The following is a 56,709-nucleotide window of genomic DNA, read 5'->3' on the forward strand; positions in this document are numbered from 1 at the left end:
GGTGGCCGAGACGACCCTGTGGGAGGTCGTGCTGTGCGGTCTGTACACCGTGCTGATCTCCACCGTCGATCCGTTGGAGCTGCTGGTGGGAGCGCTGGCCGCACTGCTCGGTGCGCTTGCCGCCCGCCCCGCCCGCCGGTCCTCCGGTGCGCGCACGGGCGGCGCGGCGGGGCTGTGGCCGGCGTTGTGGCGCTGGCCGTTCTCGGTGCTCGCCGACACCTGGCGGCTCGCCGTCCTCACGCTGCGCCCGTCCCTCGCCCGTCCTGGTTTCCGTGACCTGCCGTTGCCCGAACGCACCGGCGCCGCTTGGGCGTTGGCACTGTATTCGGCGACCCCGGGCGGCTACGCGGTGGCCGCCGACCCGGCCCGGGTGCACGTCCTGGCGGACGAACCCCGAATGCTGGAGCGGGCGTTGACGGGCCGTCGAGGGTGAGCGCCTGGCTGGTGGCCGCAGCCCTCGACTCCGCGGTCCTCGCACCTTGTCTGTGGCGCTGCGCGATCGGCGCGCCCGAGGAGCGGCTCGCCGCGGTGGCGCTGGCCGGCCCCGTGGTGACGGCGCTGTTCCTGCTCCTCTCGCAGGGCTTGAACCGTCCCTCCTACGGCGACCTGGCGCTGGTGTCGGCCGTCCTCGCCCCGGCCGGGACGCTGGTGTTCACCCGACTGCTGGCGGGCGATCCGCACCACGAGGCCGCCGACGAGGAGGCCGGGTGACGGGGCGTCACACTGCGGCGCTGACGCTGCTGTCCGCCGGGTGCGCGGCGCTGCTGCTCGCGGGGGCGGCGTTCGCCCGGCTGCGGGGGCGCTACCTGCGGCTGCACGCACTGTCGGTGGCGAGCACCCTCGGGGTGCCGTTGACGGCCGCGGCGGTAGCGGTGGAGACCGGGCCGGGCCGGGCCGCGCTGAAGCTGCTGCTGATCGGCGCCCTGGTGCTGACGACCGGCCCGGTCACCACGATGGCGATCGGTCGCCTGACGGTCCACCAGGACCCGTCGCGGGAGGAGGACCCCCGGTGACCGGCCTGATCGCCGTCGCGCTGGCACTGACCGCCGCCTTCGCCACCCTCGCCGCGCTGACCCGTGACCCGGCCCGGCAGGCCGTGGTGCTGGCCGGTCTCGGCCTCGCCCTGGCGTTCCTGTTCACCACCCTCCAGGCGCCGGACGTGGCCCTGTCGCAGCTCGGCGTGGGCACGGCGATCACGCCGCTGCTGATCCTGCTGACGGTCCGCAAGGTGCGCCGCCGACAGGACGACGAGCCCGGCGACCGGGAGCGGCGGTGAGACCCGCCGTCCGGCTCGCCCTGTTCGCCCCGGCCGCGGCCGGCCTCGCGGCCGCGTTCACCGCCGCCGCGCTGCGCCTGCCGGTCTTCGGCGGCGACCAGCACCCGTACGGGACAAGGGCGGTGGCGGCGGCTCTGGCGCACCGGACGGCGAACGCGGTGTCCTCCGTCAACTTCGACCAGCGGGCGTTCGACACGCTCGGCGAGGAGTCGATCCTGTTCGCGTCGGTGCTCGACGCGACGCTGCTGCTGCGCCTGGCCCGGGACGAGCACCACCGCCGCCCGGAGCCCGCCCGGGTGCTGCCCAGCACCCGACTGCTCGGGGCGGGCCTGCTGCCGTTCACGCTGCTCACCGGCGTGTACCTGGTCGCGCACGGGGCGCTCAGCCCGGGCGGCGGCTTCCAGGGCGGCGTGGTGCTGGCGACCGGTCTGCACCTGGCGTACGTCGCCGCGGACTACCGGGCGCTGCGCCGGCTGCGGCCGCTGGCGGTGCTGGACGTGGCGGACGCGGTCGCGGCCGGGTCGTTCGCGGCGCTCGGGCTGGTGGGCCTGGCGGCGGGCGGGGCGTACCTGCAGAACGTGCTGCCGTGGGGGACGTTCAACACGCTGGCGTCGAGCGGGCTGGTCGCGGTGGTGAACGCGGTGGTCGGGGTGGAGGTGGCGTGCGGGGTGGTCGTGCTGCTGGCGCACTTCCTGGAGCAGGCCGTGGAGACGGCGGAACGGAGTGAGGGCTGAATGGGCGTCCTGGCGTACCTGGCGGCGGGCTGGATCCTGCTGGCCGGCTGCTACGGGCTGGTGACCAGCCGGAACCTGATCCATGCGGTGGGCTGCCTGGCGGTGTGCCAGTCGTCCACGTACGTGCTGCTGTTGGCGGTCGGCTACCGGGCGGGGGCGACCGCGCCGGTCTTCGCCGACGTGCCGACGGACACGCCCGTGGTCGATCCGGTGGTGCAGGCGTTGGCGCTGACCGACGTGGTGGTGGGCGCCACCGTGACGGCCCTGCTGCTGGCCCTGGTGATCCAACTGCGCAAGCGGCACGGCACGGTGGACCCGCAGCGGCTGACCGGCCTGCGGGGCTGACGGAGTGCCGGGGGCCGCCACGCCGCTGCCGCTGTCCGCCCCGCTGCCGGACGCGGCGGCGCTGCTGCCGCTGTCCGTCGCGGTCCCGCTGCTGGGCGCGGCGCTGCTGGCGGCGGCCGGACGGTGGCTGCCGCGCACCGCGCGGGACGCGCTGGCCGGGTGCTGCGCGCTGGCACAGGTGCTGTGCCTGGTCGCCCTGTGGGTGGGCACCGGTGACGGGGTGTCGGTGTCCTGGCTGGGCGGCTGGGCTCCGGTGGGCGGCTCCTCGGTGGGGATCGTGCTGGCGGCGGACCGGATCGGCGTGCTGCTGGCGCTGCTCGCGGCCGTGCTGGTGCTGGCGGTGGTCGGCTACTCGTGGCGGTACTTCGAGGAGCCGACCGGCCGGAAGGGCGGGGTGTATCCGGCGCTGCTACTGCTGTTCTCCGCCGGGATGTGCGGGTTCGCGCTCACCGCCGACCTGTTCGACGCGTTCGTGTTCTTCGAACTCATGGGCGCCGTCGCGTACGCGCTGACCGGCTACCGGATCGAGGACCCGCGGCCGCTGCACGGCGCACTGGCCTTCGGCATCGTCAACTCGCTGGCCGCGTACTGCTCGCTTCTCGGCATCGGCCTGCTGTACGCGCGCACCGGCGAACTCGGCCTGGCCCAGCTCGGGCAGGCCCTCGACGCCCGCCCGCCGGACGCGCTGGTGCGCTGCGCGTTCGTCCTGGTCCTGGCCGGGCCGCTGGTGAAGGCCGCCGCCCTGCCGTTCCACTTCTGGCTGCCGGACGCGCACGCGGTCGCGCCCAGCCCCGTGTGCATGCTGCTGTCGGGCGTGATGGTGGAGCTCGGCGTGTACGGGACCGCGCGTATTTTCTGGACGGTGTTCGCCGGCCCCGGCGGGGTACCGGCGGACGCGGTGCGGCCGGTGCTGCTCGCATTGGGCGTGCTCACGGCGCTGGTCGGGGCGGTGATGTGCTGGCAGCAGCGGCACCTGAAGCGGCTGCTGGCGTTCTCCACGGTCGGTCATGTCGGCCTGTTCCTGGCCTCCTTCGCGCTGCTCACCCCCGCCGGGGTGACGGGCGCGGCGGTGTACCTGGCCGGCCACGCGGGCTGCAAGGCCGCGCTGTTCGGGCTGTGCGGCGTCCTGCTGGACCGCTTCGGCTCGGTCGACGAGCACGGGCTGTTCGGCCGTGGGCGACAACTCCCCTTCGCCGCCGCACTGTTCGCGCTCGGCGGGCTGGCCCTGGCCGGGCTGCCGCCGTTCGGCACCGGCCTCGGCAAGGCGCTGGCGGAGGACGCCGCCGGCGCCTGGTCGTGGTGGCTGCCCGGCCTGTACGTGCTGGTGTCGGCGGTCACCGGCGGCGCGGCACTGCGGGCCTGTGCCCGGGTGTTCGGCGGCTGGGGGCGGCACCCGTCCGAGCGGCCCGGCGAGCCGGAGACCACCGGCGAGGGCGAGGAGCCGGAGGTCCGCGACCCGACCCGCCCGCTCCCGCCGCCCGTCCTGGCCGTCCCCGCGCTGCTGCTGGCCGGCTGCCTGGCGATCGGCCTGTGCCCGCCACTGGACCGGCAACTCGCCTCCGCCGCCGCGCGGTTCACCGACCGCCCCGGCTACCTCGACGCCGTCCTGCACGGCGCCACCGCCCTGCCCGCCCCGGCCTCCCCGCCCGCCGACTGGACCACCGCCGGCGTCCTGCTCGGCCTGCTCTCCACCGCCCTCGCCAGCGCCCTCGCCGCCGGCGCCCTGCGCGGCCCGCTCCCCGCCCCCACCTGGACCCGCCGCACCGTCCGGGCCCTGCGCCGCCTCCACTCCGGCCTGCTGGGCGACTACGTCACCTGGCTGCTGGTCGGCCTGGCGGGCCTGCTCGCGGCGATCACCGCCCTGGCCTGAACCGAAGGGGCGTCAACTCGCCGCACGCTCCTCCCCCGTCGCGGCGAACGGCGCCGAGGGGGCGTCAACCGGCCGCGCGCTCCGCCTCCGTCGCGGCGAAGAACGCCAGCAGCCGCTCGTTGACCAGCTCCGGGCACTCCAGCGTCAGCCCGTGGCCCGCACCCGCCACGATCTCCGCCCGCACGTTCGGCAGCAGCGCGTTGACGCGGGCCAGCACCCTGCGCGGGCGCAGCAGAGCGCTGCGGGCGCCGATCAGGACGAGGGCGGGGACGGTGACGGCGCGGAGTTCCTCGTCGGTGAACGGGGGTGCGGCGGGGCGGCCGGTGGGCTTCCAGCTGCGCATGGCGAGCATCATCGGGGCGAGCATCTCGGGCGGGGCGACCAGCGCGGGGTTGGCGAGCAGGCGGGCGAGGGCGGGGCGCAGGCGGCGCGGGGCCAGCATGCCGAACAGGCCCGCGACCATGTGGAAGTAGAACCGGACCGGCACCTTCTCGATCCCGCCCGGGTCCAACGGGGCGGGTGGCGGCGGTGGCCCGGACGCGGTCCCCACCGACGAGGAGAGCCGCACCTTCCACCTCGTCCACACCGCGTACGCCGTCCTCTCGGTCACCGACCCGGCCCTCGCCGGGCAGCCCTTCCTGGCCGCCCCCGACGAGATGGAAGCCTTCCTGGTCGCCCACCTCACCGCCGCCGGCACCCCCGACCCCCACCACGAGGCCGTCGCCCTCCTCGCCCTCTCCGCCGGCCTCGGCCTCAGCGTCCTGCTCGCCCAGCGCACCCCCGAGGCCGCCACCGCCGTCCTGCACCACCACCTGGCCCGCCTGTTCCGCGCCCCCTGATCCCGCTCCCTCCGGATGGCCCCCGCCGGGCCGACGGCCCCCGGTCGGCTGGACGGCCGACGGCGTCGCCACCACCGGCAACGGCCGCACCACGCTGACCGCCGTCGTGATGTGCGCGAGCTGACCTCCGGCACGAACCGCGCGAGCCGACGTCCGGCACGGCCCCGGAGCGGACGGTGCCCGAACGGCGCGCGCGGGGAGGTCGCGATCGAGGCCGCGCCACGGCGGGCGCGCCGGACGTTTCCGTTCCGGATGAGTGGCCAGACGCGCGGAGAGGTTTGTTCGCGTCTGAAGGAGGGACGTCCCCGTGTCCAGGAACGTGGCCGATCAGGTGTTGGGGCGACTGCGGGAGTGGGGGGTGGAGCAGGTCTTCGCGTACCCGGGGGACGGGATCAACGGGCTGTTGGCGGCGTGGGGGCGGGCCGGGAACGAGCCGGTGTTCGTGCAGGCCCGGCACGAGGAGATGGCGGCGTTCGAGGCGGTGGGGTTCGCCAAGTTCTCCGGCGAGGTGGGGGTGTGCGCGGCGACCTCCGGGCCGGGTGCGATCCATCTGCTGAACGGGTTGTACGACGCCAAGCTGGACCATGTGCCGGTGGTCGCGATCGTCGGGCAGACCGACCGCTCCGCGATGGGCGGCTCGTACCAGCAGGAGGTGGACCTGCTCAGCCTGTACAAGGACGTCGCGTCCGCGTACTGCCAGATGGTGACGGTCCCCCAGCAGCTGCCCAATGTGCTCGACCGGGCGATCCGCACCGCCGCGCTGTACCGCACCGTCACCGCCGTGATCATCCCGGCGGACGTGCAGGAACTGGCCGAGCAGGCCCCCGAGCACGCGTTCAAGATGGTGCCGTCCAGTCTCGGGCTCCCGCACTCCCGGCCGGTGCCCGAGGACGCCGACCTGGACCGGGCCGCCGAGGTGCTGAACGCCGGCACGAAGGTCGCCATGCTGGTCGGCCAGGGCGCCCGGCACGCCCGTCCGCAGCTGGAGCAGGCCGCGGACCTGCTCGGCGCGGGAGTGGCGAAGGCACTGCTCGGCAAGGACGTACTGCCCGACACCCTGCCGTACGTGACCGGCTCGATCGGGCTGCTCGGCACCCGGCCCTCGTACGAGCTGATGCGGGACTGCGACACCCTGCTGACCGTCGGTTCGAGCTTCCCGTACACCCAGTTCCTGCCGGAGTTCGGGAAGGCCCGGGCGGTGCAGATCGACGCGGACCCGTTCATGGTCGGGCTGCGCTACCCGTACGAGGTCAACCTGGTCGGCGACTCCGCGGACACCCTGTCGCGGCTGCTGCCGCTGCTGCGCCGCAAGAAGGACCGCGGCTGGCAGCGGGGCATCGCGAAGAGCACCGAACGCTGGTGGCAGGTGATGGAGGCGCGGGCGAAGGTCCCGGCCGACCCGATCAACCCCGAGTACCTGGTGCACGCCCTGGACGCGCTGCTGCCCGACAACGCCATCGTGGCCGCCGACTCCGGCTCGGCCGCCAACTGGTACGCCCGGCACCTGCGGATGCGCGGCAGCATGCGCGGCTCGCTGTCCGGCACCCTCGCCACCATGGGCCCGGGCGTGCCGTACGCGATCGGCGCCAAGTTCGCCCACCCGGACCGGCCGGTGGTGGCGATCGTCGGCGACGGCGCGATGCAGATGAACGGCATGGCCGAACTCGTCACCGTCGCACGGTACTTCGAGCAGTGGACGGACCGCAGGCTGGTGGTGTGCGTACTCAACAACGGCGATCTCAACCAGGTCACCTGGGAGATGCGGGCCATGCAGGGCGCCCCGCAGTTCCTGCCCTCGCAGTCGCTGCCCGACGTGCGCTACGCGGACTTCGCCGAGTCCGTCGGCCTGCGCGGCCTGCGGGTCGAGGAGCCGAAGAAGGTCCACGCCGCCTGGGAGTGGGCGCTGACCGCCGACCGGCCGTGCGTGCTGGACGTGCGCACCGACCCCGCGGTGCCGCCGATCCCGCCGCACGCCGAGTGGTCGCAGATCAAGGACGCCGCCGAGTCGGTGCTGCGCGGCGACAGCGACCGCGCCGCGGTGGTGAAGCGTGGCCTGCGCGCCAAGCTCGCCGAACTGCTGCCGCACCGTTCCGGAAGCCGGTGAGGACGGTGACGAAGGCAGCCGGTGCGCCAGCGGCCACGTCCTTTCCGGCCACGTCCTTTCCGGCCACCGCCCTGGAGGCCCTGCGCACCGGCCGGTTCCAGCGTTCGCTGGCGCTGGCCACCGCCGGCGGATCGCTGGTGACCGCCGCCGAGATCTACCTGGAGCACGACCGGGCGGGCTTCGGCAACCGGATGATGTGGTGGCCGGTGCTGCTCGGCCCGGTCGGCGCCGCCGCCGGGGTGGCCGGCGCCGTGGACGAGCGGGCCGCGCGCACCGTGCTGCCCGTGGTGTCGGCCGCCGTCGCCGCCAACGGCGTGCAGGGCTTCTGGCTGCACCTGCGCGGGCTGCTGGAGAAGCCCGGCGGGTGGCGGATGGCCCGGTTCAACCTGGAGACCGGCCCGCCGCTGTTCGCACCGCTGCTGATGGGCATGGTCGGCGGCCTGGGCCTGGTCGCCGCCGTGCTGCGCCGCGAGGACACCGCCCTTTCGACGGAAGGGAGTTGAGCGATGGAACGGTTCCCCGGCCATCGCTCGCTGGACCGGCGCCGGCACTGGGACCCGGTGACCGCCGCCGTCGTCACCGCCCGGGTCGCCGGCCCCCGACCACCGCTGCGGCTGTTCTCCCCCGCCGAGGAGGCCTGCGCCCGCGCCCTGCTGAACCGGCTGCTCGACGATCCGCCGGTCGACCTGCTGCCGATGATCGACGCCCGGCTCGCCGAGCGCGAGACCGACGGCTGGCACTACGCCGACCTGCCGCCCGACGACCGGGCCTGGCCCGAGACGATGCGCGCCCTGGACGAGGACGCCCGCGCCCTGCCCGGACGCACCGCCTTCGCCGAGCTGACGGGGCGCCAACAGACCGGCCTGGTCGAGAAGGTGCGCCGCGCACACCGCTGGCACGGCTGGCCCGCCAGGCACGTGTGGAGCCTGTGGACGCGCTACGCCTGCACCGCCTACTACAGCCACCCGAACGCCTGGGACGAGATCGGCTTCGGCGGCCCCGCGTTCCCGTCCGGCTACGCCCGGCTCGGCATCGGCCGCCGCGAACCGTGGGAGGTCGCCGACGCGCACCCGCGGGCACCGGACGCCCAGAAGCCCGATCCGCCGCCGCTGCCCGCCGTCACCGACCCCGCCCGGCACAGCGAGGCGAAGGCCGCGCTGGCCACGCTCCGGCAGACCACCCGCCGGCAGCGCGCGGTGCGCCGCCGCAACGCCTCCGCCTGGCTGCTGCCGCCCGGCGGACTCGGCTTCGACCGTCAACTCCTCGACCGCATGCGGATGTTCCACGACGAGGACGAGGTGGACCTGGTGATCGTCGGCTGCGGCGCCGGCGGCTCGATGCTCGCCCAGCGGATGGCCCGGGCCGGCTGGTCGGTGGTGGTGCTGGAGGCCGGGCCGTTCTGGGACCCGCTGCGGGACTGGGTGAGCGACGAGTACGGCTCGCACCACCTGTACTGGACCGAGCCGCGGGTGCTGGCGGGCCGCGACCCGGTGCCGATGGGATCGAACAACTCCGGCCGGGGCGTGGGCGGTTCGATGGTGCACTTCGCCGGGTACACGCCGCGCTTCCACCCGTCCGACTTCGAGACGTACAGCCGGGACGGCGTGGGCGTGGACTGGCCGCTGGACTACTCCGACCTGCGCGAACCGTACCGGCGGCTGGAGGCCGAACTGCCCGTCGCCGGACAGTACTGGCCGTGGGGCGAACCGCACGCCTACCCGCACCCGCCGCACCCGGTGGGCGGCAACGGCGAGGTGTTCCTGCGCGGCGCGGCGGCACTCGGCATCGAGGCCCGGGTCGGACCGGTGGCGATCTCCAACGGCCGCTTCGGCCGCCGCCCGCACTGCGTCTACCGGGGCTTCTGCCTCCAGGGCTGCAAGGTCAACGCGAAGGCCTCCCCGCTGATCACCCACCTGCCGGACGCGCTCGCGCACGGCGTGGAGATCCGCGCCGACGCGATGGCCGCCGCCGTCGAACTCGGCCCCGACGGCCTGGCCTGCGGCGTGCGCTACCTGCGCGGCGGCCGCGAACACCTTCAGCGGGCCCGCACCGTGGCCGTCGCCGGGTACGCGATCGAGACGCCCCGGCTGCTCCTCAACTCAACGGGAAAGCGTTTTCCGCACGGCCTGTGCAACGACCACGACCAGGTCGGACGGTACGTCATGGTGCAGGGTGCGCCGCAGACCTCCGGCCGCTTCGACCAGGAGATCCGGATGTACAAGGCGCCACCGCCGGAGGTCTCCACCGAGGCGTTCTACGAGACCGACCCGGCCAAGCCCTACCGGCGCGGCTTCACCATCCAGAACATCTCGCCGCTGCCCATCACCTGGGCCGAACACGTGGTCGCCCAGGGCCACTGGGGCCCGCAGCTGCGCCAGTACCTGTCCGACTACGTGCACTGGGCGACGCTCGGCGCGATGGCCGAACTGCTGCCGCAACCCGGCAATCGCGTCACCCTCGCCGAGGAGAAGGACCGGCACGGGCTGCCCGTCGCGCACTTCGCGTACTCGCAGTGCGACAACGACCGCCGGCTGATCGCCGCCGCCCGCGGCGTGATGGAGGCCCTGCTGGCCGCCGCCGGGGCGAGCGAGGTGATCACCATCGACCGGTACGCGCACCTGGTCGGCGGCTGCCGGATGGCCACCCGCCCCGAGGACGGCGTGGTCGACCGGGACCTGCGCAGCTTCGCGGTGCCGAACCTGCTGATCACCGACGGCAGCGTGCTGCCCACCCAGGGCGCGGCCAACCCGGCGCTCACCATCATGGCCCTGGTCGACCGGGCGGCGTCCGTTCTCGCCGCCGGCGCCCGCAGCGGCCTGCGCACCCCCGCGGAGGCCTCATGACGAGCCGTCGGCCCGAGTTCCCCGTCGATCGCCTCACGGTGCGGGTGTACACCGTCCCCACCGACCGTCCCGAGGCGGACGGCACCTTCTCCTGGCACGCCACCACCCTGGTGCTGGTGCAGGCCCACTGCGGCCCCGCCACCGGCCTCGGCTGGACGTACGGCGCGCCGGCCACGGCCGCGCTGGTCCGCGAACCGCTGGCCGCCGCGGTGCTCGGCCGGGACGCGCTCGACACCGCCGGTGCCTACGAGGCGATGCGCCGCGCTCTGCGCAACGCGGGGCGCCCGGGCGCCGGCACGTACGCGCTGTCGGCCGTGGACGTCGCGCTGTGGGACCTGGCGGCCCGGCTGCTCGGCCTGCCGCTGGTGCGCCTGCTCGGCGGGCGGTCCCGGCCGGTGGCGGTGTACGGCAGCGGCGGGTTCACCAGCTACCCGGACCGGGTGCTGGAGCGTCAACTGCGCGGCTGGACCGACCGTCAGGGCATCCCCCGCGTCAAGATCAAGATCGGCGAGGCATGGGGCACCCGCCCCGAACGCGACCTGGAGCGGATCGCCGCCGCCCGGCACGCGATCGGCCCCGGCACCGCGCTCTACGTGGACGCCAACGGCGCGTTCACCGCCAAGCAGGCGATCCGGCTGGCCGACGCCTTCGCCGAGGACCGGGTGACCTGGTTCGAGGAACCCGTCCCGTCCGACGACCTGCCCGGCCTGGCCGCCGTCCGCGCCGCCGTCTCCCCCGACGTGGCGGCCGGCGAGTACGGCGACGAACCCCGGTACTTCGCCCGCCTCGCGCCCGCCGTGGACTGCCTCCAGGCCGACGCCACCCGATGCGGCGGCCTCACCGGCTTCCTGCGCGCCGCCACCGTCGCCGAGGCCGCCGGGGTGCCGCTGTCCGCGCACTGCGCGCCGCACGTGCACGCGCACGCCGCGGCGGCCCGGCCCGGGGTGCGGCACCTGGAGTGGTTCCACGACCACGTCCGGGTCGAGTCACTGCTGTTCGACGGCGTCCTCGACCCCACGGGCGGCACCGTCACCCCCGGCGCGTCCGACGCCTCCGGCCACGGGCTGCACCTCGCCACCGAGCGGGCCGAGTCCCACCTGACGGCCGCCTGGACCCTGCCCGCCGATTGAGCGCAGGGCCACGGGGCAGACGCCGCATGCAACGGAGCAACGGAGCAAGCGAAAGGACAGGACCCATGCTGCTGCTGCTCGGACTCCTCCTGTTCGCCGCATCCGGCGCGTTCGCCGGGCTGCTGATCGCCGACAACCTGGGCGGCGGACCCGAGACGGGCGTGACGGTGCTCGGCCAGCACATCGCCACGATCAGCACCCTGGGCGCGTTCCTCGCCGGAATCGCCCTGACGCTGATCTTCTGCGCCGGTCTGCTTCTGATCCGCAGCGGCCTGCACCGGCGCCATCGCTACGTCCGCACGGCCGCCGCCGGTGGGCCGGTGACCGTCGGCCGCACCGCCGGTCCACCGAGCTCGGGCACCGCCGATCCGCTGGGCACGGGCACCGCGACCCGTCCACCGGCGCGCAGCGACCGGGCAGCCGTTTCACCCACTGACCATCGCGAGAAGGGGCACCCTCATGAGTGACGCCTCCGACAGGATCAAGCACCGGGCCGAGGAAGCCGCCGGCGCCGCCAAGGAGAAGGCCGGCTCCGCCACCGGCAACGAGCGGCTGGAGCACGAGGGCCGCGCCGACCAGACCGAGGCCCAGACCAAGCAGACCGCCGACCGGGCGAAGGACAAGATCAAGGAGGGCACCGACCGGGTCAAGGGCGCCTTCAAACACTGACCCGCACGCCCGCACGCCCGCACGCCCGCACGCCCGCACGCCCGCACGCCCCCGACGATCAGGACGATCTGTCGGGGGCGGGCGGGCGCGTCGGTCTGCGACCGGCTCGATCGTGCCGGTCAGCCTCGGCATCGTGCCGGTCAGCCTCGGCGGCGGCGCAGGCCGGTGCCGAGGACGACGCTGGTGAGCAGTGCGGCAGCGGCCAGCGGGGCGCGGTGGCGGTCGGCCCAGGCCTGCGGGGTGTGGGCGTGCGCCTCGTCGTCGAAGCGGCCGTGAGCGCCGTGGTCGGTGACGGCGTCCTGCGGGGTCCACAGGTTGTCGGGGGCGCCGGGTGGGCTGTCCTGTTCGGTCTGCTGGGCGTCGAAGCCGGTGCGGGCCAGGTAGCGGTCCAGCAGCCCGGGGGCGACCGCGTTGGCCAGCAGGGTGGCGACGGTGGACGCGCCGACCCGGTACTCCCGGCGGCCCGGGTGGTCGGCGGCGTACAGGATCGCGCGGGCGATCGGTTCCGGCTGGTACACCGGCGCGACCGGCCGGGCCCGGCGGGGCAGCCGGGAGCGCACCCAGTCGAACTGCGGGGTGTTGACGGCGGGCAGCTGCACCATGGTGCAGCGCACCGCGGTGCCCTGGTGCAGCAATTCGCAGCGCAGCGCCTCGTGCCAGCCCTGGAGGGCGTGCTTGGCGCCGCTGTAGGCACTCTGCAACGGGATGCCGCGGTAGGCGATCGCCGAGCCGACCTGCACCACGCTGCCGCGGTCGCGGGGCAGCATCCGGCGCAGCGCCGCGCGGGTCGCGTACACGTAGCCGAGGTAGGAGACCTCGGTGACCCGGCGGAAGTCGGCCGGGCTGATCTCCATGAACGGCGCGAACACGGACGCCAGGGCGGCGTTGACCCAGATGTCGATCGGCCCGAGGGAGCGCTCGACGCTCTCGGCGGCGCGCTCCACGGCCTCCGGGTCGGCGAGGTCGACAGTGATCGCCACCGCCCGGACGCCGGCCTCCCGGGCCTCGGCGAGGGCGGCGTCCAGTCCGGCGCGGCCCCGGGCCAGCAGGGCCACCCGGTCGCCGCGGGCGGCGAAGGCGCGGGCCGCGGCGCGTCCGATGCCTGCGGAGGCGCCGGTGATCACGACGGTGCGGGGTTCACTGGTTGTCATGGCGGGCGTCTGACCGTCCGGGGGCGGCGGAAACCCGGCCGTGGTCGTCGTCCGCGTCGTCCTGCGGGGCGTCGTCCTGCGGGTGGTGGAAGTGTCCGTTGCGCCGGATCAGCAGCATCGGCAGCAGCAGCCACCACAGCGCGAACCAGACCATCATCCCGGCGACGATCAGCCCGGCCGCCGGGGCGCCGAGGGCGACGTTCAACAGCAGGAGCAGCGCCGAGCCGATGGTCAGTGCGAGCAGCACCACGCCGAGGGTGACCACGCGGGCGGTGGCGTCGACGAGTTCGGGTTTGAGGCGGCGGCCGGCCAGCAGCCGGTGGTAGGCGACGGGGGCGATCAGGGCGCCGGTGGCGAGGCCGCCGAGCACGACCGTGACCACGTAGAGGTCGCGCTGGAAGGTGGAGAGGGTGGCGAAACGCGGCATGAACACCACGCTCAGCAGGAAGCCGAACAGGATCTGCGCACCGGTCTGCGCCACCCGGACCTCCTGGAGCAGTTCCGTCCAGCGCCGGTCCGCGCGCTCGTTCGGGGTCTCGTGCCGGCCTCTGCCGTCCTCGGGCGTCATCGTTGCTCCTTTCGCGCTCGCGTCTGTCCGCGGCGCCGGGCCCGGAAACGGCCGGTCGTATCGCGCTCGCGTCTGTCCGCGACGCCGGACCCGGAAACGCCCGGTCGTATCGCGCTCGCGTCTGTCCGCGACGCCGGACCCGGAAAAGCCCGGTCCGACCGGTGCGGCGTGTGGGGGCGGGCGACGGGGGTAGACGGGCCGACGCGCCGGAACGGCTCCGGCGGGACCCCGGACCGCCCCGAGGAGGAGACGCCATGGCAGTGGACCCGGCAGCCGCACTGTTCGACGTGGACGGCACTCTGGTGGACACCGCGTACCTGCACACCCTCGCCTGGTGGGAGGCCCTGAGGCAGTACGGCCACCGGCTGGCGGCCGCACCGGTGCACCGCGCCATCGGCATGGGCTCCGACCAGTTGCTCGCCCACCTGCTGGGCGACGGCCGGGACCGCTCGGAGGACGACGCGATCGCCGCCGCCCACCTCGCCCTGTACGCCCAGCACTGGCCGGGCCTGCGGGCCTTCGACGGCGCCGCGGACCTGCTGCGTGCTTGCGCCGGACGGGGCTGGCGGGTGGTGCTGTGCACCTCCGCCTCGGGCCGTGAACTCGACGTGCTGCGGGCGGTGCTGGACGCGGACGAGGCGGTCTTCGCGTTCACCGACGCGGATTCGGTGTCGGCCTCCAAACCGGCCCCCGACCTGGTGCGCACCGCCCTGGAGCGGGCCTCAGCGCCCCCCGAACGGGCGATCTTCGTGGGCGACAGCGTCTGGGACGTGCGCGCCGCGAATCGCGCGGGCACACCGTGCGTGGCCGTCGAGACGGGCGGCTTCGCCGGCGACGAGTTGCGCGCCGCGGGCGCACTGGAGGTGCACGCCTCGGTCGGCGAGCTGCTCGATTCGCTGGACGACAGCGTGCTGGCCCGCCCCAGGGCGGACGCCCGATGAACGCCGCACGGCGGCGGACGGCCCGGGGCGGACGCCGCCGTGCGGCGTTCGGCGGCGGCCGGCCCGGGGCGGACGCCCGGTGAACGCCGCATAGGGCCCGGCCCGGGGCGGACGCCCGGTGAACGCCGCACGGGGCCCGTCGGCCTCGGCCCGAACTGCCGGGCCCGGTCGGCCGCCGTGGGCCAACCGCCGGCGCCGGCCGTCCTGGCGAGTCACGCGCGGGGCGCATGACGGGGCCGAACCTGCGCGCCCGGCTCTCGTTGACCACTTCTCGCGCGCCCGGCGCACGCAAGCCGCTGCCGCACGCCCCTCAACCGCTGCCCGACCCACTTCCCGGTGCGCGCAGCTCGCGGAACACCGCCCACCCCACCGACAGCACCGGCACTGCGACGGCCGCGCCGACGATCCCGCCGAGGGTGCCTCCGACGGCGACCGCCAGGGCGACCGCGACGGGGTGCAGGCGCACCGCCCAGCCCATCACCAGGGGGTGCAGGACGTGGCCCTCCAGCTGGCCGATCACCACGATCATGGCGAGCACCACCAGCGCGGTCACCGGCCCCCTGGTGGCGAGCGCGACCAGCGAGGCGATGGCCAGCGCGATCGGTGAACCGATCAGCGGGATCAGCGCCGCAACGAACTCCAGGAAGGCCAGCGGCACCGCGAGCGGTACACCGAGCGCAGCCAGTCCGACGCCGACCAGGACGGCGTTGGTGCCCGCGACCAGGAACAGGCCCCGGGTGTAGCCGGCGAAGGTACGCCACGCGGCGTGGCCGGCCCGCCGCCACACACTGCCGGTGCGAGTGGTCAGCAGGGAGGTCCCCCAGCCCCACATCCGCTCGCCCGAGAACGTGAAGAACACCGCGCAGAACAGCGCCAGCGCACCGCCGGCCACCGCCTCGACCACCCAGCCCGCGCCTGTCACGGCCGTGGACAGCACGGCCTGCCGGTGGGTGCTGAGCAGCTGGCCGAACCGCTGCCGCAGGTCGCCGAGGGTACCGGCCCGGGCGTGGAACGGCGGGCCCTCCAGCCAGTGCTCCAGCCGGTCCAGCCCACCGCGCACCTGGCCGCCGAGCTGCCCGGACTGAGAACGGACCACCACCGCGATCAGCGTCCCCAGCCCGGCGAGCAGCACCAGCGAGCCCAGCACGGTGAGCAGCACCGCGAGCGCGCGCGGCATCCTGCGGGCCAGCAGGTCGACGGGCGGGCGCAGCACGGCGGTGACGACCAGCGCGACGAAGACCGCCACCACCGGCAGCAGCAGCCGGCTGACGATCAGGTACCCGGCGTACCCGGCGACCGCGACGGCCAGCAGCCGCCAGGCCCGCCCGGCCACCCGTTCCAGCCCGGTCGGCCGCACCGGCACGGTGGTGTCACGTGCGAGCGCCGCCCGCCGCCGCGGTCCGGCCGGCCGGCTGCCGAGCGGCGCACGGGCCCTGCCGTCCCGCCGACCGCCTGTGCGTCCGGGCATCACTGTCCCTCCTCCGGCCGCCGCGTCTGCCTGGCCGCGCCACCCCTAGCCTCGCCGCCCCGGTCGGCTTTCGCAGCGCACGCGACGCAGCCACGCCCGACCGCACCACCGGCCACCACCGACCACCTCCAGCCCCCGCTCCCCACCTCCGCCCCGGGCCGTCCTCCCCCGCACGCGGCCCGCCGGAGCCCTCTGCCCGCCCGCCGTCCGTCCCCGGCTGCCGCCGCTGCCCCGTCGGCCCGACCCGTTTCGGGGCGGGCGGCGCAGGACACACGGAGGAAGCAGCCGGTCACGGGTACGCGGACGTGGACGTGGACGACGGCTGGGAGTGGTCGCCGGAACTGCTTGCCCTTCGGGCCACCCTGATGGCCCGGTGATGACCGCCCGGGCGCAGTGCTGCGAGGACCTCGGCCTGATCGAACCGGATGACCGGACCGAGGACTTGCCGGTGGTGCGCGGTGTCCGCCGCCGACTCCGTGAGCGGCCCGCCCCGCGGGTCCGGCTGACCGATCGCGGCTGGCCGGTGCTGATCGACGGCCCGGTGGAGCTGCTGCTGCCGGACGGAACCACACTGCACTGCGACCGGCCGGTGGTCGCCATCTGCACCTGCCCGCCGCAGCCGCGGCTGTCCGCTGTCCGTTGTGTGGCACCAGTCACCGCCGCTGCGGCCGTCCGCGCCCCGCTCCGTCGCCGTCGCCGTAGCCGTTTCCGCCGCCCACTCCCGGGCAGAAGTCGGATAAGCACAAAAGGGGAGGAATTGCACGGCAGATGGAGGTGGACACCATGGGGCAGCTCAGCGTTCCGGTGATCTGCGGACTCTCCGGCGATCTGGCCATTCCCGCCCTGCAGGTGGTCCGATTGCTGCGGGCGCTGCCCGAGGAGTGGCAGGAGTGGGCGGGCCGTGACGACAACGAGCTCGACCCGGTGACCGCCTCGGCGCTCGCCGATCTGGTCCGCCAGCTCGCCGACCAGATCGACCTGGCCTGCATCGAGATCGCCAGCACGGACTGACCGACCGACCAACGGCCCGACGAACGGACCGACCGACGCACCGGCGCACCGACCGACGGCCACGACCGGACCGACCGGACCGAGGCGACGCGCCGACCGACCAACGCGCCACGACCGGAGCGACCGGCGGCCGGGTTCCGCATCGCACCGGACCCGGCCGCCGCACCCGTCCCGATCCGTCAGCTCGTCAACTCCGGTAGCACGCGCTGCCGGTAGCAATCGAAGAACTCCTCGACGTGGCCGCCGATCTGGCCCACGTACACCTCGTCGAACCCGGCCTGCAGGTACGGGCGCAGCAGCGCCAGGTGTGCCTGCGGGTCGGGGCCGTTGCCGCCCGACTCGGCGGCCGCGGACTCCGGAACCAGTTCGATCGCCTGCTCGAAGTGGTGTGGTGTCGGCAGGAGTTGGTTGAGTTCGCCGGGCAGGTACTCGCTGGCCCACAGCCGGTGGCGGGTGGCGACGGCACGCTGTTCGTCCGGGGCCCAACAGGCTTTCGTCCCGGCCAGGGTCGGGCCGGTGCCGCCGGACTCCCGGTAGGCGCGCAGCAGTTCGGCATCGGGCACGGTGGTGACCAGCCCGTCGCCGAGGTCGGCCGCGAGCTTTGCTGCGCGCGGTCCGAACGCCGATACGTACAGCGGGAGTTCGCCGTCGGGGGCGGTGTACAGCCGGGCATTGTCGACGGTGTAGTGCCGGCCGCGATGGTTGACAGTGCCCCCGGCGAACAGTGCGCGGATCACCCGCACCGCCTCCGCGAGCATCTCCGCCCGCTCCGCGAACGACGGCCAACGGCCGCCCACCACATGCTCGTTCAGCGCTTCGCCGGTGCCGAGCCCGAGCCGGAACCGGCCGCCGGTCAGCACACTGGAGGTGGCCGCGGCCTGCGCTGTCACCACCGGGTGCAGGCGGACCGTCGGACAGGTCACCAGCGTGGTCACAGGCAGCGCGGAGACCTGCGAGATCGCTCCGATCATCGACCAGACGAACGGGCTGTTGCCCTGGGCGTCCGTCCACGGATGGAAGTGGTCGGAGATCGCCAGCCGGGTGAACCCGGCCTGCTCGGCCCGCCGTGCCTGGTCGAGCAGTTCGGCAGGCGCGTACTCCTCGCACGACAGGAAGTAGCCGTACTCCGTCATGCCGCCGCCCTCCCCCGAAGGGTGCCGTTGCCGCGCACGCATCGGACGCGGGTGCGGCGACACCGCTGCGGCGGACAGCGGAACTGCCCGCCCGGGGCGAGCGCCGTCCGACGGCCTGGCCGGTGCATCACGCGGGTCCCGGGTCGGCCGACTGCCGGGGTCGAGGGGGTCCGTCCTGACAGCATGGTTCCTCCAGAGGTCAGCTGATTGCTGTCCGAGCGGCTACCCGGCCCCCCGGAGCAGAACCACCTCCGCCCGCTGCCCACGCCCGGCAGGTGGTGGCGGCGGAGGCGCAGCCCAGGCCGACGCCCGGCAGGCGGCGCCGCGACACGCCGCGCCCCGGCTCAACGCCCGCACCTGCGGTCGGGGTGCAGACCTACGAGAACGGACAGCGCGATGAACGGCAGCGACTTCACGAAGCTGTGCACGCGCCGCTCCGCCACCGCGCCCGCCGACCGGCCTACGGTGCACAATTCCCGGAGCCCGGCGGCCCCGTGCGCCCCCGCACCCGCGATCAGCACCGCCAGGCAGCGCCGGACCGACCTCGCACAAGCAGGACGGCCCTCAACGGCGCCCCCACCGACGGTCAGCATCGCCCGCGCACCGCCCGATCGACCTCGCCCAGCAGCACAGCCTCGACGACGGCCCGGCCCGGTCCTCAACGTGCCCCGCCATCCGTTCGATCCTCGGCCGCCACCAACCCAGCGACGCCCGGCCCGCGCCAGCGTGGCAGCAGCCCGCCCCACCCGCGTTCAGCACCGCCAGACAGCGCGGATCGGCCTCGCACGGGAGGACGGCCCTCGCCAACGGCCCTGCCGCCGGTCAGCACCGCCCGCACCGCCCAGCAGCACGGCCTCGACGACGGCCCGGCCCGGCCATCAACGTGCCCCGCCATCCGTTCAATCCTCGGCTGCCGCCAATACAGCAACACCCGGCCCGCGCCGGCGGGCACCAGCGCATACCGCAGCCACCGGCCCGTCCCACCCGCGTTCAGCAGCGCCGGACCGACCTAGCACAAGCGGGACGGCCCTCGACGGCGGCCCTGCCCCGGCCATCGACGCCATGCAAGCCGCCAACCCCCGCGCCCCCAAAGCCCTTCAAGCCTTGGCCGCCGCCAACCCCCGCACCCTCGCAGCCCACTCGATCGTCGGCCGCCACCAAGACAGCGACGCCCAGTCCGCGCCAACGAGGCGGCAGCACATACCGCAGCCACCGGCCCGTCCCACCGGCGTTCAGCATCGCCAGACAGCGCGGATCGGCCTTGCACAAGCGGGACGGCCCTTGACGGCGACCCTGCCGCCGGTCAGCACCGCCCGCACCGCCCGATCGGCCTGCCCAGCAGCACGGCGGCGACCCGGCGCCCGCTATCAGCGCTGTGTGGAACTCCAACCCCCGCGCCCCCGCCACCCGTTCGATCCTCGGCCACCGCCAATACGGCGACGCCCAGTCCGCGCCGGCGGGCACCAGCGCATACCGCAGCCACCGGCCCTCGCCGCCTCCCGTACACCCCCCGTACCTCCGCGCCCCGGCACTCGGCCGCCTGGTTCCTAGGGTGAGCGGCGACGACGGGGCGGTCGGGCCGACTCTCCTCGCCGTGCCGGCCGACCTGTCACGGCGCTCGGACGTCGGCGTCGGGCGGCTCGGGATCGGCCGGGTTGCCGGTCTCGGCCTTGGGCTCCGCTGCCGCGCCCTGCCCGTGCTTCACCTCGGTCGGGGTCGGCGCGACGGTCGGCGCGCCGTCCTTCTCGCTGAGATGCTGTTCCTGACGTTCCGGCAGGTCGGGGTCCGGATGCTGCGGCGACGACGTGCGGTGTTCGGTGGCCATGACGGTACGCCCCTTCCCATCGTTCTCGATCTGTCCTCGGCCGCTGCCGCGCCTACCCGCCGGGATCGACGCCAATCCGTCCGACGCACCGCACCATCCGTCGGGTTTGGCATCCGCGCCTCCGGTGCAGACGCTGGTCGGCCCGCCTCCTGGCGGAGCCCGGCGAGGAGTCCCGAGCAACCCCGACCGCACTGGCCGGGACAGTCGCCGACCGCCCACTTCCGGTTTGGATCCCACCCCCATGGCCGACCCCGCGACCCCCGCTCCCTCACCTGCCGACCGGGCCCGCAAACAGGGCCTGCGCGACCCGTCGATCGATCAACTCCCCGAGGACCGTCCGGAAGCCGAGCCCGGCCCCGAGCCCGAACCTGACTCGGACCGGGCCCGCCCCCGTCACCACCACCGCAGCATCGACGACCTGAAACTCCCGCCACCGGACCACCCGGACCACCCCCAGCCGTGACCGTCTTCAGTCGGGCCGACACCAGCCACCCTGCGAGGTCAGCCCCGGCCGGAGGCCTGACGGCGGGGCACCCGGACAACGGATGGCAACGGATGCCCGCCCGCGACACGAACGACCGCTCCCGGAGTCGCGAAGCAAACGGAAAGCGCTTACCACGCTCGGCCCCGCTCAGTACGGCGACAGCTTGGAAAGCGCTTGCCGAACCGGGCTGGCGGGTCGGCGCCGCGGCAACCGGAAACCGCTTTCCGCAGGTCGGCGGCACAGCGCGGTTTCGCGTGCGCGAACTCGGGCAGGCGCAGTGAGGAGGGGCGGGTACCGCGGACGAAGAGGTGCGTGACGATGACGGTCGAGCGGGAACTGGACCTGTTGGAGCAGCTGACCACCGATCATGAGGTGCTGCGGGTGCGCTTCAGTGAGCTGGCGGGTCTGCCGTTGGGCGATCCGCAGCGGGACCGGCTGGCGTTCCTCACCGCCGACACGCTGGTGCGGCATCTGGCGGCGGAGGACGAGTATCTGTACCCGATCGCGCGCGACGGACGGCCGCCGCACGACGACGCGGTGGCGCACGGGTTGCAGACGCATGCGGCGCTGTACGGGCTGGTGCGTGAGTTGCAGGCGACGGCGCCCGGCTCGGCCGAGTTCGACCGCCTGCTCGCCCGGCTGATCGAGCAGGCGACGGGGCACTTCGGGCTGGAGGAGGCCCAGTTGTTCCCGACCGTCCGCACGCACGCCGCCCCGCCCCGCCTGCAGGCGCTGGGCGAACAGGCCCGTGAGACCGAGCGGACCACCTCGCCCCATCCCCGACCGGCCGGACCGCGTGACACCCTGCCTCCGGACGACCTGGTCGCCCCCGAACTGACCTGGCACGAACGCATGCACCGCCTGTTCCGCTTCGGCGACACCCGCGAGAACTGACCCAAGCCCCGCCCCCCACCACCCCAACCGCCCCCACCACCCCAACCGCCCCCACCACCCCGACCGCCCCCACCACCCCGACCGCACCTCACACCCGCACCCGCACCCGCACCGACACCCCGCGCCCCCTGCGGCCACCCCGCGCCGCGCGGCTCGCCCTCCCCCGAGGCCCTCGCGTCACGTGCTCGTCCCCGCGCCCGTGAAGCGGATCGCGAGAACGCAGGTGTCATCGACGGGGTTCGGGGCGCCGAGGCGGCGCAGGAGGTGGTCGAGGAGGCCTTCGAGATCTGGCGGGCGATATTCGTTGCAGGCGTGGAGGAGCCGGTCGAGGGCGGTGGCGAGGTCGGTGTTGCGGCGGGCGATCAGGCCGTCGGTGTACAGGAGGAGCCGGTCGCCGGGGGTGAGCCGGAGTTCGGCGGTGCCGTAGCGGGCCCGGGGGGCGACGCCGAGGATCATGCCGGCGGGCGGGTCGAGCGGGCGGGCGCTGTCGCGGTGCAGCAGGACGGGCGGCAGGTGGCCGGCGCGGGCCCAGGTCAGCCGGCCGGTGCGGGGGTCGAGGCGGGCGACGGCGGCGCCGGCGATGTGGTCGGCGCGCTGATGGCAGAGGATCCGGTTGAGGCGGTCGAGGATGCGGGCCGGTTCGGGTGCGTCGTAGGCGATGCCGCGCAGCGCGTGGCGGAGTTGGGACATCGCGGCGGCGGCGGGCAGGCCGTGTCCGGAGACGTCGCCGACGACGAGCAGGACGGTGCCGTCGGGCAGGTCGAGCAGGTCGTACCAGTCGCCGCCGACCTTGGCCTCGCGTTCGGCGGGCAGGTATCGGTAAGCGCTTTCCAGGCCGGTCACCGGCCGCCCGGCGGGGGCGCCCATCAGGGCCTGTTGCAGGGCCCGGACGGCGCGCTGTTCGCCGCCGGTGCGGCGGCGCTGGTCGGCGAGGCGGTCGCGAGTGTCGCTCAGGGCCTGTTCGGCGCGCCGCCACGGGGTGACGTCCTGGACCACGCCGGCCAGCGCGAGCAGGCGACCGTCGGGGGTGACAGTGGGCTCGCCCAGGGCACGCAGGCAGCGCTCGCCGTCGGGGGCGCGGACGGCGAAGTCGACGGGTTCGGCGGTCCGCCCGGCCAGCAGGTCGGCGGCGGCGGCGCGGACGGCGTCCCGGTCGGCGGGGACGACGGCGGCGAGCGCCGTGCGCGGGTCGAGCCGGGTGGTGCCGACGGGAGCGCCGAACAGCGCGGGCACGCCGTCGGAGCAGCTGAGTCCGCGCTCGCCGGGTCGCCACTCCCAGGTGCCGAGCCGGGCGAGTCGGGCGGCCTGAGCAGCCTGGACGAGGTGTCGTTCGGCTTCGTCGTGGGAGCGCCAGGTGACCAGCAGGCCGTCCTGGAACGGGATGGCGTGCAGGGTCATCGCGGTGGCGCGGGCGCTGCCGGCCACCGTTTCGACGTAACGTTCCGCCTCGCCCAGGTAGGGGACGCCGTCCTCGGCGGCGGCCCGCAGCCGCTCGAACGCGCCGGACCCGACCATGCCGGGGTACAGCTCGGACAGTCGGCGTCCGCGCAGTTCAGCAGCGGTCCGGCCGGCCAGGTCGACGGTGGCGGCGTTGGCGTGTTCCACCACCAGGTCGGTGACCGGCCCGCCGGGTTCGCGGACGGCGCGCAGCACCAGGACGGGGTCGAGCAGCCCGTCCAGCACGGCCCGGAACCACGGCGCACCGGCGGGCTCGAAGACCTTCAGGTCGGGCGCCTTCGGGGCGGGGGCGCCGACCGGGAAAGGGTCGGCCGGATCGGGGACGGCCGGGGACGGTCCGGGCAGCCGCGCCAGCGTGTCGGCGGTGAGGTCGGCGAGCGCGGCGAGGTGCGCTTCGGCGGCGCGGCTGGGGCGGTAGCGTTCGGCCCAGCCGATCTTCATGGCCCCGATCAGCCGGTCGCCGTCCTCGCCGTGTGCCCGCAGCGGCAGTGCGCAGACGGTGACGCCGGGGACCAGGTCCTCGCCCGCGAGGTCGGGGTAGCGGGCGGCGAACTGGCGGCGGTCGGCGACCCAGACGACGCGTCCGGTGCGCAGCGCCTCGGTCAGCGGCACTTTGGTGCGCAGCGGAATCCGTTGCCACTGGCTGAGTTGGCCCGCCGTCACCCCGTGTGAGCCGACCAGTCGCAGTGCGCCGTCCGGTTCGCGGGCGGCGAGCACGACGGCCTGGGCGCCGAGCGGGGCGAGCACGGCCCGGTGCAGGCGCTCGGCGAGTTCGTCGGCGTTTCCGGCGGTGGCAGCGGCGGCGGCGGCGAGGTGGTAGCGGGTGGCGAGTTCGGCCTCCCGGTCGGCCCGGGCGGACGGTCGCACCGGTGCCTCGTCGGCGGCGGCAAGGTCCGGGGCGGCGGCGTTCAGGGCGTCAGCGCCCGGTCGGGCCGCGCTCGGGACGTCCGTCTCGGTGTTCTCCGGGGTGCGGGCGGCGGGGCGAGGCGCGGCGGCGGCGACCAGGTCGGCGGCGATCTGCGCGAGTTTGCGGTTCTGCTGCTGGGAGCGGCGCACCAGTTCCCCGAACGCCTCCTCGGGCGTGCAGCCGACCCGTCCGACCAGCAGTCCCTTGGCCTGTTCGATCACGGCCCGGGTGCGCATCGCGGACCGCAGGCCTTCCAGTTCGGTCCGCAGCCGGTCGACGGTGGCCTCCATCGCGGGCGATTCCTCGCCTGCGGGCGACTTGCCGCCGGCCGGCCGCCCGTCGGCCTCCGACCGCTCTTCACCGACCGCCACGGTCTCCTCGCCTCCGCTGTCCTCGGGCCCCAACCCACGCTGTCCCTTTTGTGGCATTTCATCCTATTTTCGCGGGAGCCCGATACGCCCGCCGAGGCCGGTTTGGCGGGTGGCGATCGCGGTGAGACGCGGCGCGAGGGGGCCGGACGGATCACGGAGCGGAGGAGTCGAGATGAAGGAGCTGGACGGCGTCACCGTCGCATTCCTGGCAGCGCCCCAGGGGACGGAGCAGGTCGAGCTGACATCGCCGTGGCAGACGGTCGCGGACCACGGCGGCACGCCCCGGCTGGTGTCGACGAAGGCGGGGCGGATCCGGGCGTTCCACCACCTGGACCGGGCGGACGCGTTCACGGTGGACGCGGTGGCCGCGGACACCTCGGCCGCCGACTTCGACGCACTGGTGTTGCCGGGGGGCGTGGCGAATCCGGACTTCCTGCGCACCGACCGGCACGCCGTGGACTTCGTCGGCGGTTTCTTCGCGCGCGGCAAACCCGTCGCGGTGATCTGCCACGGCCCGTGGACGCTGATCGAGGCCGGCGCGGTGCTCGGCCGCACCCTGACGTCCTGGCCGAGCCTGCGCACCGATCTGCTGAACGCCGGCGCGAACTGGGTGGACCAGGAGGTGGTGATCTGCGTGGACGGCCCCAACACGCTGGTGTCCAGCCGCAAGCCGGCGGACCTGCCCGCCTTCGAGCGCGCACTCGTGGACGCCTTCGCCGGCCACCGGGCCGAGGTCTGAGCGATCCCGGGGGCGGCAGCCCGACCGAACCCCGCCCGGAGCCCGACGCGCAGGACCCCACCCCGCACGCGCCGGAGCCCCGGGCCCTGCGCGCTCCGGACGGTCGGCCGAGGACCGCCCCGCCGGCGCCCGCACCAGCACGTCCCGCACGGATCGCCCAGCGCCGCGCCCACGCCCACGCCCACGCCCCGAGGAACCGACCCCTCGGCGAACAGTGCGGCAAGGCCGGCCGGGCACCGTACGCGGAGGAGCTGCGCGCCCACGCGGCACGCTGCGCCGTCAACCGTCAGCCGTCAGCCGTCAGCCGCCGCCCCGCTTCGGCGGTCAGCCCCCGAGGTGGTGGGGCGGGCGGTCGAGAATGAGCGCGCCGGCGCGGTCGATCACCTCGGCGCGGGTGCGGCCGGGGTGGTCGGCGGCGAGGAAGTGGCTGCCGATGGCCGTGCAGAAGGCCAGCAGGCTGCGGGCCTCGATCTCGTCGGGGTCGGTGCAGAAGGTGCCGATCACCTCGCGCAGCAGGCCCATGCGCGTGTTGTCCACGTGGCGCAGCCGCTCGGCGACGGCCTGGTCGCGGCGGGCCCAGTCGCGGACGGCCAGGTCGATGGGGCGCAGCCGCTCGGAGAAGGTGAGTTTTCCGGCCAGGCGCGCCCGGTCTCTGAGGTCGCCGCCCCGGTCGTCGAGTTGAGTGAGGACGTCGTCGGTGGCCTCCCGCTCCCAGGTGTCGAGCATCTCTCCCAACAGGGCGTCGCGGTCGGCGAAGTAGCCGTAGAACCCGCCCTTGGTGACGCCGAGGGATTTGGCCAGAGCTTCGACGCGTACGGCGTCCACGCCGCCCGAGGCCAGTGCCGACAGGCCCGCCTCGACCCACTTCTCGCGCGGTGTGCGCAGTGCGCCCATGTGTGTGCCACCTCACAATCCAGTCCGTTGTGCGGATCCGTACAACGGGTCTAGCCTCCTGTTGTACGCAATCGTACAACGTCGGACGGGGCCATCACAGGGCCTCCGTCGGACGTGCCCATCGGCACATCCTTGAAGGGATCCGGACATGCCCAACACGCTCTGGAAGAAGTCCCTGGCCACCGCCGGGATCGCCCTCGCCACCCTGACCGTCTCGGCCACCGCCCTGACCGGCCAGGCCTCCGCCGCCACCGACTCGAAGGTCACCATCGGCACGCCGATCAGCCTGTCGCAGTCCGAGATCATGGCCGACACCCCGAACTGCGTCAGCGACACCGGGGTCAAGGTCTGCTTCGACGCCTACGGCGACAAGGTGCGGGTGTACGACTCCGCCGCCGACGGCTGGTCCGCGGTCGGCCTGTGGGCCACCGACTACGACCGCACGGGCTTCTGCCGCAACTCCGGTGGCGCCGGCACCTGGGTCGAGTGCAACTACGACATGCGCGAAACGGGCAACATCCGGATCCAGCCCGCCCTCTGCGACGGCGACACCGGGAAGTGGCGGGTCTCCCCGATCTGGAAGTGGCTGCCGATCGGCGGCTGACCCACCCGGCAGCCGGGCCGCCCACGCGGGCGTCGCGTACGGGGGTCGCGACGCCCACGCGGTCTTGCGCCGATGTTCCGTCACAGCTCACGGAGTGCGGGCAGCAGTTCACGCTCCGCCCAGTCCAGGTAGGCGGGCTGGCTCTCGCCGCCGATCTGGATCAGCGCGACCTCGTCGAACCCGGCCCGCACGAACGGGCGGACGACGTCGAGGAAGTCCTCCGTCCGGTCGCCGCAGGGGATGATCCTGGCGACGTCCTCGGGGCGCACGTGGCGGCTGGCGGCGGCGAAGGCGGCGGGGCCGGGGAGTTCGGCGTTGACCTTCCAGCCGCCGCCGAGCCAGCGGAACTGCCGGTGGGCGCGGGTGACGGCGGTGTCGCGGTCGCGGTCGAAGCAGATCGGGACCTGCCCGACGGCGGGCTTTCCCGCGCCACCGTGCTCGGCGAACGCGGTCAGCAGGGAGCGCTCCGGCTGGACGGCGATCACCAGGTCGGCGAGGCGTCCGGCGAGCGCGCAGGAGGCCGGGCCGGAGACGGCGAGGCCGATCGGCGGGGGCGGCTCGGGCAGGTCCCAGAGTTTCGCGCGGTCCACCTGGAAGTGCTGCCCGTGGTGGGTGACGTACCCGCCGGCGAACAGCGCCCGGATGATCTCCATGGCCTCTGCCAGCATCTCCTGCCGCACTGCGGCGGCCGGCCAACCCCGGCCCACCACATGCTCGTTGAGGTTCTCGCCACTTCCCAGCCCGAGCCGGAACCGCCCGCCGGAGAGCAACTGGACGGTCGCGGCCTGCTGCGCCACCACCACCGGGTGGTAGCGGAAGGTCGGGCAGGTGACGTACGTCATCAGCGGCAGCGCGTCGGTGGCCCGGGCGGCCGCGCCGAGCAGTACCCAGGCGTTCGGGGCGTGGCCCTGTTCGTCCAGCCACGGGAAGAAGTGGTCGGAGGTCACCGAGAAGTCGAACCCGGCCCGCTCCGCGCGCACCACGTCCGCGACCAGGTCGGCCGGGCCGCGCTGCTCCGTCATCATCGTGTATCCAATTCGCACCATGGTGCGCGTGTGCCCGGCTCACGCGGGTCTCACAGCCGGATCCGCCCGTTTTCCCGCCGTTCGCAGCAGCCCCCCGCAGCAGCCCCTCGCAGCAGCCCCTCGCAGCAGCCCTTCGCAGCAGCCCGATGGCGTCGGCGCGGGTGGGCCCCGTCGGCACCTCGATCAGGTCTTGGTGTTCGTCAGGTGCGCGCCGATGTAGCCGACGATGATCTTCGGCGGATGGCCGGGGATCTGGGTGGCGTCGTAGAAGTGGACGCGGGGGGCGATCATCTTCCAGTTGTCGATCTTCAAGTGGGGCTTCATCGTCACTTTTCCGCTCGGGTGCACCCAGGCGGGGACGGCGAATATCCGCTCGTCCCCCCACCGCTCCATGGTCGTCCGGGTCTCGTTGATGGTGATGTGCTTCGGGGACCAGGCCACCGGGCTGGCATTCGCCTCGCAGAACTGCCGGACGTGGCCGTTGAAGTCGGGCCGGGCGGTGTACGACTCGAGGAACCGCAGGCCGTTCCAGATCCTGGCCGCCCACATCCGGTTGCGCGGGTACTCGTCCAGCGCGAAGGCCTCGGTCGGGTCGGCGGTGACCTCCAGGCCGGTGAACTCGCCCAGCCGCGCCCACAGTTCCTCCAGGGACTGGGGCATGCTCGGTCCCTGCTCGGTCACCACCGTCTCGGTGGACCGCCCGATCGCGCACAGGCGCGCCCGCAGGACATCGCCTTCGGTGCGCAGCCGCTCGACCTCCTCCCAGGCGGCGATCGTCTCCTCGATGTCGCGCAGCGAGGCGGCTTCGGCCTCTTCCGCCTGGGCTTCCAGCGAGCCGATGGTCCGGGCGTCGAGTTGAGCGTTGCGGGTGGCTTCCTTGAGGTCGTGGTCGGCCTGCGCGAGAAGGCCGGTCAGCAGCTCCAAGTCCTGCCGGAGGGTGGCGAGTTCGGCGGTGGTGCGGTCCGCGGCCAGGGCCGCCCGGCGCTCGGCCTGGTGGGCGCGGGCGGCGTCCGGGAAGGCCAGGCCGCGCAGGGCGGGGGGCAGGGGTACGGCGGAGGCGAGCCGCTGGGCGCTGAAGCCGATGCTGCGGAAGGCGCCGTCGTTGGGGGCGGTCATCCGGGAGTAGGGGATGAAGCGGTGGCGGGCGCCGTCCGCCGGCCACGCGGGGTCGACCTCGGTCAGGAAGGTGCGCACCGCGCCGGGGGCCACCCGGTGGTAGTCGCCGACGGCTTTCTGGAAGGCGCGGACCGCGTCGTCGTCGCTCAGCAGGTAGAGGGAGGCGGCTCCGGCGCAGTGCGGCATGGCCCGTTCCATGCGCTGCGACCAGGTGCTGTTCGGTTGCCGGGGCCGCGCGGCGACGATGACGGGCAGTTGCCGGTCGGGATCGCACAGGACGTCGAGGAGGTGACCCACGTTGGTGTCGACTTCCTGGGTGTTGAGCGTGAGCCGGGCCAGGCCGTCGCGGGGGCGGAGGGCGACCACCAGGTCGCGGACGATGCCGGGCCGCATCGGATTCACCGTGGCACCGACGTTCGGGAACGCCTCCAGGGTCACGTTGACGACGGCGGACGCGCTGTCCGGGGTGACGGCGGTGATGGTGGTGCGCCAGGTGGCCTCCCGCTGGTCCTCGCGCAGTTGCAGACGGATGGCCCGCTCGGTGCCGCCGCTGCCGTAGATCACCTGATTGACCAGGACCGAGCCGGACTTGAGCACGTGACTGCCCGTCGCCAGCGGTGCGGTAGCGAACTTCTTCCCCAGCCACTCGGAGGTGAGGCGACGGACCGTGGGAAAGACCTGGGCCGGGTCGGAGGCGGTGAGGGTGGAGCGAACGGTGATCGGATTCGCGGGAGACAACGTTCTGGCCGTCCTGGAGTGCGGAAGAGGGCGCATGGGGGCGGGCGACGCCCCAGGTTGGCCTGACGCCGCCAAGGCCACCGTACCGACTGCGAACGACTGTTGTCGCCGCCACGGGTTGGCCGAGTGCTCGAAGTCCTTTACTGGCACACGATATTGACGATCCATCAGTTGCCTGATGGCGCAAGGCCCGACGGGCCGCCCGACCCTGCGCGGTGCTCCGGCGTGCGTCAAACCGCGCTCCCACCAGGCAACTTGACCCGATCACGCCCACCCGGCACCATTCCACTAATCAATTAGTGAAAGGGTGGTGGTGCCGTGATCGAGTACCGCCTCGATCGGCGTGGCGGCGTGCCGACGTATCAGCAGATCGTCCAGCAGACCAAGCACGCGCTGCGGCTCGGCGCCCTGCAGCCCGGGGACCGGTTGCCGACGGCGCGGGAGGTGGTGGAGCGGACGGCCGTGAATCCGAACACCGTGCTGAAGGCGTACCGGGAGCTGGAACGGGAGGGCCTGGTGGCGCCGCGGCCGGGGCTGGGGACGTTCGTGCTGCGGTCGCTGTCCCGGCCGGAGACGGCCGAGGACGGGCCGCTGCGGGCGCAGTTGACGGCGTGGGTGGACGGGGCCCGGGAGGCCGGGCTCGACCGGGAGGACATCGGCGCGCTGGTGGCCTCCGTACTGGATCAGCGCTTCGAGACCGGGCCCGGCCCGGCGGAGCGGACGACACTGGGCAAGGGGGAGGAATGACCGCAGCGATGGGCGCGCAGCCGCTCGCACTGGAGGCGAGGAACCTGGGCCGGTCCTACCGGCGGGGCCAATGGGCGGTCCGGCACTGCGACTTCACGGTGCCGACCGGCCGGATCTGCGGAGTGGTCGGGCCGAACGGAGCGGGCAAGAGCACACTCCTTGCGCTGGCGGCACGGCTGCTCACCCCGTCGGAGGGCGAACTGCGGGTGCTGGGTGAGCCGGTGAGCTCCCCCGCGACGCCCGAGCTGCGCGCCGGGGTCGCCCATGTGACGCAGGAGAAGCCGCTGTACCGGACGTTCACGGTCGCCGACACGCTGCGCATGGGCCGCGAGCTGAACCCGTCCTGGGACGAGGCGACCGCCCAACGCGTGGTCGAGCTCGGCGAGTTGCGTCCGGATGCCCGGGTCGGCCGGCTGTCCGGCGGCCAGCGCAGCCGGGTCGCGCTGGCCCTGGCGCTCGGCAAGCGGGCCCAACTCCTGCTGCTGGACGAGCCGTTCGCCGATCTGGACCCGCTGGCCCGGCACGACCTGACCGGCCTGTTGCTCGCCCAGGCCGCCGAGCACGGCACCACGGTGGTGATCTCCTCGCATCTGCTGGCCGAGCTGGAGGACGTGGTCGATCACGTCCTGCTGGTGCAGTCCGGCCGCATCCGGCTGGCCGGCGACCTGGACGAACTCCTGGACGGGCACCGCCTGGTGGCGGGCCTGGCCGATGCGGAGCGGCCGGCCGGGACGGTGGTCGAGTGGCGGGTCACCGGCCGCCAGGCCACCGGGCTGATCCGTACCGACCCGACCGGCCCGCCGCCCGAAGCGCTGTCCGAGTCCTGGGACGCGACCCGTCCACGCCTGGAGGATCTCCTGCTCGCCCACCTGCGCAACCCCGCCGAGCCCGGGCCGCCGGACCCGGAGAGCGTTTCCACGGACCGTCTTTCGAACACCAGCGAGGCCGCCGCATGAGCACCGCAGAGCTGACCCCGGCCGCCGCGCCCGACACCGTCTCCGGCGGCCCGGACCCGGCCCGCCGCTCGCGCCTGCGCGGCCTCGTCTGGCTGGCCTGGCGGCAGAACCGGCTCGCCGTCTGGACCTTCGGCGGCGCCATGCTGCTGGTGTGCGTCGCGCTGTTCGTCCTGCACTGGAAGTTGCGGGACGTCATCTTCCTGACCCACGGCCCCTGCGCCGAGCCCAGCAGTTGGAACGTGCCGATCTGCGGGCACCTGGTGGCCGACCGCGGCAATGCGATGGACGCGTACACCAACCTGACGCACCGGCCGTTCTTCCTGCTGCCCGTGGCGGTCGGCATGTTCCTGGGCGCTCCGCTGCTGGCCCAGGAGTACGAGCGCGGCACCCTGCGGATGATCCGCGCCCAGTCGGTGTCGCCGGTGCGCTGGCTGACCGCCCGGCTGACCGCGCCCGCGGCGCTGGTGACCGTCGCGGTCGGCCTGTTCGCCGCGATGAACACCTGGCTCTGGCTCGACATGCACCGCCTCGGCTGGGGGCAGGACAACCTGTTCCCGGGATTCACCTACGCGACGATCGGCCTGGCGCCGCTCGCCTGGTCGCTGTTCGCGCTGGCGGTCGGCGTGGCGGTCGGTCAACTGCTGCGCCGCACCCTGGTGTCCGTGCTGGTGACCGGCGTCCTCGTGCTGGGGGCCCAGCTGCTGGTCCGTTCGCTCCGGGTGTACTTCGTCCCGCTGGCCGAGGCGACCGGCCACATCCCCGGGGCCGTCCCTTCCCACGCCGTCCCGTACTCGATGCCGCCCAACTCCTGGCTGGTGGACCACGGGCCGGTGCTGGCCGACGGGACGCGGGCTTCCGAATCCGACTGCTACCGCCTCGGCGACGCGTGTGACAACTCCCCTCTCTCCTGGGTCACTTACCACCCGAACTCGCATTTCGTCCCGATGCAGCTCGTCGAGGGCGGCCTGTTGCTGGCCGTCTCGGCCGCCCTGGTGTTCCTGACCTACCGGCGGGTCACCCGGACCGCCGTCTGAACATGCCGGTGCCCGGCGCCCTGGTCCTTCGACCGCGGCGCCGGGCACCGGCGTGTGTCAGGTCGATCCGACCAGCTCCGGGCCGGGGGTGACGGTGACGGGGACGCCGCGTCGGCGGTGCTGGTCGGCCCAGGAGGTGAGGGCCTGGCGGCAGGCCGCGTCGAGATGGGTGAGGGCGGACAGGTCGAGTTCCACCGAGCCGGTCGGGGTGACGTCCTCCAAACGGTCGACCAGGGTGGGGAGTTTGACGAAGGTCGCGTTCCCGTGCACCCGCACCACGGTGCCGTCCGGCAACTGCTCGACGTGCAGCCGGATGTGAGTGACGTCCCAGGCGGTCTTGGCGAGCGCGGCGACCAGGCCGATCGCCACGCCCTCCAGCAGGTTGGTGGTGACGATGCCGACCGCCGTGGCGAGCAGCACGAGCGCCTCGGAACGATCCGCGCGCCACAGCCGCAACCGGGCCCGGGGCGCGACGAGTTTGCCGCCCGCGTGCAGCAGCAGCCCGGCGAGCGCGGCCAGCGGCACCAGGTGCAGCAGGCCGGGCAGCACCAGCGCGAACAGCAGCAGCCAGACGCCGTGCAGGATCCGCGCGGCCTTCGTTCGGGCGCCCGCCTGGACGTTGGCGGCGCTGCGGACGATCACCGCCGTCATCGGCAGCGCACCGAGCGCCCCGGCCACCGTGTTGCCGACACCCTGGGCGAGCAGCTCCCGGTTGTAGGCGGTACGCGGCCCGGCGTGCATGTGATCCACGGCGGACGCGCTGAACAGGCTCTCGGCGGACGCGATCAGCGCGAACGCCAGCACGGTGCCCCACACTTCGGGCCGCACCAGCAGCGCGAACTGCTCGACGCCCGGCGGCTGCACGGTGTCGAGCAGGCCGTCCACCCGGACGGTCGGCACCGGCAGGTGCAGCAGCCGGACGGCGGCCGCGGCGAGCACCACCGCCACCAGCGGGCCCGGCAGCAGCGCGAGACGGCGCGGCGCGTACTTCCACAGCACCAGCACCGCCACCACCCCCGCGCCGACGGCGAGCGACGCCCCGCCTGCCGCCGTGTCCACCGCGCGGACGGCCGCGACGGGCAGACCGGCCAGGTCGGCGAGCGCCTCCCCTTCGGCCTTGCGGTCCAGCAGCACGTAGGACTGCGAGGCGATCAGCACGATGCCGATACCGGTGAGCATCCCCTCCACCACGGCGGCGGAGACGGCCCGGAACCAGCGGCCCAGGCGCAGCACCGCGAGCAGCACCTGCACCAGCCCGGCGGTCAGCACCACCACGCCGAGCGCGGGCAGCCCGTAGGTGGTGACGGCGGAGTGGACCAGCACGGTCAGTCCGGCGGCGGGCCCGCTGACCTGCAGGCTGCTGCCGGGCAGCGCGCCGGCCACCAGGCCGCCGATGATGCCGGTGACCAGGCCGAGTTCGGCGGGCGCGCCGGAGGCGACGGAGACGCCCACGCAGAGTGGGACGGCGACGAGGAAGACGGTGATCGAGGCGGGCAGGTCGGTGCGCAGCACGGCGCGCACCCGGGCGGGGTTCCAGGGCATGGCGGGTCCTCGGACGTAGCAGTGACGGGGACTTCCGGTGGCGCGGGGGCACGCCCGGCCCGCCCGGCGGGCAGGCGGGTGCGGGCGGCGGGCGGGACGGCGCGGGCAGCGGGCGGGACGGCGCGGCGCGGTGCAGTGCGACGCGGCAAGGTACGGCGCTGGGCAGTACGGCGCGACGCGGTACGGCGCGACGCGGTACGGCGCGGCATTGTGCGGCGCGGCATTGTGCGGCGCGGTGAGGGTCGGTGACGGGGTGTCGGGGCCGGGCGCGACGGCTCCGGCTCAGCGGCGGAACACCTGGAGTGCGGCGGGTCCGGCCGGTCGGGCGGCCGGTGCGGGTCGGCCGGCGGTATCGGGCGGCGTGCGCGGGGCAACGCAGCCGTCCGCGTGGACTGCCGCCCGTGATCCCGTCCGCTTCACCGTCCCGGGGGTCCGGGCGTCTCGGTGAACGGTGGGTTGGGGAGCGGAAGTTGTGGAGTCGCGTCCTCGCTCGACGCCCTCCGGCTCCTCCTCCACCACAGTGACGGCGCTGGCCGCACTGACCGCACTGCTCGTGCTGCCGACCGTGGCGCCGGCCGCCCGAGCCGCTGCCCCGCGGGTGTCCGTGAACCGGTCGCCCGCCGGGCCGGGGAGCAGCGCCACCACCAGGGCCACCGCCAGCGCGACAACCATCGCGGCAAGCAGCGCGACAACCATCGCGGCGACCGGTGCGGTGCGCGGCAGCCGGGTCGGCGGCACGGCTCTGTGCATCCCCGCCCTCCCCGGCTCGCGTCCGTGCCGGCTCCCCGCCGGGTGGACTTGATGTGCCGTCATCGTATCCGGACGGTCACCGTGGGTGTGCGGCTGTGGGCGGTCTGCCGGGGTCTCGGCCACGGGTTTGTCCGGTTCCCGGCCGCGCACACGCCGCGCACACGCCGCATCCAGGGGCCGCACGCCGTCGCACCGGCCGTCGCAAAGGCCACCGCACCGGCGGCGGCCCGGCACTGCCGCCGGGAACAGCAACGGCAGGGCGGTCGGGCCGCTCCTGCCACTACCAAGCTATAGCGCGACGGGGGGCTTGTGGCAAGGCCCGGGGGCTGTCGCAGAATGTCCGACCGAGGGCGGGGAAGCCCGGGAAGCGACGTTCGCGCCGGATCTGACGAAAAATCACTTGCCGGGCGATTTGGGAGAGTTGATGATCGACGTGCTGGTGGTCGGTGGCGGGCCGACCGGGCTGATGCTGGCGTGCGAGTTGCGGCTGCACGGGGTGGAGGTGGTGGTTCTTGAGCGGTTGACGGCTCCGACCGGGGAGTCCCGTGGGCAGGGTCTGCATGCGCGCAGTGTGGAGGTGATGGATCAGCGCGGATTGTTGGAGCGTTTCCGGGCGGTGAGTCCGGAGTATCGGGTCGGCGGGCTGTTCGGCGGCGTGCTGAAGGGCTGGCCGGAGGGCATGGACACGGCTCATCCGTACGGGCTGGCGACGCCGCAGCCGGTGACGGAGCGCTTGTTGGCGGAGCGCGCCGGGGAGTTGGGCGTGGATCTGCGGCGCGGTTGCGAGGTGGTGGGTCTGGCGCAGGACGAGGAGGGTGTCGAGGTCGAGTTGGCGGACGGCTCGCGGTTGCGGGCACGCTGGCTGGTGGGCTGCGACGGCGGTCGCAGTACGGTGCGCCGGCTGGCGGGTGTGGCGTTCCCGGGCGAGGCGGCGACGGTGGAGACGCTGCTGGGGCAGATGTCGGCGGCGGAGGATCCGGAGCGGATTGCCGAGGTGGTGGAGCGGGTCCGGCGTACCCAGGTGCGGTTCGGCATGCAGCCGGAGGGCGGCGGGCAGTACCGGGTGGTGGTGCCCGCCGACGGCGTGTCGGAGAATCGGGCGGCACCGACGCTGGAGGATTTCCGGCGGCAACTGCAGGCGGTGGCGGGTACCGACTTCGGTGTGCACTCGCCGCGTTGGCTGTCCCGGTTCGGCAACGCGACGCGGCAGGCGGAGCGGTACCGGGTGGGCCGGGTGCTGCTGGCCGGCGATGCCGCGCACATCCACCCGCCGACCGGCGGCCAGGGCCTCAACCTGGGCGTGCAGGACGCGTTCAACCTGGGCTGGAAGCTGGCGGCCGAGGTCAACGGCTGGGCCCCGCCCGGCCTGTTGGACAGCTACCACGCGGAGCGCCACCCGGTGGGTGCCTCCGTGCTGAACAACACCCGCGCCCAGAGCCTCCTGATCGGCACCGACCCGGGGCCGACCGCGCTGCGCGAACTGTTCGCCCGACTGATGGATTTCCCTGACGTGAACCGCCACATCACCGGCGTCATCACGGCCCTGGACATCCGCTACGCCTTCGGCGACGGCCCGGACCAACTCGGCCGCCACCAACGGGACATCCCCCTCACCGACGGCCGCCTCTACGCCCACCTGCACACCGGCCGCGGCCTCCTGCTGGACCGCACGGGCCACCTGTCGGCCGCCCCCTGGTCCGACCGCGTCGACCAACTCACGGACCCTTGCCCGGACTTGCCCGCCCCCGCCGCCCTGCTCCGCCCGGACGGACACGTGGCCTGGCTCGGCGAGAGCCAGCACGACCTGACGACCGCCCTGACCCGCTGGTTCGGCGCCCCACAGCCCCACCTCCCCTGACCCGCCGTGCCGCAGGGTTCCGTGCGCGGAGCGGTCCGCGCTGCCCGGCGCCGCTTACGGCCGCGGCTCCCCCCGATGGGCGCGAACCCCGGGGAACGGGGGAAACACGGCCCGCTCGGGTTGGGCGGCTGTGAGCCGGACAGTGGGGGCCGGTTCGGTGAGGGCGTCCACCAGTGTTTGACGCCCCGTGATTTCGGCACCGGCTCCAACCCTGCGGATCCGGGCCGGACGCAGTGCACGACCGTCAGCGCGCACCGCGGGCCGCCGACGGCCGGCGCCTCGACCGCCTCCGGCCATTGAGCGGCTTCGGCCCCTGGCCCAGCGGTCGGCGCGACGGGCCGAGGCCGTAGTCTCACCGTATGGAGAAGACCGTCACGTACCTGGAGATGACCGACCCTGCCGAGCTGCGGCCGTCCCCGCCGGTCCCCGCGCTGGCCCTTGTGCCGGCTGACGGCTCGTCCCCGGAGGTGCAGGCCGTCCAGGCGCGCGTCGGCGCGCCGCACGGCTGGCGCAGCACCGCCCGCACCGCCGCCGACTGGGCGGCCCACCTCGCCGAGCACCCCCGGCGCCAGTACTGGCTGCTGACGCACGACGGCGAGCCCGCCGGCATCGCCAACCTGGAGCCGCACCCGGCCGGCGAGGTGGAGATCACCACTTTCGGGCTCGTCCCGGAGCATGTCGGCCGTGGCCTCGGCGGCTACGCGCTGACGCTCGCGCTGCGCCAGGCGTGGGCCACCGAGCCGCTCGATGCCGAGTGCGTCCGGCGGGTCTGGCTGCACACCGACACCGGCGATCACCCGAACGCCCTGCGCAACTACCAGAGCCGGGGTCTGCGCCCGTACGACGTCCGGACCGAGACCACCGGCGCCCCCTGAGCTCGACTCTGTCGGGGATCTCGGACGATCCGGCTCACGTGCCAAGGGTTCGCCGGGCGCCAGGGCCTGTTCGAGCCGGTCGGCGTCGCGGGCCTCAGCCGGCGGCAACTGCTGGGCGGATCGCGTCGCGGTAGAGCTGGAAAAGGCTGATTCGCTCGCTCTTGTCTGTGTGCTTCTCCAGGAGCGACCAGCATTGCGCGACGAGTTCACGGGCCTGCGTGCCGGGCCAGGGCTGGGGCAGCAGTTCCGGCGGCAGGAGGGGGTCGGGCTCCATGGCGCGGGTGAATTCGGCGGCCAGTTCGACCGCGATCGTCAGCCGCTCGGGGCCGGGGAGGTGAGCGTCCTCCTGGAGTCGGCGCAGCCGCGGTCGGGCGACGCTGGCCAGTCGCCGGTAGCGGTCGGCGATCTCGTCCTGTGGCCACAGGGTGCGGGCGATTGCGACGGGGTCGTGTTCGTTGCCGTGGCGCAGGTTGTCCGTGGTCAACAGCGTGAGGTGGTCGAGGACATCGAGGTGGCGGGCTTGGTCTTCGACGTAGGGCTCCCAGGCGCCGGCGCTGACGTAGAGGCCGCCCTGCACGGGTGCGCCGCCGAGCCGGGTGAGAGCGGCTCGCAGGGCGTCGCGGGCGGTGCGGGCGGTCTCGGGGACCGCGAAGGCGACGAGGTGCCAGGTACCGTCCCAGGGGGCGAGGCCGGCATCCTGCCGGAACGCCTGTGCGACGAAGTCGACATCGGGTCCAAGTGCCCGCTCGGTGGCGCCGGTGGCCCGCAGGACCGCTTTGCGTCCCCTGCCTTCCTGGGTGAACCGCCCTTCGGTGACCAGCCGCTTGACGCACAGCCGCACCTGTTGGTCGGTCATGCCGAGCAGCGGGGCGATGGCGTAGAGCTCGCCGGCGTCAACCGTGTTGTCGGTGCGGATCAGTGCCTCGACGAGTGTCCGGGTGGGGACCTGGACGGCTGGTTCCGGAGTGCGGGGTGAATCCGTTCCAGGCATGGGGTGGTGGGCCTCTCTGGCGTCGTCGAGATGGTTGATCAAGGTGCCGCGTCGGAGTGCTGGATCGAGGAACGATCGGAATCGATTCAATCGTTTGCGGAACAGATTACCTTCGGCTCATGGGCTCGGGGAGTGATGCCGACGACCTCGACACAGTCCTGATCGGGGGCGCGAGGCGGGGCCGATCGTCATGGTCGCCCCGGTCCGGACCGGGGCGACCATGTGGCTCACCGGCAGGCGTGCACAAGGCGGTCCGGGGTCGGGACCTGCGCGTTGCACCCGCCGTCAAGCCCTGGCGCGACGCGCTTCACCGGTTGTTCCAGAACGAGCTGAGCAGGGCGGCCGTCTCTTCGGTGCGCTCGATCTGCGGCAGGTGACCGGTTCGCGGGAAGAGGTGGGTACGTGCCCGGGGCAGGGTGGACGCGGCGTTGATGAGATGACGGGCGGGAAGGATGCGGTCGTGGGTCCCCCAGGCGACCAGCGTCGGGGTGTCCAGCGCCGAGACCTCCGCAAGCAGCTCTGCGCGCCAGTGGGAACGTACGCCGCGCCAGGAACCGAGCTCGCGGGCCACCTGTCGCAGCGTCCGGGCGGCTCCTTCACGGCGGGCGAGAGCGAGTGCTGCGGCTGTCCGTTCGGGGGTCGCGAAGTCCGGATCGTGGAAGAGGGAGCGCTCCGCGAGCTGTGCGTTCTCCTTGGTGGGGCGCAGAAGCAGCCGCCAGAGCAGCGGCAGGTCGAGGATGCGCAGCGCCCAGGTGACCTCGCGGCCGAAGCCGGCGCTGTTGAGCAGGGTCAGCGAGGACACGCGCGCGGGTGCGTGAACGGCGAGCTGCATCGCGATGGCGCCGCCGAGGGAGTTGCCGACCACGTGCACGGGGGACGTCAGGCCGAGTCGGTCGAGTACCCGCTCGACGTGTCCGGCCAGTGAGGGGAGCCGGCAGTCCGGCAGGGGCTGCGACCGGCCGAACCCCGGGACGTCGATCGCGATGAGCCGGTGGTCGGGCAGGGCTGCTTGGAGCGGTGCCCAGTCCACCAGGCTGCGGTCCAGACCGTGCAGGAGGAGCACCGGGGGGCCGCTGCCCGTCGCGGCGTAGTGGACGGTACGTCCCGCGACGTCGATGAACTCGGTGGGGGGTGTGGTGGCTTTCTTCGATGGCACGTTGTTGTCTCCTGCCGCATTTCACCGGCTCGGGGTCACATCGACGATCACGCCGTCGCGAGGGCCGTCGGGGCCGGGAAGGTCGGGCACGTGGCGTGCCAGGTCGAGGAAGAAGCGGTCGGCGTCGATGGCTGTCTCCGGCGGGTGGACGCCGAGGTGGCCACCGGCGCCGTCCAGCAGTTGCGCGAGCCCCAGCGCCAGGGGCAGACCGGTTGCCTCCGCCATGTCGTTGAGCAGCGCCGAGGCGCCGGGCGTATCGGCGAGCCTGGCCAGGGCTGTGACGCGGCGGCCGTCGCGGGTGCCGGTGGCAACAGCGAAGAACGGGGGCAGCGACCCGGGCCCCTTGCGGGTCATGGCACCGGCGGTGGCCCGCAGCGCGCGGGACACCGAGGGCTTGGCGAGTTCGGCTGCCGCGGTCTCGTTGGTGAGTTTTCCGGCGTCGATGTCGCGGCGCAGGACGTCGAGGTAGGCGATCGTGCCCGGGGTGATGACCATGAGGTTGGCGGCCTCGCCGGCCGGCCGGAAGCTGCGGTGCAGGGTGACCGGCTCGGGGTGGCCGACGGTGTAGGCCGTGCCGGTGCGTCCGGCGGCTACGGAGAGGGCGACCGGCTGGAGCGGCCGCCGGTGAACGAGCCGTCCGCCGCTGACCATCGCGACTTTCCCGCTGATCTGCTCCATCCAGTGCACGGCGGCCGCGCTGGGGCGCCCGTCGGGGTCGCTCAGCTGCTCGTCGTCCCCGCCGCTGCCGGAGACGTCGACGGGCCAGGCGGTGTACAGGTCCTGGACCTGGTCCAGTTGCCGGACGGCACGTGTGGCCAGCAGATTGCTGACACCGGGGCTGGCGCCCAGTCCCACCACGGCACGGACCCCGGCGGCCCGGGCCTCGTCGTCCAGGCCGAGCATCTGCAGGGTCGGCTCCCAGTCGTCGCAGATGTCCAGGTAGTGGGTGCCGGTCGTGATCGCGGCTCGCAGCACGGTCAGGCCGAAGCGGTAGTACGGGCCGACGGTGTTGAGGACGGCGTCGGCGTCCTCCAGAGCGGCGTGCAGGGCGCCGCTGTCGGTCACGTCCACCTTGAGCGCCCGCATCGGCGCGCCGCCCGTGCCGTCCTTCTCAAGCCGGCGCACCAGTGTCCGGGCCGCCTCCAGGTTCCGGTCGGCCACGACGATCTCGGTGACGCCGGGGAGTCCGGCCGCCACGCGTACCGCTACGGCACCCATTGCTCCGGGGCCTCCGAGAGCCAGAATCCTCATTCACTGCTCCATCTATCGAGTGGATTACGATCGTGGCGCATACGATAGCATTCGGTTCGAGCATTCTTCTGGATGGAGGGGAACCATGACCGACCCGCACACCACGGACCCGGCCCCGCACGAAGCAGCCGGCGCCTCACCCGGACACGTGTCCGTCGTCATCGTCGGCGCGGGATTCGCAGGCCTCGGCACAGCCATCCGGCTGCTGCAGGAGGGCTACCGCGACCTGCTGATACTGGAGCGGGCCGATGAGGTCGGCGGCACGTGGCGGGACAACGCCTATCCCGGATGCGCCTGTGACGTGCCCTCGCGCCTGTACTCGTTCTCGTTCGCGCCCAACCCCACCTGGAGCAGGCGCTTCGCGCCTCAGGAGGAGATCGAGCGGTACCTGAAGCGCTGCGTCGACCGATACGACCTGACGCCCCGCCTTCGGCTCGGCTGCGAACTGCAGCGCGCCACCTGGGACCCCGATCGGCTGCGCTGGGAGCTGGACACCAGCACCGGACCGCTCAGCGCCGGGCTGCTGGTGATGGCCCAAGGGCCCCTGTCGGAGCCGGCCGTCCCCTCGCTGCCCGGTCTGGACGGCTTCGCCGGAGAAGCGTTCCACTCCGCCGGATGGAAACACGACCTGGACCTGTCGGCCAAGCGGGTGGGCGTGATCGGCACCGGCGCGAGCGCCGTCCAGTTCATCCCTCACCTGCAGCGCACGGCCCGGCAGGTGACGGTCTTTCAGCGGACTCCCTCATGGATCGCCCCGCGCCGGGACCGGCCGGTACCGGCGTGGCAGCATCGCCTGTTCCAGCTGGCCCCGACGGCGCAGCGACTGGCGCGAGGCTGGGAGTACCTGGCACGGGAGGCGACGCTGCCGGCCCTGCTCGGCAACCGCACCATGGCCGCGCTGGGGCGTCGGGAGGCACTGTCCCACCTGCACCGCCAGGTCAAGGACCCCGAGCTGCGGTCCAAGCTGACCCCGGACTACGCACTGGGCTGCAAGCGGGTCCTGCTTTCCGACGACTACTACCCGGCACTGGTTCAACCCAACGTCCGCGTCGTCACCGACCCGATCGCGAGCGTCGGACCGAACGCGGTCCTCACCACCCCGCGCAGTGGCACTCGAGGCGCACCCGCCGGCACCACGCATCCAGTGGACGTACTGATCTTCGGAACCGGATTCCGTGTCACCGACGCCTCCTACGCGCAGCACGTCATAGGTGGTGACGGACGGTCCTTGGACGAGGTCTGGCGAGGCAGCCCGCAGGCACACCTCGGTACCACCGTCGCGGGATTCCCCAACCTGTTCCTGATGGCAGGACCCAACACGGGCGTGGGGCACACCAGCCTCATCCACATGATCGAGTCGCAGATCAACTACCTCGTCAGCACCCTGCGGCTGATGCGGAGCCGCGGTCTGGGCTCCGTGGACGTGCGCGCGGAGACGCAGCACGCGTACAACGCCGAACTGCAGAACCGGATGGCCCCCACCGTCTGGGCCGCGGGCGGTTGTTCCGGCTGGTACCAGGACCGCACGGGCCGTGTCACCACCATCTGGCCCGCATCGACCTGGCAGTTCCGCCGTCGAACCCGAGCCATCGACCCGGACGAGTACGTACTGACGGCGCCGCACGTCGCCCCGGACCAATCCATCTCCGACGGGTCCGTCCGCGCGGGCGTCGGCGAAGCGCAGCCGGGGTCATGACGGATTCACTCCGCCCCCGAGCGATCGGTTGCGCCTGCGGCCACCGGAGACTTCTGTCCAAGGAGACGCTGGTGTCCACGCCCCGTACCCCCGCCACCCGGCTCTTCGCCTTCGAGGCGTTGAGCACCTTGTTGTTCGCGGTGCCCATGCTGATGGTCACCGCGCCAGGCCGTCCCAGAGTGCCCGAATGGGCCCAGCTCCTGGGGCTCGCCCTGCTTCTCACGATGATCGTGGCGATCGTGCACACCTGTCGGCTGACCACCGCCGAAGGGCTGAGACTGATCACCGGTGGGGCTGCCGGGCAGGGCGAGAGGGCAGCCAGGCGGCTGCGCCAACAGTCCAGAGCGGAGCGGCGGTTGGGGTGGCTGCTGGTCCTGTATCCGGCCGTGCTGGTGATCCTGCTGCCAGTCCCCGATACCTGGGTACGTTTCTGGTTCTGGTCCACGGTGCTGCTCAGCCTGTCCGCGATGCTCTCGCTCGGCTTGCTGCTGCGCGGCGCGGGCCACGCGGACTGCCGGCAAGGAGGACTTCCGAAGACCGCGGGCCCATAGCACCGGATGCCGGACGACGTCACGGCGTCGAGGGCGGGGCCTTGTCGTGCGGGCCCGGGGCGTGGTGGCATGGGCCCGGCCGGACAAGGCCCCTACGTGAGTTTCCCCGTTGCCGCCGGTCATGGCCCGCTTCCCAGTGGCTTCCCAGTCGACTCCCACTCCCCGGGCGCACGCTCGTGGTGTCGGGACGACCGACCGAATTCCCAAGGGGGGAAGCGACAGTGGATCCGAGAATTCCGGGACGGTACGGCGGGGCACGGGCTCTGCGGTCCGCCGGGCGGCGCGTGCGCGCAGGGGCGGAACGGGTGCTGGCCCTGCTGCTGGTGACCGCCGTGCTGGTGGTGGGGGCGGACCTACCGGCCCGCGCGGCCACGGGGCCGGTCAATGTGGACATGGAGCAGCTGCACAGCCGGGTGTTCTCGGCGTACGTGCGCAACTACGACCGGGGGCTCCAGGGGCTGAAGGACCTGGTGCTCACCGACAACATGATGTACTGGCGCCAGCAGCACCCGACCGTCTCGGCGGACGAGGTGGTGCATCACATGGCGCTGGTGCAGCAGCAGTTGGATTCCAAGCTGACGGGGTACGACCCGGGCAAGGCCGGCTATGACGCGTTCATCAAGGTGATGGAGGCGCTGTCGGGGGTCCCCGAGATCAACATCGCCACGCCCGCGCTGAAGGCGCTCGCCGAGGTGACTCTCGCGGACAGTGCGGCCAAGTGGCAGAACCTGACCGACGCGGTGACCAGCAGCCGCACCGCGCTCACCTGGATGAACAAGTACTTCGCCCTTCAGGACCAGGTCTGGGGCGAGTTGCAGCGCCGCGCCGCCGTCGACACGACGATGGCCAACGCCTGGGACGGGTACGTCGGTTCGCGGCTGAACGTGACCTCGACGGCCAGCTTCGAGCAGCTGTCGGCGGACCCGGCGCTGGCCAACTGGCTGACCATCCAGACCATTCTGGAGAACCAGAGCAACACCGACACCTACCTCACCGAGATGCGGCGTCAGCTCGCGGCGGCGTTCGGTCAGCTGGACGCGAAGACCGACCAGGTCACGGCGGACCTGCGTCAGCTGTCGGACAAGTACCCGGTGGGCGTGGACGGTGCCAAGCCGACGGCCGACGAGCAGGCGGCGCAGAAGAAGAAGTCGGAGGAGTTCCAGGCGCAGATCGAGGCGGCGGGCTCCGCGGTGTACATCCTGTCGACGCTGGCCGGCTTCGCCGACGCCAAGTTCGGCCGGGACGTCGCCCTGGCCGGCAACGCGGCCGTCACGATCGCCTCGGCGATCAACAAGTACCTGCCGACGGTGGCGGGTCTGGACCTGACCCAGGCATTGACCTCGGCGAGCACCCTGGTGTTCAGCGGGAACGTCCTGGGTGCGGTGCTGAGTCTGCTGCCGCTGTTCACGGGTGAGAGCGCCTCCCCGGACCAGCTGATCATGAACGAGCTCGGCAAGCTCCGCGAGGACGTCGCCAACCTCGGGCAGCAGATGAACGACCGGTTCGACCGGATCGAGAAGGCGCTGACCCAGGTCTACGCCGACGTGATGACCCAGTTCGACCGGCTGTTCCAGGACATCGTGATCGTGCGGGGCAACCTCTCCGACATCGAGCACCGGATCTTCCTGCTGAACGCCAAGATCGACACCTTCGCCGCCTCCACCCAGGCCGCGCTGACCGCCGTCGCCACCCAGGACGTTCGCGGCAACATCAACCGGTACGTCAACTACCGGGACACCTACGGCCAGGACATCCCCACCTATCAGGAGTACACCACCCCGGAGAACTCCTTCCACTTCACCGCGACCGCGCTCTCCTCGGACGACACCTTCCTGGTGCCGGCCGGCACCTACGGCGCGGTCGACCCGGTCTCCACCCTGGCCAACTACCGTCCCGCCGGCAGCATCAACTACCTGGCGTGGCTGGCCCAGCAGCGCTTCGACGGCGCGTTCCCGCAGCCGGCCGGCAAGGTCGCCAACCCCGCTGTCTGGGAGCTCGGCGCCCGCTCGTACGCGGTGCTGGAATCCCAGAACCAGCCCTACGCGTCCAAGGTCAGCCCGGCCCGCGCCGCGCAGATCCAGGCCACCGGGCAGGACATCAACCGGGCCGCCGCGAACTTCAGCAGGCCCACCGCCGACGGGAAGACCAACGCGCTGTTCAACGGCCTGACGGCCAACTACCGGGCGGCGATGAACAGTTTCTCCGACCAGCTGGCGAAGATCCGCACCACGGAGGTCCAGCAGGGCAAGTCCTACGACCTGTTCGGCACCGCCGACCAGGCCCGCCGCCCGGAGTGGCCCGTCCCGGCCACCCCCGCCCAAGGCACCTGCTCCACCAACCAGGTCCCGACCACCTCGCACCCGACGCCGAGCAATGTCACCAACAACGACCTGGCGTCGCCGTACCTGCTCGCCAACTACCTGGCCCCGGACGGCGCCAAGCCGGCCTTCAGCTGGTCGTGCAACGCGGTCGTGTCCCTGACCGACCAGACGTACGACGACGAGGGGGTGCTCCACAACTACTACACGGTGACGCTCACCTACCGGAACTACGTGCTCTGGCCCGGCGAGAGCACGCGCCGGCTGATCCGCACCCGCACCTTCACCGATGACCCGTTCGAGTCCACCGAGCTCAGCCTGCCCACGCTCAACCACAACTGGGGCTGGTTCGCGGACCGGTTCGAGCAATTCGCCACCACCACCGACGAGGACACCACCCTCGCCGACGCCAAGGTGCGGACGCAGAACGTCCTCAACGGCCGGCAGAAGCTGTACTACGACACCGTCTCCTCCCGCCTCGGCAGCCCCGGGGACCTGCTCGCCGCCAACACCAAGGTGACCGAGGCCGTCACCCTGCTCCAGGCGTACTCCGAGCTCGGCTGGGCCCGGGCCGTCCAGCAGGACGACCTGCTCAACGGTCTGCTGAACGGCCGCCTGCACCTGCCGGCCGACCTGCCCGGCACGGCCCACTTCACCGACGCCTTCCGGACCGCAGCCGCCGCCTACCAGGGCTGCAACCCGGCCACCGGCGGCGGGCCGTGCACCGGCCGCGGACCGTTCGACCCGTACGCCGGGCAGCAGCAGTACACGGCCGGCTGCCAGATCGACGGCGGCCAGCTGCCCGGCGACCCGCTCGGCAACTGCCTGCTCTCGGTCGCCCGGCAGCGGACCGACGCGCTCGCCCAGCGGTACGCGGCCCACTCGGCCGAACTGGCCGCGGGCACGTACACCGAGAGCCTGCCCACGGTCGACGCGCTGATGACCACGGTCAAGGTGACCGACCTGGCGGTGCGGAACTGACCCACCATCAAGGGCCGGACGGGTTCGCTGAACCCGTCCGGCCCTGCTGCCTGCGCGCGGGCGCCGTCAGCGGCCGGCGGAGTCGGAACAGCAGGTCCTGACCCCGGCGAGCAGCTCGGCCGCCTCGGCGGCGGACAGCCGGCGTCCCCGCTCGACGTGGTACGCGAAGTCGCCCTCGGGCAGCGCGCCGCGCACCAGTTCGGCGTACCGGGGGCCGTCCACCGGGTCGAGCGCGGTGGGGGTGAACCCGATCCGCTCGCCGCGCCGCGCCACCACGCCCAGCAGCGCCGCGCCCTGCGCCGGCTGCCCCGAGCGGGCCAGGGCGGCGGCGGTGGTGTGGGCGATGACCAGCCAGGCGGTGGTGTCGCGGTCCTCCTCCAGGACCCGCAGGATGTCCAGCCCCGCGCAGAGCGCCTGCTCGGTGCGGCCCGCGTCGAGGTCGCTCTTCATCACCAGCCAGGCCGAGGAGGACATCACGAAGCCGAAGCCGCACCCGCGCGCCACCTCGATGGACTCGGTCAGCACCGCCCGCGCGCGCTCCTCCTCCCCGCCGAAACGCAGCAGCATGCCCAGCAGCATCAGCGCCTCGGCCCGCACCCACGGCGGGCCGACCGCCTGCGCCAGCTCTACGGCACCCTGCGCATCCGCCAACGCCCCCGCCGCCCCGCCCAGGGCGCCGAACAGCGCCCGGTACCCCAGCGCCTGCGCCTCGACCGTGGCATCACCCGCCCGGCGGGCGAGTTCGACGGCCTCCGCCGCGGCTTCCGCCGCCGTGCCGAAGTCGCCCACCAGGTACGACAGCGCCGCCACCCCGATCGACGCGCGGGCCCGCGCCCGGGCGGGCGCCTGCGGTCCGCTCATCTCCAGCGCCGCCCGCAGCCAGCCGAGCCCCTCGGTGACGTGGCCCCAGCGGTACCAGAACCTGGTCAGCGCCCCGCCGAGCCGCAGCGCGTACGAGGACTCGCCGGCCAGCAGCGCGGAGGTGAAGGCCGCCCGGATCTCCGGCTGGTCACGGACGGTCCGCTCGGTCGCGGCGCCGGCCTGCCCGCCCAGGATCTGCGTCTCCGCGGACTCCGCCCGGCCCAGCACCCAGGCCCGGTGCGCGGCCTGGGCGGCCGCCAGCAGCGACGGCTCCCCCTGACGGCGGGCGAACTCCTTCAGGGTCTCCAGCATCCGGTAGCGCCTGGGGTGGGTGCCCGGCTCCACGGCCAGCAGCGACTTGCGCACCAGCGCGGTCACCTCGGCGAGCACCGGGCCGCCGCAGACCGCGGCCGCCGCGTCCAGGTCCAGGCCGCCCGCGAACACGCTCAGCCGGTGGAACACCGCGCGCTCGCGCTCGTCCAGCAGCCGGTGGCTGCACTCGACGGCCGACTCCAGCGCCCGGTGCCGCGCCGGGCCGGTGGCCGGACCGCCGACCAGCACCGCGAACCGGTCGTGCAGGGCCTCCTCGATCTGCTCCAGCGACAGCGTCCGGCACTGCACGGCGGCCAGTTCGATCGCCAGCGGCAGGCCGTCCAGCTCCCGGCAGATCCGCTCGGCCACCACCCGCTCCGCGTCCGAGGGCGTCCAGCCGGCCAGCGCGGCCGACGCCCGCGCGACGAACAGTTCCACCGCCGCGGCGGCCGGCAGCGGGTCCACCGGCCAGACCAGCTCGCCGCTCACCCCCAACGGCTCCCGACTGGTGGCCAGCACCCGCACACCCGCGCACCGCGACAGCAGTCGCGTCGCACACTCGGCGGCCGGGGCCAGCACGTGCTCGCAGTTGTCCAGCACCAGCAGCAGCCGGCGCTCGCCCAGCACCTCCGCCAGCCGCTCCGCCGACACCGCGTCACGGATCCCCAGCACGTCGGCGATCCGGGCGACCAGCAGGGGGGTGTCCGCGCCCTCCAGGTCGGCCAGTTCCACCAGCCACGGGCCGTCCTCGTCCGTCCGGGCCCGGGCCGCCTCCACCATCAGCCGGGACTTGCCGATGCCGCCCGGGCCGGTCAGCGTCACCAGCCGGTGCTCGTCCAACAGGGCGGCGAGCCGGTCGCGCGCGTCCTCGCGGCCGATCATCGCGGTGAGCGGGATCGGCAGGTTGCGGCCGCGGCGCGGGGGCGGCGACGCGGGGTACGGGGGCGCGGCAGCGGCGCGCGGGGGCGGGAACGCTGTTGTCGCGGGGTGCGGGAGGGCGGCGGCGCGCGGGGGCGGGGGTGCCACGGACTCGTCCTGGGTCAGCAGCGCCGACTCCAGCCGCCGCAACGACGGGCCCGGGTCGATGCCCAGCTCCTCGGCCAGCAGCCGACGGGCGGTGCGCAGCGTCTCCAGGGCGTCCGCCTGCCGCCCGGAGCGGTACAGGGCGAGCGCCAGCAGCTCCCAGCCGCGCTCGCTCAGTGGCTGCTCCGCGGTGTGCTTGCCCAGGTCCGCGACGACCGCGGTGTGCCGGCCCCGGGCCAGCTCCGCGCTGTACAGGTCCTCCTGCGCCGACAGCCGCAGCCCCTCCAGCCGGGCCGCCTCGGGCATCGCGAAGGCGCTCGCGGCGAACTCGGCGTACGCCGCGCCCCGCCACAGTGCCAGCGCCTCGGCCAGCACCCCGGCCGCCGCCTCCGGGTCGTCGGCGCTCAGCAGTCGCTCCCCGCGGCCGGCCAGCAGCGTGAAACGCTCGGCGTCCACCCGCTCCGGGGCCAGTCGCAGCGCGTACCCCGTGCCCTCCCTGACCAGCACCTCCGCCGAGCCGCGTGCCGCGCGGCGGGGCTCCAGGGCCCGGCGCAGTGCGGCGACGTAGGAGTGCAGGGTCGTGGCGGACGGTAAGCGCTGCCGCTCCCACGCCTGCTCGATCAGCGCGTCCTGATCGACCAGGCGTCCGCGCGCCGCCACCAGCGCGGCCAGTACCGCGCGCTGCCGCGGCCCGCCGAGCGCCACCGGCCGGCCGTTCACGGCGGCCGTGACCGGGCCCAGCACGCCGATCCGAAGACTTGACACCGTGTCGTCCTGATCCGTCACAACTGGCAAGCGTGCCATCCGGTTGCCGCACGGTAAACCGAGTTGCGCTTCGCCGTTGCCCGTCGGGGCCCGGTCGGGGCTCGTGGGGGCTCGCCGTTGCCCGTCGCGGCTCGTCGGGCGGAAGAGCCGGCCGCCGCGCCGGGCCCCATTCCAGCCATCCTCCAGCCGCAATTGGTCCACACCATTGACGCGCTCAACTCAATCCCGAAAGATCGTCCGCGGCCGGGCGATGTCCGCCCGTCCCCTCATGTCCCTTTGCCCTCCCGGGAGTTCCCCATGGCAGTCCGTCGCGCCGCCAAGGCCGTGTCCGTTCTCGCGCTCGGTGGTGCGCTGGCGCTCGGAACGGCCGGCCCTGCTTCCGCCTCGGGAGTCGCCGACCTGACCGGAATGGGGTGCCCGGACTACTACACCGACTACTACGGCAACGGCGGGTTCGTGCAGACCCTGGCGTACACGTACACCGGCGGCAACGGGTACCGGTACGGCCACTACAACGTGGTGTTCCGCAACAACTTCGGCACCACCAACGAGGGTTCCCGCGACTACCGCTGCTACTGAGCGGCGCCGGAACCAAGGGCGCGGACGCTGCATAACTATCGCGGTCGTCACACCGATATCCGAAGGATTCCGGCCGTCTTCGACCGCTTCGTCCGGTTCGGCGAACGGTTTCGGCCGGTCCGGCGGGTGGCCCGGACGAGCCTGCCTCTGGACGGAGGACGTAGTCTGCGGGCATGACAGACGCCGCGAACCTCACTCCCCGGGAAGCCTTCGAGATGCTGCTGGCGGGCAACGGCAGGTTCGTCGCCGGTAGCCCCCACCACCCGAACCAGGATGCCGCCCGCCGCACCCAGACCGCGCCCTCGCAGGCGCCGTTCGCGGTGCTGTTCGGGTGCTCCGACTCCCGACTCGCCGCCGAGATCATCTTCGACCAGGGTCTCGGTGACCTGTTCGTGGTCCGCACCGCCGGCCACGTGCTCGGCCCGGAGGTGCTCGGGAGCATCGAGTACGGCGTGAGCCTGCTGGGCACCCCGCTGGTCGTGGTCCTCGGCCACGACTCCTGCGGCGCCGTCGCCGCCACCCGCGAGGCGGTCGCCGCCGGCGCCACCGGCGAGGGCTACGTCCGCGACGTGATCGAGCGGGTCACCCCGAGCGTGCTCGCCGCGAACGCCGCCGGGCACACCGACAACTCCCACTTCATCAACGAACACATACGGCACACCGTGGCCCTGCTGATGGAGCGTTCGCGCACCCTCTCCAACGCGGTGGACGCCGGACGCACCGCCGTCGTCGGCCTCTCCTACCGCCTGGTGGACGGCACCGCCCACCTGGTCACCACCCGCGGCCTCGACCTCCCCACCCCCGCCGCCGCCTGACCCGCCCCGGCCTCCCCACCCGCGGCCCCGGCCCGACCAGGCCGGGGCCGCGGCGCGTCAGACCGGCCGCAGCACCGCGCCGAACTGCACCAGGGCGAGCAACAGCAGCGTCGTGCCCGCCTCGATCCAGGGGTAGGTTGAGCCCTCGGCCGTCGGCACCGGCGGCAATCGATCAAGGGGGAGACGGGGAGACATGGCGAGTTACTCGATCTCGGTTCGCCTGCAGCGCACGACGGTGGAGGAGGCCTACGTGTCCGTCCCTGTCACCGACGCGATGATGCGGGACGAGCCGAACGAGGACGGGTCGTACGGCATCGACGTGACCGAGTTCTACGCCGCCGCGCTCCAACTCGGCGCTGCGGCCGAGTGGTTGCCGGAGGACCGGAGCGTCGTCGTGCACCCGATCCAGAAGGCGCCCGACCACATTCAGCAGGTGTTCGACGCCCAGCAGTGACGGTCCCCGGCGCAGCGCCCGTCCGGCGCGCCGACCGGCTGCCACCTCGAACTCCCGCACCCCACCCGGCCGTTGAACCGGCTCGACAACAGCCCCTGGGCAGCCCGCGTCCTCGCGCCCTATCCGTGGGATCCCCTACGCCTCTGATCTGACGTCAACTGTGTTGCAGGCGAACTATGTTGACTCCCATGACCGCAATCCGTCGCACCGCCGCCGCAGCCGCGCTCCTGCTCGCCCTGCCGCTGTCCGCCGTCGCCACCGCCGCGCCCGCGCTGGCCGCCACCGCGCCCGCCGCATCCACCGCACCGGTGGGCGTGCAGGTCGAACTCCCGCGCCCCACTGGGCCGTTCGCGGTCGGGCGGCAGATCCTGCACCTGACCGACCGGAGCCGGACCGACCCGTGGGTGCCGTCCGCCGGACCGCGTCAGCTGATGGTCTCCATGTACTATCCGGCCAAGGCGGGCACCGGCGGGCCCGCGCCGTACATGACGCCCGAGGCCGCCCGGCTCATGCTGGACGTGAAGCTCCCCGGCAACACCATCCCCACCGAGGTGGTCACCGGCACCCGCACCTGGTCCAGGACCGACGCACTGCCGCAGCACGGCCGGTTCCCGCTGGTCGTCCTCTCCCCCGGCTACACCATGCCGCGCACCGAACTGACGGCCCTCGCCGAGGACTTGAGCAGCCGCGGCTATGTCGTCGCACTCGTCGACCACACCTACGAGAACACCGGCACCACCTTCCCGGATGGGCACACCACCACCTGCGAGGCCTGCGAATTCCCGCCCAGCGACGAGCAGTTGGCAACCTTTGCGGAGAGCCGGCCGAAGGACGTCTCCTTCGTCCTCGACCGGCTCACCGACCGCGGACGCCCCGCCTGGCGCTACGCCCACCTGATCGACCGCGACCGCATCGGCATGGCCGGCCACTCCCTCGGCGGCGCCGCCGCCGTTCCCGCCCTGCTGACCGACGACCGGATCCGGGCGGGTGCGAACCTGGACGGCACCATGTTCGTCCCGGTCCCGGCCACCGGGCTCAAGGGCAAGCCGTTCCTGATGATCGGCCGCCCCCTGGACGGCCCGGACGACCCCAGCTGGACCGAGAGCTGGTCCCACCTCGACGGCTGGAAGCGCTGGCTGACGGTCGCCGGCTCCGACCACGGCAGCTTCACCGACATCCCTCTGTTCTTCGAAAAGCTCGGCCTCCCCCAGTCTCCCGAGACCACCGTCACCGCCGCCCGCGGCATCCAGCTCACCCGCCAGTACGTCGCGGCGTTCTTCGACCTCCAGCTGAAGGGCGTCCCCCAGCGGATCCTCGACGGCCCGACCCCCGTCAACCCGGAGATCGGCTTCCACCCGTAGCAGCCACCTTCCGCCGCGAGGTCGCCGGGCACAACGCCCGGCGGCCTCGCCCGCGTTCCGGCACCGGTGCGACGGCCCTGCGCCGAAGGGCAGACGTCCGGCTGGCAGGACTCTCGACCCGGAGGCTACGTTGAGTGTCGGCCCGGTCGCATTGTGCGATCAATCATGCCTGCATCCGAGGAGCCCGACCGTGACCACCACCTCCACCCGTCCCACCGGTGTGCCCGCCATCGAGCAGCTGCCCAAGCCGCCGCTGCGGACGAGCACCGACATCCAGGGCAACATCCTGGCGGCGTTCAACAAAGACTTCATGGACTTCCGCTACCTGCACTTCCCCGACGCCGCCCGGGGCCGCGGCTGGCTCTCCGCGATCCTCAACACCGTCTCGACGACCAGCGAGACCGAGGACTTCAACGAGCAGTTCTCGCTGGCCCGCCGGGCGTTCGGCCGCGACCCCGGCCTGGTCACCGTCCGCTGCGGGGTCTCGCTCACCTTCGAGGGCCTGCTGACGGTCGCCAACAACCCCGACCAGGTCAGAGCGGACCTCCAGGCGAACTTCCCGTCCTTCAGCGCGGGCGCGGCCGCCCGGGCCTCCGACCTCGGCGACACCGACGACAGCGACCCCAAGCAGTGGCTGTTCGGCGCCGGAACCGGCGACCAGGTCGTGCACGCCGTCCTGATCGTCGCCGCGGACACCGACGAGATGCTGCAGGAGAAGCTGAAGAACCTCGACGCGGTCGAGAACGCGAACCAGATCGTCCGCGTCCACGTGGACGAGGGCCGCACCCTGACCGGCGCGCTGAAGGGCCACGAGCACTTCGGCTACAAGGACGGCATCTCCCAGCCGGGCGTGAAGGACTTCCACCAGGAGAGCCCGGACCAGCCCGGCACCCGCGACGTCCACCCCGGCACCGAGCTGATCGAACCCGGCGAGTTCGTCTTCGGCCAGAAGAGCGAGGCGGGCGACCGGACGGCTCCGCAGTGGATGGCGAACGGCTCGCTCCAGGTGGTGCGCCGCCTGCGCCAGGACGTCGCGGGCTGGAACAAGGCCGTGGTGGACGGCGTCGCGCAGTTCACCGGGACGATGGACGCCACCCGGCTGGGTGCCTGCCTGGTCGGCCGTTTCAAGGACGGCACGCCGCTCGCCCCGCCGAACGGCACCGTGACCGGCGTCGGCACCGACCGCAACGACTTCGACTACAGCAACGACCCGGCGGGCGAGCACACCCCGTGGGTCGCGCACATCCGCCGCACCAACCCGCGCTCCTTCGCCGGCATCGGCGACGGCCAGCCGAAGAGCCACCGGCTGATGCGCCGGGGCATCCCGTACGGCCCGGAGTTCCCGGGCGGCGCGGACGACGGCGTGGACCGCGGGCTGATGTTCGTCTGCTACGGCACCTCGTTGGAGCAGCAGTTCGAGCTGGTCCAGCAGTTCTGGGCCAACGACTCCTCGTTCCCGCCCGGAAAGCCGAACGGCCCCACGCCTGCCCCGAACGGCTTCGACAAGGTCATCGGCCTCGCCGGCAAGGCCGAGATCGGGCTCGCGGACGGCACCCACGGCACCGTCGACATGAAGCGTTTCGTCCGCACCACGGGCGCGCTGTACGCCTTCACGCCCTCGATCTCCACGCTGCGGCTGCTCGCCGGCGGCCAGGACCTCCCCAACACGCCGACCAGCTCCTGACCTGCCGTCGCCCGGAGGAGAAACCATGACGAACCCCGTCACCGAGGGCACCGCCGGTGACCGCGAGCGATGGCAGACCTGCCGGCAACTGGCGCGCGAACTGCTGCTGATCGGCCCGGACGACAAGGACCTGAAACTCCGCTACCTCGACGTCCTGATCAAGGACGGCATCCCGCAGACCGATCAGCCGAAGGACGTGCTGATCATCGGCGCGGGCATCGCGGGCCTGATCGCCGGGAAGCTGCTCAAGGACGCCGGGCACCGCGTCACCATCCTGGAGGCCAACGCCAACCGGGTCGGCGGGCGGATCAAGACCTTCCGTTCCACCGACGACAGCGCCGACGGCCCGTTCCACGACCCGAAGCAGTACGCGGAGGCCGGGGCCATGCGGCTGCCGAGCTTCCACCCGCTGACCCTCGCGCTGGTCGACCGCCTCGGCCTGCGCCGGCAGCTGTTCTTCAACGTGGACATCGACCCGGACACCGGCAACCAGAACGCGCCCGTCCCGCCGGTGGTCTACGAGTCCTTCGAGCCCGGCAAGGTCTGGCAGTACGGCGCGGACAGCCCGGAGTTCCGCGAGCCGGTCAAGCGCTTCCACTCCTGGATCCGCACCAACCGGATCCAGGCCCGCCGCAAGGACTACGCCGACGACCCGAGCTGCATCAACGAGGGCTTCCACCTCACCGGTGAGGAGGCCCGGATCACCGTCGCCGAGATGGTCAACCAGGCGCTGGAGCCGGTCCGCGACTACTACTCGGAGATCAAGGACGGCAAGCGCGTCAACAAGCCGTTCGCCCAGTGGCTGGACGGCTGGACCCGGGTGATCCGCGACTTCGACGGCTACTCGATGGGCCGTTTCCTGCGCGAGTACGCGGGCTTCAGCGACGAGGCCATCGAGGCGATCGGCACCATCGAGAACATGACCTCGCGGCTGCACCTGGCCTTCTTCCACACCTTCCTGGGCCGCAGCGACATCAACCCGAACGCCACCTACTGGGAGATCGAGGGCGGCAGCTGGAAGCTGCCCGAGGCGCTCGCGGACGAGCTCCGGGCGGAGCTGCGGATGGGCCGGCGGATGATCCGCATGGAGTACTGGGACCCGCGCCGGGACGGCGGCGGCACCCTCAACGTCGGCCCGATCGGTCCGCAGGTCGCCGTCGAGACCGTCCCCGAGGACGACCCGCAGGCCCCGCCCACCGTCTGGAAGGGCGACCTGGCGATCGTCACGGTCCCGTTCTCGGCGCTGCGGTTCGTCCAGGTGACACCCCCGTTCTCGTACAAGAAGCGCCGGGCGATCATCGAGACCCACTACGACCAGGCCACCAAGGTGCTGCTCGAGTTCTCCCGCCGCTGGTGGGAGTTCACCGAGGCCGACTGGGAGGAGGAACTCAACTCCATCGCGCCCGGCCTGTACGAGTACTACCAGCGCACCGGCGAGGACGACGCCGAGGCGGCCGTCGCCGCCGCCCACAACGGCCACCGGCCGCCGCGCAACCTGCCGGACATGCTGCTCGGCGCACACGGCAGCGTGGACGAGCGCCGGATCAGCGAGGGCCAGCGGGAGGTCTACCGGCACACCCCGCTGCTGCGGGCCGGCGTGCGCCCCGCCACCGACTGCTTCGGCGGCGGCTCGACCACCGACAACCCGAACCGCTTCATGTACTACCCCTCCCACCCGGTGCCCGACGGCGACGGCGGCGGCGTGGTGCTGGCCGGCTACAGCTGGTCGGACGACGCGGTGCGCTGGGACTCCATGGAGGACGACGAGCGGTACGTGTACGCGCTGCGCAACCTCCAGTCGGTGCACGGCCGGCGGATCGAGGTGTTCTACACCGGCTACGGGCAGACCCAGAGCTGGCTGCGCGACCCGTACGCCTTCGGTGAGGCGGCCGTGTACACCCCGCACCAGATGACCAGCTTCCACCTCGACGCGGTCAAGCCGGAGGGCCCGGTGCTCTTCGCCGGCGAGCACGTCTCGCTCAAGCACGCCTGGATCGAGGGTGCGGTGGAGAGCGCCGTCCGGGCGGCCCTCGCCGTGCACGAGACGGCGCCGCCGGCCGCGGCGCGCCGGGAGGTCCGGCCCGAGGCCCGGCCCCGCCAGGAGAACCAAGAGGAGGCACTGCGCCGATGAGCAGCACCAACGAATGGACCGTGGGCCGTTACCTGGCCACCAGGCTCGAACAGCTGGGCATCCGGTACCTGTTCGGTGTCCCGGGCGACCTGCTCGGCCCGTTCCTGTCGATCATGCAGGAGACCACCTCGGTGCGCTGGGTCGGCACCCCGACCGAGATCGGCGCCGGCTACGCGGCCGACGGCTACGCCCGGGTGCGGCTCGCCGACGCCGCCCCGGACCAGCCCGAACAGGGCGTCGCGGCCGTGGGGGTGACGTACGGGGTGGGCGCGTTCAGCCTGCTCAACCCGATCGGCGGCGCGTACGTCGAGGACATCCCGCTGATCGCGATCAACGGTGCGCCGTCCTACGAGCAGTGGCTCAACTTCCAGGCCGTCGGTCTGCTCACCACGCACATGAGCCCGCGTCAGGAGAGCAACCTGGACGTCTACCGGCAGGTCACGGTGGACGCGCAGGTGCTCTCCAACCCGGGGCTGGCGCCCTCGCAGATCGACAGCGCGATCACCGCGTGCCTGACCGAACGCAAGCCGGTCTACCTGGAGGTCATGGACGACCTCTGGCACGCGCCCTGCGACCCCCCGCAGGGTCAACTCCGGGCACACCAGCGGCCGTTCACCAAGCGCAATCAGGACATCCTGGACAAGGCCGTGGCGGCGGCGGTGGAGCTGATCACCACCTTCGGCACGCCGATCGTCTGGGCCGGCGAGGAGCTGGTCCGCCGGCGGCTGGAGAACGAACTGCTGGAGTTCGTCGAGGCCACCCAGATGCAGTTCTGCACCACGGTCGGCGCCAAGTCCGTGGTGTCGGAACGGCACCCGCGGTTCGCCGGCGTCTACAACGGCAGGGCGAGCCTGCCGGAGATCCGGGACACCTTCAAGAAC

Annotated in this window: 52 protein-coding genes (2 of these 52 cut by a window edge); 35 read left to right on the top strand and 17 right to left on the bottom strand. The window is 73.3% G+C overall.

The genetic code is table 11. The annotated features are described in order from the left end of the window. The 7 genes in view from ACFV18_RS13690 to ACFV18_RS13720 are tightly spaced (at most 4 nt apart) and all read left to right on the top strand, a layout consistent with a single transcriptional unit that may run on beyond the window. A protein-coding gene (locus tag ACFV18_RS13690; protein ID WP_380482672.1) for a Na+/H+ antiporter subunit E crosses the window boundary here: on the top strand, positions 1–433 show its 3' portion. Its footprint begins 17 nt before the window's first position; the window shows 433 of its 450 coding nt (coding positions 18–450); its start codon lies off the left edge, out of view; the stop codon is at positions 431–433. Next, positions 430–711 carry a monovalent cation/H+ antiporter complex subunit F gene (locus ACFV18_RS13695; RefSeq protein ID WP_380482673.1) on the top strand — a complete coding sequence of 94 codons (282 nt, stop codon included), beginning with the start codon at positions 430–432 and terminating at the stop codon, positions 709–711. Before ACFV18_RS13690 ends, ACFV18_RS13695 begins: the two co-directional genes overlap by 4 nt. Continuing rightward, positions 708–1,013 (top strand): cation:proton antiporter, encoded by a 306-nt coding sequence (locus tag ACFV18_RS13700; RefSeq protein ID WP_380482675.1) that lies wholly within the window; start codon positions 708–710, stop codon positions 1,011–1,013. Before ACFV18_RS13695 ends, ACFV18_RS13700 begins: the two co-directional genes overlap by 4 nt. After that, on the top strand, positions 1,010–1,276 hold the full coding sequence (locus ACFV18_RS13705) for a Na(+)/H(+) antiporter subunit B (RefSeq protein ID WP_380482677.1): 267 nt from the start codon (positions 1,010–1,012) through the stop codon (positions 1,274–1,276). Before ACFV18_RS13700 ends, ACFV18_RS13705 begins: the two co-directional genes overlap by 4 nt. Further along, positions 1,273–2,010, top strand: a complete 738-nt coding sequence (locus ACFV18_RS13710; RefSeq protein ID WP_380482679.1) for an MnhB domain-containing protein — start codon at positions 1,273–1,275, stop codon at positions 2,008–2,010. The genes ACFV18_RS13705 and ACFV18_RS13710 overlap by 4 nt, the downstream gene beginning before the upstream one ends. Next, positions 2,011–2,355 carry a sodium:proton antiporter gene (locus ACFV18_RS13715; RefSeq protein ID WP_380482681.1) on the top strand — a complete coding sequence of 115 codons (345 nt, stop codon included), beginning with the start codon at positions 2,011–2,013 and terminating at the stop codon, positions 2,353–2,355. A 4-nt stretch (positions 2,356–2,359) separates the two neighbouring features. Next, the gene (locus ACFV18_RS13720) at positions 2,360–4,225 is read left to right on the top strand and encodes a complex I subunit 5 family protein (protein ID WP_380482682.1); all 1,866 of its coding nucleotides are present in this window, start codon (positions 2,360–2,362) and stop codon (positions 4,223–4,225) included. A gap of 64 nt (positions 4,226–4,289) precedes the next feature. On the opposite strand, the gene ACFV18_RS13725 is transcribed toward ACFV18_RS13720, so the two are convergent. Continuing rightward, a complete protein-coding gene (locus tag ACFV18_RS13725) occupies positions 4,290–4,835 on the bottom strand; it encodes an alpha/beta fold hydrolase (protein WP_380482684.1) in 546 nt (181 codons plus the stop codon). On the opposite strand from ACFV18_RS13725, the gene ACFV18_RS13730 reads away from it, so the two are divergent. The 7 genes from ACFV18_RS13730 to ACFV18_RS13760 all read left to right on the top strand — a co-directional run bounded on the left by ACFV18_RS13730 (position 4,720) and on the right by ACFV18_RS13760 (position 11,810). Next, entirely contained in the window at positions 4,720–5,064 is a 345-nt protein-coding gene (locus ACFV18_RS13730; protein ID WP_380482786.1) for a TetR family transcriptional regulator C-terminal domain-containing protein, read from the top strand. The genes ACFV18_RS13725 and ACFV18_RS13730 overlap by 116 nt on opposite strands. A 307-nt stretch (positions 5,065–5,371) precedes the next feature. Further along, complete coding sequence (locus tag ACFV18_RS13735) at positions 5,372–7,168, top strand: thiamine pyrophosphate-requiring protein (RefSeq protein WP_380482686.1); 1,797 nt, start codon at positions 5,372–5,374, stop codon at positions 7,166–7,168. A 5-nt stretch (positions 7,169–7,173) separates the two neighbouring features. Next, positions 7,174–7,671, top strand: a complete 498-nt coding sequence (locus tag ACFV18_RS13740) for a hypothetical protein (RefSeq protein ID WP_380482688.1) — start codon at positions 7,174–7,176, stop codon at positions 7,669–7,671. Positions 7,672–7,674: 3 nt separating this feature from the next. After that, positions 7,675–10,011 carry a GMC family oxidoreductase gene (locus tag ACFV18_RS13745; RefSeq protein ID WP_380482690.1) on the top strand — a complete coding sequence of 779 codons (2,337 nt, stop codon included), beginning with the start codon at positions 7,675–7,677 and terminating at the stop codon, positions 10,009–10,011. Continuing rightward, positions 10,008–11,141 (top strand): enolase C-terminal domain-like protein, encoded by a 1,134-nt coding sequence (locus ACFV18_RS13750; protein WP_380482692.1) that lies wholly within the window; start codon positions 10,008–10,010, stop codon positions 11,139–11,141. The genes ACFV18_RS13745 and ACFV18_RS13750 overlap by 4 nt, the downstream gene beginning before the upstream one ends. A 65-nt stretch (positions 11,142–11,206) precedes the next feature. Continuing rightward, positions 11,207–11,608 (top strand): hypothetical protein, encoded by a 402-nt coding sequence (locus ACFV18_RS13755; RefSeq protein WP_380482694.1) that lies wholly within the window; start codon positions 11,207–11,209, stop codon positions 11,606–11,608. After that, a complete protein-coding gene (locus ACFV18_RS13760; protein WP_380482696.1) occupies positions 11,601–11,810 on the top strand; it encodes a CsbD family protein in 210 nt (69 codons plus the stop codon). Before ACFV18_RS13755 ends, ACFV18_RS13760 begins: the two co-directional genes overlap by 8 nt. Before the next feature lie 140 nt (positions 11,811–11,950). Here ACFV18_RS13760 and ACFV18_RS13765 read toward each other — a convergent pair whose 3' ends face one another. Both ACFV18_RS13765 and ACFV18_RS13770 read right to left on the bottom strand, forming a co-directional pair. Further along, positions 11,951–12,961, bottom strand: coding sequence for an SDR family oxidoreductase (locus ACFV18_RS13765; RefSeq protein ID WP_380482698.1), 1,011 nt, complete (start codon positions 12,959–12,961; stop codon positions 11,951–11,953). Next, positions 12,948–13,529, bottom strand: a complete 582-nt coding sequence (locus ACFV18_RS13770; RefSeq protein ID WP_380482700.1) for a DUF6328 family protein — start codon at positions 13,527–13,529, stop codon at positions 12,948–12,950. Before ACFV18_RS13770 ends, ACFV18_RS13765 begins: the two co-directional genes overlap by 14 nt. A 254-nt stretch (positions 13,530–13,783) precedes the next feature. Here ACFV18_RS13770 and ACFV18_RS13775 point away from each other — a divergent pair, with 254 nt between their 5' ends. Beyond that, the gene (locus ACFV18_RS13775) at positions 13,784–14,470 is read left to right on the top strand and encodes an HAD family hydrolase (protein WP_380482702.1); all 687 of its coding nucleotides are present in this window, start codon (positions 13,784–13,786) and stop codon (positions 14,468–14,470) included. Between the two features lie 310 nt (positions 14,471–14,780). On the opposite strand, the gene ACFV18_RS13780 is transcribed toward ACFV18_RS13775, so the two are convergent. Next, entirely contained in the window at positions 14,781–15,938 is a 1,158-nt protein-coding gene (locus ACFV18_RS13780; protein ID WP_380482704.1) for an AI-2E family transporter, read from the bottom strand. A gap of 768 nt (positions 15,939–16,706) precedes the next feature. Between ACFV18_RS13780 and ACFV18_RS13785 the strand changes: the two genes are divergently transcribed. Next, positions 16,707–16,949 carry a hypothetical protein gene (locus ACFV18_RS13785; RefSeq protein WP_380482706.1) on the top strand — a complete coding sequence of 81 codons (243 nt, stop codon included), beginning with the start codon at positions 16,707–16,709 and terminating at the stop codon, positions 16,947–16,949. A 179-nt stretch (positions 16,950–17,128) separates the two neighbouring features. On the opposite strand, the gene ACFV18_RS13790 is transcribed toward ACFV18_RS13785, so the two are convergent. Then, entirely contained in the window at positions 17,129–18,082 is a 954-nt protein-coding gene (locus tag ACFV18_RS13790) for a TIGR03557 family F420-dependent LLM class oxidoreductase (RefSeq protein ID WP_380482707.1), read from the bottom strand. Positions 18,083–19,691: 1,609 nt separating this feature from the next. Further along, positions 19,692–19,907: a hypothetical protein gene (locus ACFV18_RS13795; RefSeq protein ID WP_380482709.1), complete on the bottom strand. Its 216-nt coding sequence runs from the start codon at positions 19,905–19,907 to the stop codon at positions 19,692–19,694. A gap of 241 nt (positions 19,908–20,148) precedes the next feature. Between ACFV18_RS13795 and ACFV18_RS13800 the strand changes: the two genes are divergently transcribed. Continuing rightward, positions 20,149–20,370, top strand: a complete 222-nt coding sequence (locus ACFV18_RS13800; protein WP_380482711.1) for a hypothetical protein — start codon at positions 20,149–20,151, stop codon at positions 20,368–20,370. A gap of 339 nt (positions 20,371–20,709) precedes the next feature. Further along, a complete protein-coding gene (locus ACFV18_RS13805; RefSeq protein WP_380482713.1) occupies positions 20,710–21,285 on the top strand; it encodes a hemerythrin domain-containing protein in 576 nt (191 codons plus the stop codon). Positions 21,286–21,462: 177 nt separating this feature from the next. On the opposite strand, the gene ACFV18_RS13810 is transcribed toward ACFV18_RS13805, so the two are convergent. Continuing rightward, positions 21,463–24,021: a SpoIIE family protein phosphatase gene (locus ACFV18_RS13810; protein WP_380482715.1), complete on the bottom strand. Its 2,559-nt coding sequence runs from the start codon at positions 24,019–24,021 to the stop codon at positions 21,463–21,465. A 172-nt stretch (positions 24,022–24,193) separates the two neighbouring features. Between ACFV18_RS13810 and ACFV18_RS13815 the strand changes: the two genes are divergently transcribed. Continuing rightward, complete coding sequence (locus tag ACFV18_RS13815) at positions 24,194–24,760, top strand: type 1 glutamine amidotransferase domain-containing protein (protein ID WP_380482717.1); 567 nt, start codon at positions 24,194–24,196, stop codon at positions 24,758–24,760. A 324-nt stretch (positions 24,761–25,084) separates the two neighbouring features. On the opposite strand, the gene ACFV18_RS13820 is transcribed toward ACFV18_RS13815, so the two are convergent. Beyond that, on the bottom strand, positions 25,085–25,654 hold the full coding sequence (locus tag ACFV18_RS13820; RefSeq protein ID WP_380482718.1) for a TetR/AcrR family transcriptional regulator: 570 nt from the start codon (positions 25,652–25,654) through the stop codon (positions 25,085–25,087). A 148-nt stretch (positions 25,655–25,802) separates the two neighbouring features. On the opposite strand from ACFV18_RS13820, the gene ACFV18_RS13825 reads away from it, so the two are divergent. Beyond that, positions 25,803–26,258, top strand: coding sequence for a hypothetical protein (locus ACFV18_RS13825; RefSeq protein WP_380482720.1), 456 nt, complete (start codon positions 25,803–25,805; stop codon positions 26,256–26,258). A gap of 80 nt (positions 26,259–26,338) precedes the next feature. On the opposite strand, the gene ACFV18_RS13830 is transcribed toward ACFV18_RS13825, so the two are convergent. Both ACFV18_RS13830 and ACFV18_RS13835 read right to left on the bottom strand, forming a co-directional pair. Then, complete coding sequence (locus tag ACFV18_RS13830) at positions 26,339–27,304, bottom strand: TIGR03557 family F420-dependent LLM class oxidoreductase (protein ID WP_380482722.1); 966 nt, start codon at positions 27,302–27,304, stop codon at positions 26,339–26,341. Positions 27,305–27,466: 162 nt separating this feature from the next. Continuing rightward, on the bottom strand, positions 27,467–29,137 hold the full coding sequence (locus ACFV18_RS13835) for a hypothetical protein (protein ID WP_380482724.1): 1,671 nt from the start codon (positions 29,135–29,137) through the stop codon (positions 27,467–27,469). A 318-nt stretch (positions 29,138–29,455) separates the two neighbouring features. On the opposite strand from ACFV18_RS13835, the gene ACFV18_RS13840 reads away from it, so the two are divergent. The 3 genes from ACFV18_RS13840 to ACFV18_RS13850 are packed head-to-tail and all read left to right on the top strand — an operon-like array spanning position 29,456 to position 31,874. Next, entirely contained in the window at positions 29,456–29,884 is a 429-nt protein-coding gene (locus ACFV18_RS13840; protein ID WP_380482726.1) for a GntR family transcriptional regulator, read from the top strand. Then, positions 29,881–30,840, top strand: coding sequence for an ABC transporter ATP-binding protein (locus tag ACFV18_RS13845; RefSeq protein ID WP_380482728.1), 960 nt, complete (start codon positions 29,881–29,883; stop codon positions 30,838–30,840). The genes ACFV18_RS13840 and ACFV18_RS13845 overlap by 4 nt, the downstream gene beginning before the upstream one ends. Further along, on the top strand, positions 30,837–31,874 hold the full coding sequence (locus tag ACFV18_RS13850; RefSeq protein WP_380482730.1) for a hypothetical protein: 1,038 nt from the start codon (positions 30,837–30,839) through the stop codon (positions 31,872–31,874). The genes ACFV18_RS13845 and ACFV18_RS13850 overlap by 4 nt, the downstream gene beginning before the upstream one ends. Positions 31,875–31,931: 57 nt before the next feature. On the opposite strand, the gene ACFV18_RS13855 is transcribed toward ACFV18_RS13850, so the two are convergent. Further along, positions 31,932–33,416, bottom strand: coding sequence for a SulP family inorganic anion transporter (locus ACFV18_RS13855; protein ID WP_380482732.1), 1,485 nt, complete (start codon positions 33,414–33,416; stop codon positions 31,932–31,934). A gap of 282 nt (positions 33,417–33,698) precedes the next feature. Next, positions 33,699–34,166, bottom strand: coding sequence for a hypothetical protein (locus tag ACFV18_RS13860; protein WP_380482734.1), 468 nt, complete (start codon positions 34,164–34,166; stop codon positions 33,699–33,701). A gap of 424 nt (positions 34,167–34,590) precedes the next feature. Between ACFV18_RS13860 and ACFV18_RS13865 the strand changes: the two genes are divergently transcribed. Together ACFV18_RS13865 and ACFV18_RS13870 are read left to right on the top strand one after the other, a co-directional pair. Next, positions 34,591–36,024 (top strand): FAD-dependent monooxygenase, encoded by a 1,434-nt coding sequence (locus ACFV18_RS13865; protein ID WP_380482736.1) that lies wholly within the window; start codon positions 34,591–34,593, stop codon positions 36,022–36,024. 359 nt (positions 36,025–36,383) lie between these two features. Continuing rightward, positions 36,384–36,899: a GNAT family N-acetyltransferase gene (locus ACFV18_RS13870; RefSeq protein WP_380482738.1), complete on the top strand. Its 516-nt coding sequence runs from the start codon at positions 36,384–36,386 to the stop codon at positions 36,897–36,899. A 94-nt stretch (positions 36,900–36,993) separates the two neighbouring features. Here ACFV18_RS13870 and ACFV18_RS13875 read toward each other — a convergent pair whose 3' ends face one another. The 3 genes from ACFV18_RS13875 to ACFV18_RS13885 all read right to left on the bottom strand — a co-directional run bounded on the left by ACFV18_RS13875 (position 36,994) and on the right by ACFV18_RS13885 (position 40,297). Then, positions 36,994–37,890, bottom strand: coding sequence for a PaaX family transcriptional regulator C-terminal domain-containing protein (locus ACFV18_RS13875; RefSeq protein WP_380482740.1), 897 nt, complete (start codon positions 37,888–37,890; stop codon positions 36,994–36,996). Between the two features lie 307 nt (positions 37,891–38,197). Continuing rightward, on the bottom strand, positions 38,198–39,046 hold the full coding sequence (locus tag ACFV18_RS13880; protein ID WP_380482742.1) for an alpha/beta fold hydrolase: 849 nt from the start codon (positions 39,044–39,046) through the stop codon (positions 38,198–38,200). Between the two features lie 21 nt (positions 39,047–39,067). After that, entirely contained in the window at positions 39,068–40,297 is a 1,230-nt protein-coding gene (locus ACFV18_RS13885) for a saccharopine dehydrogenase family protein (protein ID WP_380482744.1), read from the bottom strand. Between the two features lie 85 nt (positions 40,298–40,382). Between ACFV18_RS13885 and ACFV18_RS13890 the strand changes: the two genes are divergently transcribed. From ACFV18_RS13890 to ACFV18_RS13900, 3 genes are all read left to right on the top strand, one after another. Then, the gene (locus tag ACFV18_RS13890; RefSeq protein ID WP_380482745.1) at positions 40,383–41,993 is read left to right on the top strand and encodes a flavin-containing monooxygenase; all 1,611 of its coding nucleotides are present in this window, start codon (positions 40,383–40,385) and stop codon (positions 41,991–41,993) included. 71 nt (positions 41,994–42,064) lie between these two features. After that, entirely contained in the window at positions 42,065–42,544 is a 480-nt protein-coding gene (locus tag ACFV18_RS13895) for a hypothetical protein (protein ID WP_380482746.1), read from the top strand. 284 nt (positions 42,545–42,828) lie between these two features. Then, positions 42,829–45,843, top strand: a complete 3,015-nt coding sequence (locus ACFV18_RS13900) for a hypothetical protein (RefSeq protein ID WP_380482748.1) — start codon at positions 42,829–42,831, stop codon at positions 45,841–45,843. Between the two features lie 66 nt (positions 45,844–45,909). On the opposite strand, the gene ACFV18_RS13905 is transcribed toward ACFV18_RS13900, so the two are convergent. Further along, complete coding sequence (locus ACFV18_RS13905; RefSeq protein ID WP_380482750.1) at positions 45,910–48,804, bottom strand: BTAD domain-containing putative transcriptional regulator; 2,895 nt, start codon at positions 48,802–48,804, stop codon at positions 45,910–45,912. Between the two features lie 297 nt (positions 48,805–49,101). Between ACFV18_RS13905 and ACFV18_RS13910 the strand changes: the two genes are divergently transcribed. Continuing rightward, complete coding sequence (locus tag ACFV18_RS13910; RefSeq protein WP_380482752.1) at positions 49,102–49,383, top strand: hypothetical protein; 282 nt, start codon at positions 49,102–49,104, stop codon at positions 49,381–49,383. Positions 49,384–49,556: 173 nt separating this feature from the next. Further along, on the top strand, positions 49,557–50,198 hold the full coding sequence (locus tag ACFV18_RS13915) for a carbonic anhydrase (protein ID WP_380482754.1): 642 nt from the start codon (positions 49,557–49,559) through the stop codon (positions 50,196–50,198). A gap of 57 nt (positions 50,199–50,255) precedes the next feature. Here the strand turns inward: ACFV18_RS13915 and ACFV18_RS13920 are convergent, their stop codons facing one another. Continuing rightward, the gene (locus ACFV18_RS13920) at positions 50,256–50,393 is read right to left on the bottom strand and encodes a hypothetical protein (RefSeq protein ID WP_380482756.1); all 138 of its coding nucleotides are present in this window, start codon (positions 50,391–50,393) and stop codon (positions 50,256–50,258) included. On the opposite strand from ACFV18_RS13920, the gene ACFV18_RS13925 reads away from it, so the two are divergent. The 5 genes from ACFV18_RS13925 to ACFV18_RS13945 form a co-directional block, all read left to right on the top strand. Further along, a complete protein-coding gene (locus ACFV18_RS13925) occupies positions 50,392–50,652 on the top strand; it encodes a hypothetical protein (RefSeq protein WP_380482758.1) in 261 nt (86 codons plus the stop codon). The genes ACFV18_RS13920 and ACFV18_RS13925 overlap by 2 nt on opposite strands. A 188-nt stretch (positions 50,653–50,840) precedes the next feature. Next, a complete protein-coding gene (locus tag ACFV18_RS13930; protein WP_380482760.1) occupies positions 50,841–52,013 on the top strand; it encodes an alpha/beta hydrolase family protein in 1,173 nt (390 codons plus the stop codon). 190 nt (positions 52,014–52,203) lie between these two features. Further along, the gene (locus ACFV18_RS13935) at positions 52,204–53,697 is read left to right on the top strand and encodes a Dyp-type peroxidase (RefSeq protein WP_380482762.1); all 1,494 of its coding nucleotides are present in this window, start codon (positions 52,204–52,206) and stop codon (positions 53,695–53,697) included. 25 nt (positions 53,698–53,722) lie between these two features. After that, complete coding sequence (locus tag ACFV18_RS13940; protein ID WP_380482764.1) at positions 53,723–55,828, top strand: flavin monoamine oxidase family protein; 2,106 nt, start codon at positions 53,723–53,725, stop codon at positions 55,826–55,828. Beyond that, on the top strand, positions 55,825–56,709 hold the beginning of the coding sequence (locus ACFV18_RS13945) for an alpha-keto acid decarboxylase family protein (RefSeq protein WP_380482766.1). The gene runs 951 nt beyond the window's last position; the window shows 885 of its 1,836 coding nt (coding positions 1–885); its start codon is at positions 55,825–55,827; its stop codon lies off the right edge, out of view. The genes ACFV18_RS13940 and ACFV18_RS13945 overlap by 4 nt, the downstream gene beginning before the upstream one ends.

Origin of the sequence: Kitasatospora sp. NPDC059673, from assembly GCF_042734215.1 — a bacterium.
Taxonomy (GTDB): Bacteria; Actinomycetota; Actinomycetes; order Streptomycetales; family Streptomycetaceae; genus Kitasatospora.

Excerpts from the sequence above, each read along its gene's own strand:
- ACFV18_RS13715 (WP_380482681.1), top strand. The coding sequence starts at position 2,011 with ATGGGCGTCCTGGCGTACCTGGCGGCGGGCTGGATCCTGCTGGCCGGC.
- ACFV18_RS13745 (WP_380482690.1), top strand. The coding sequence starts at position 7,675 with ATGGAACGGTTCCCCGGCCATCGCTCGCTGGACCGGCGCCGGCACTGG.
- ACFV18_RS13750 (WP_380482692.1), top strand. The coding sequence starts at position 10,008 with ATGACGAGCCGTCGGCCCGAGTTCCCCGTCGATCGCCTCACGGTGCGG.
- ACFV18_RS13755 (WP_380482694.1), top strand. The coding sequence starts at position 11,207 with ATGCTGCTGCTGCTCGGACTCCTCCTGTTCGCCGCATCCGGCGCGTTC.
- ACFV18_RS13760 (WP_380482696.1), top strand. The coding sequence starts at position 11,601 with ATGAGTGACGCCTCCGACAGGATCAAGCACCGGGCCGAGGAAGCCGCC.
- ACFV18_RS13765 (WP_380482698.1), bottom strand. The coding sequence starts at position 12,961 with ATGACAACCAGTGAACCCCGCACCGTCGTGATCACCGGCGCCTCCGCA.
- ACFV18_RS13770 (WP_380482700.1), bottom strand. The coding sequence starts at position 13,529 with ATGACGCCCGAGGACGGCAGAGGCCGGCACGAGACCCCGAACGAGCGC.
- ACFV18_RS13775 (WP_380482702.1), top strand. The coding sequence starts at position 13,784 with ATGGCAGTGGACCCGGCAGCCGCACTGTTCGACGTGGACGGCACTCTG.
- ACFV18_RS13780 (WP_380482704.1), bottom strand. The coding sequence starts at position 15,938 with ATGCCCGGACGCACAGGCGGTCGGCGGGACGGCAGGGCCCGTGCGCCG.
- ACFV18_RS13785 (WP_380482706.1), top strand. The coding sequence starts at position 16,707 with ATGGAGGTGGACACCATGGGGCAGCTCAGCGTTCCGGTGATCTGCGGA.
- ACFV18_RS13790 (WP_380482707.1), bottom strand. The coding sequence starts at position 18,082 with ATGACGGAGTACGGCTACTTCCTGTCGTGCGAGGAGTACGCGCCTGCC.
- ACFV18_RS13795 (WP_380482709.1), bottom strand. The coding sequence starts at position 19,907 with ATGGCCACCGAACACCGCACGTCGTCGCCGCAGCATCCGGACCCCGAC.
- ACFV18_RS13800 (WP_380482711.1), top strand. The coding sequence starts at position 20,149 with ATGGCCGACCCCGCGACCCCCGCTCCCTCACCTGCCGACCGGGCCCGC.
- ACFV18_RS13805 (WP_380482713.1), top strand. The coding sequence starts at position 20,710 with ATGACGGTCGAGCGGGAACTGGACCTGTTGGAGCAGCTGACCACCGAT.
- ACFV18_RS13815 (WP_380482717.1), top strand. The coding sequence starts at position 24,194 with ATGAAGGAGCTGGACGGCGTCACCGTCGCATTCCTGGCAGCGCCCCAG.
- ACFV18_RS13820 (WP_380482718.1), bottom strand. The coding sequence starts at position 25,654 with ATGGGCGCACTGCGCACACCGCGCGAGAAGTGGGTCGAGGCGGGCCTG.
- ACFV18_RS13825 (WP_380482720.1), top strand. The coding sequence starts at position 25,803 with ATGCCCAACACGCTCTGGAAGAAGTCCCTGGCCACCGCCGGGATCGCC.
- ACFV18_RS13830 (WP_380482722.1), bottom strand. The coding sequence starts at position 27,304 with ATGGTGCGAATTGGATACACGATGATGACGGAGCAGCGCGGCCCGGCC.
- ACFV18_RS13845 (WP_380482728.1), top strand. The coding sequence starts at position 29,881 with ATGACCGCAGCGATGGGCGCGCAGCCGCTCGCACTGGAGGCGAGGAAC.
- ACFV18_RS13850 (WP_380482730.1), top strand. The coding sequence starts at position 30,837 with ATGAGCACCGCAGAGCTGACCCCGGCCGCCGCGCCCGACACCGTCTCC.
- ACFV18_RS13855 (WP_380482732.1), bottom strand. The coding sequence starts at position 33,416 with ATGCCCTGGAACCCCGCCCGGGTGCGCGCCGTGCTGCGCACCGACCTG.
- ACFV18_RS13860 (WP_380482734.1), bottom strand. The coding sequence starts at position 34,166 with ATGCACAGAGCCGTGCCGCCGACCCGGCTGCCGCGCACCGCACCGGTC.
- ACFV18_RS13865 (WP_380482736.1), top strand. The coding sequence starts at position 34,591 with ATGATCGACGTGCTGGTGGTCGGTGGCGGGCCGACCGGGCTGATGCTG.
- ACFV18_RS13870 (WP_380482738.1), top strand. The coding sequence starts at position 36,384 with ATGGAGAAGACCGTCACGTACCTGGAGATGACCGACCCTGCCGAGCTG.
- ACFV18_RS13875 (WP_380482740.1), bottom strand. The coding sequence starts at position 37,890 with ATGCCTGGAACGGATTCACCCCGCACTCCGGAACCAGCCGTCCAGGTC.
- ACFV18_RS13885 (WP_380482744.1), bottom strand. The coding sequence starts at position 40,297 with ATGAGGATTCTGGCTCTCGGAGGCCCCGGAGCAATGGGTGCCGTAGCG.
- ACFV18_RS13890 (WP_380482745.1), top strand. The coding sequence starts at position 40,383 with ATGACCGACCCGCACACCACGGACCCGGCCCCGCACGAAGCAGCCGGC.
- ACFV18_RS13910 (WP_380482752.1), top strand. The coding sequence starts at position 49,102 with ATGGCAGTCCGTCGCGCCGCCAAGGCCGTGTCCGTTCTCGCGCTCGGT.
- ACFV18_RS13915 (WP_380482754.1), top strand. The coding sequence starts at position 49,557 with ATGACAGACGCCGCGAACCTCACTCCCCGGGAAGCCTTCGAGATGCTG.
- ACFV18_RS13925 (WP_380482758.1), top strand. The coding sequence starts at position 50,392 with ATGGCGAGTTACTCGATCTCGGTTCGCCTGCAGCGCACGACGGTGGAG.
- ACFV18_RS13920 (WP_380482756.1), bottom strand. The coding sequence starts at position 50,393 with ATGTCTCCCCGTCTCCCCCTTGATCGATTGCCGCCGGTGCCGACGGCC.
- ACFV18_RS13930 (WP_380482760.1), top strand. The coding sequence starts at position 50,841 with ATGACCGCAATCCGTCGCACCGCCGCCGCAGCCGCGCTCCTGCTCGCC.
- ACFV18_RS13940 (WP_380482764.1), top strand. The coding sequence starts at position 53,723 with ATGACGAACCCCGTCACCGAGGGCACCGCCGGTGACCGCGAGCGATGG.